Raw genomic sequence first — 56,085 nt, 5'->3', positions numbered from 1 at the left:
GCAGGCGCGAGACGAACACCAGGTTCCCGCGCGACTTCGACATCTTCTCGCCGTCGAGGCCGATCATCCCGGCGTGCACGTAGTGGCGGGCGAACGGCCCGTCCTTGGCGACGGCCTCCGCGTGCGCCGCGCTGTACTCGTGGTGCGGGAAGATCAGGTCCGAGCCGCCGCCCTGGAGGTCGAACCCGAGGCCCAGCCGGTTGACGGCGATCGCGCTGCACTCGATGTGCCAGCCCGGGCGGCCCGGGCCGAGCTCGGACTCCCACGACGGCTCGCCGTCGCGGGCCACGCGCCACAGCAGCGCGTCCAGCGGGTGGCGCTTGCCCGCGCGGTCGGGGTCACCACCGCGTTCGGCGAAGAACTTCCGCATGGTCGGCTCGTCGTAGTTCGACTCGTAGCCGAACTTCCCGGTCGCCGAGTGGTCGAAGTAGACGTCCGGGAACTCCGGGTCGTCGGCCCGGTAGGCGGCGCCGTTGGCCAGGAGCTTCGCGATGACCTCGACGATCTCCGGGATGCTCTCCACCGCGCCGACGAACTGCTTCGGCGGCAATACACGCAGTGCCACCATGTCCTCGCGGAACAGCGCCGTCTCGCGCATGCCCAGCACGACCCAGTCGTCCTGGTCGCGCTCGGCCCGCTCGAGCAGCGGCTCGTCGATGTCGGTCACGTTCTGCACGTAGTGGACGTCGTGCCCGTTGTCCCGCCACACGCGGTTCACCAGGTCGAAGGCCAGGTACGTCGCGGCGTGCCCCAGGTGCGTCGCGTCGTAGGGCGTGATGCCGCAGACGTACATCCGGGCGGTGGCGCCGGGCGCGGTCGGGCGGATCTGCCCGGTGGCCGTGTCGTGGAGCCGCAGCGGGCGGGGGGTGCCGGGGATGCGGGGCACGTCGACCGATGACCAAGTCTGCATACCCTCGACTGTAAGCGTTCGCTCCGGCACCCTCCCGCCCGGTGGGACTCCTCCCCCACGTGGCGGTGTCATTCCTCCCGGTGGGCCGCGTTCGCTTCGATGGCGTCGCGGATGAACGCCCCGACGCCGGGGCGCTGCTCGCCGGCCCGGACCAGGAACTCCAGCTGCGCCGGCTCGGTGGCGTACAGCGCCGCGATCCGCCGCTGCGTCTCGTAGGAGCACCCGCCCAACGCGCGGGAAAGCATCTCCCGGTGCGCTTCGGCCAGCTCCGCGGCTTCGGGGCTGTCCGGTGCGCGGCCCGCGTCCAAAACGGCGCCGAGCCGGGCCACCCAGTCCCGCCGGGCCGCCTCACCGGCGACCAGGTCCTCCTTGGTCGGTACGGGCGCCCCCCGCCACTCGGGGGTGTGGCCCCACCGGCGGGCCGCTTCCTCCGCGTAGCCGTCCGGCTCGCGGAACTCGCCGAACACTTCGAACTTCTCCTCGGGCGTCAACGCGTTGCCCATGGCTCTCGCCTCCATCACGCGATCGACGGCCGCGACCATCCGCCCGAGCTCGCCCATCCGCGCCACCAGCAGCTCCCGCTGCTTCTTCAGGTGCGCGTCGGCGTCGATGCCCGGGTCGTCGACGAGGGTCGCGATCGTCTCGAGGGGGAACCCGAGCTCCCGGTAGAACAGGATGCGCTGCAGCCGGTCGAGATCGTCGTCGCTGTAGCTGCGGTACCCGGCGTGCGTGCGGCCGCTCGGGCCGAGCAGGCCGATCTCGTCGTAGTGGTGCAGCGTCCGGACGGTGATCCCGGCCAGTGCGGCGACCTTGCCCACGGGATGCCCCATCGGTTTCCCCTCTTCTTCTCCGGCCGTTCCGGCCCTTGCGGAGATCACGGTGGTGCCTCACGCGACGTGAGGGTCAAGCGTCACCCTTCCGCAACCGCCGTCGCGCGACGAGCGCGGTTAGCCTGGCCGGATGGGCACCATGATCGTCTTGGGCGGTGCGGTCGCCGTGATCGCGCTGGTCACGGCGGTCGTCCTGCTGTGGCTGCGCCGGCGCCGGCCCCGGCCGGTGTTCGGCCCGGTTCCCCGCGAACCGCTTTCCGCGGTGCGCCGCGACGACCTGCTGGCGAAGATCGACGAGACGTTCCGCGCAGGCCGCTCCTGCGTCCTGCTGGGCCGCGGCGGGGTGGGCAAGACCCACGTCGCGGCCGCGTTCGCCCGCGAAGCCCGCTCGCCGGTGCTCTGGGTGGCGGCGGCGGACCCGGCCAACACCGCGCGCGCCTACGCGGAACTGGCGCGGCAGCAGGGGTTGACCGGCCCCGAGGCGGGCCTCGCGTGGCTCGACGGCCGCGACGGCGCCGTGGTGGTCTTCGACGGCCCGACCGACCCGGACGCGCTCACCCGGTGGCTGCCCGCCCGGGCCCGGGTCCTGGTCACCACGACGGTGCCGGACTTCGAGATCCTCGGCGCGACGGTGCCGATGACCGGCTTCGACCCGGCGACGGCCGCCGGCTACCTGGAGGCTCGATCGGGTTTGGAGGCCGCCGACGTGCCCCGCGAACTCGGCTACCTGCCGCTGGCCCTCGCCCAGGCCGGCGGGGTGATCCGGGCGTCGGGCTCCACCGAGTACCTCGACCGGCTGCCGTGCGCGCTGGTGCTGGAGCGCGAACCGGGTGAGGACCATTCGCCGTGGGTGGAGGACACCACGCTCGCCGCCCTGCGCACGGTCGCGGCGCGGGACGGCCGAGCTTCGGTCGTCGCCGAGATCCTGGCCGTGCTGGCGCCGCGCGGCGTGCGGCGGGCCGTGGTGCACCGAGCCGGCCCGGACCCGGTGGCGGTGGACACCGCGCTGGCCGGCCTGGAGGCGGCGTCACTCGCGGAATTCGACGTCGGCGGCGAGGTCGTGACGATGCACCGCCTGACCCGGCGCGCGGTGCTGGGGCAGCTGCACGCGCAGGAGCGCCTGGCCGAGGTCCTGGACCGGGCGTTCGCCGTGCTGGACACCGAGGACACGGCCGACCTGGCCGACCACGCCGCCGCGGTGTGGCGGAACTTCCGGGCGCTGCCGTCGGTGTCGGCGGGCCCGCGGCTCGGGCCGGTTCTGCGGCTGCGGCGCCGGTCGGTCGACCTGCTGGTGGCGGAAAGCGCATTCACGCAGGCTCGGGCGCTCGGCCGCGAGGTGCTCGCCGACCACGACGCGTACCTGCCGGCGGGCCACGAAGACACCGTGCTCGCCGCCCGATCGCTGGACCGGGCGACACACCCGCCGGCGCCGGCTCAGCGCCGGCGGGTGCGCAGGTAGTCGCTCATGCTCGGGCCCGGCCCGCCGACGCCGACTCCGTGCCGCCGGGTGCGAGCTAGCCGATCACCACCGCGGCACCGAGACCAGGCCCCGCCGCGCTTATCGCCCACCACCGCGCCGGGGCAGGCCGGACCCAGCCGACGACCGCTCAGCACCGCCGCACCGAAGCCGGGCCGCCGCACCACGCTCGCCGCCCGAACCCCCGACCAACGGCACCCCGGTCGGCGCCGGCTCAGCGCCGGCGGGTCCGCAGGTAGTCGCCCACCACCGCGGCACCGAGACCGTCCAGGTCCGGCGCCACCACCCGGCCGCCCGACCTCCGCGCGATGACGTCGACGAACGCCGTCAACCTCGGGTCGTCGCCGAGGCGGAACACTGTCACCGACGCACCCAGCTTGGCCAGGCGATCCACTTCGGACAGTGTCTTGTGGAGGGTCCGCGGCTGGGGCGGGTAGTCGAAGACCGCTTCGCCGTCCGGTTCCAGGTGCGCGGTCGGCTCGCCGTCGGTGACCATCAGCACCACCGGCTGCGCGTCGGGGTGGCGCCGCAGGTGCTGCCCGGCCAGCAGCAGCCCGTGGTGGGCGTTCGTGCCCTGCTCCCACGCGCCCTCCAGCCCGACCAGCTCCGGCAGCTCCACCGACTGGGCGTAGCGGCCGAACGTGATCAGCTGCAGCGCGTCGTTGCGGAAGCGCGTGCTGATCAGCTGGTGCAGCGCGAGCGCCGTGCGCTTCATCGGCAGCCAGCGGCCTTCCTGCACCATCGACCACGACGTGTCGACCAGCAACGCCACCGCCGCCCGCGACCGGTGCTCGGTCTCCACCACCTCGACGTCCTCGACGTCGAGACGGACCGAAGGCTCCCCCACCGAAACCGAGCGCAGCACGGCGTTGCGGATCGTCCGCGGCACGTCCCAGGGCTGCATGTCCCCGAACCGCCACGGCCGCGACGCGCCGGTGGGCTCGCCCGCCGCGCCCGCCGACTCGGTCTCGCGGTCGCCGGTCTTGCCGCGCAGCGCGTTCACGATGTCGGCCAGCGCCGTCTCGCCCAGGCGCCGCAACGCCTTGGGAGACAACCGGAGCGAGCCGTCGGCGGCCCGTTCGAACAGGCCCTGGCGGCGCAGCTCACGCTCCAGTTCGGACAGTCGCCGCGCGTCGACACCGGCGTCCTTGCCGAGCTGGCGTTCGAGCGCCTCCAGGTCGATATCCTCCAGGCTCGCGCCCGGGTAGGACTGGCTCAGCTGTTCGGCCAGCGCGTCCAGCTCGGCGAGATCCGCCATCGCCTGGGCGCCCTCGCCCATGCCGAGCGGGTTCTTGCCGCGGAAGCGTTCCGAACCGGTCCAGTCCTCGCCCGGCCGCGCGGCCCGTAGCTGACTGTCCAATTGGGACAGCTGCTGCGCCAGCCGCGGGTCGCCGAACGCCTGCTGGGTCAGCTCGGCCAGTTCCGCGCGCTGCTCGGCCGACATCGAGTTGAGCATCCGCTGCGCGGCGGCCGACCGCTCGGCGAGCGCGTCGATCAGCTCTTCGACGTTGCGCGGGTTCTCCGGGAAGAACTCGCCGTGCTTGGCCATGAAGTCCTCGAAGCGCTCCTGGACGTCCTCGGCGCCCTGCGCGTGCGCGGCGAGGAGGTCGTTGAGGTCCGAGAGCATCTCGTTGATCCGCTCGACGTCCTCGGGACCGGCGTTCTGCAGCGCCTGCTTCATGCCCTGGAACCGCGACTCCATCAGCTCCTGGCCGAGCAGGTCGCGGATCTGCTGGTAGTTCTCCCGGCCCTGCTCGGAGCGCCAGTCGTAGTTCGCCAGCTCGTTGACGGCGGCGGCCGTCCCGGAGGGCAGCGCGTCGAGCTGGGCCTCGCGGAACCGCGCTTCGTCGTCCGGGTCCGGGAACAGCTCCCGGCGTTCGGCGTCGAGGGCCTCCTGCAGCAGGCGCTGGACCTCCTGCAGGGTGCCGTTCAGGTTGTTGCGGCGCTGGATCTGCGCGCGGCGCTGCCACAGGCGCCGGCTCAGCTCGTCCAGGCCCGACGTGCGCTCGGTGCCGCGCCGGAGCAGCTCTTCCAGCGCGGACCGCGGCGACGACCCGGCCATCACCTCGCGGCCGATCTCGTCGAGCGCGTCACGCAGGTCGGCCGGCGGCGCGAGGGGGTCCGGCCCGTCGTGCCACGGGCCGTAGGAGTAGCCGTCGGGAAGCGGGACCGCGGTCATCGGCCGTAGACGGTCGTCGCGTCGTCGGAGTCCTTGGCCAGCCGGCGGGCCAGGAACAGCGATTCGAGGGCGAGTTCGACGGCGGCCGCGATCCGGCCGGCGGGCTCGTCGGCGGACACGCCGGCGCGCTGGGCGACCTCGTGCAGCACCGGGAGCTCCGGCAGGGCCGCGAGGACGTCCTTGGCGGGGACGCGCTCGCCGGTGGCGACCAGGTGGCCCTCCTCGACGGCGTCGGCGAGCGGGCGCAGGTCCAGCCCGGCGAAGCGGCCGCGGGCCGTCTCGGCGATCGCCCGGCGCATCAGGTGCACGAGGTGCTCGATCTCGCGGCCCTCTTCGCCGGGTTCGAACTCGATCTTGCCCCGCAGCACGGACGGGACGGCGTCGAGGTCGACCGGCCGCGCCACGGCGGGCTCTTCACCGGTCAGCGCCGCGCGTCGCAGGGCCGCGGCCGCGACGGTCTCCGCCGCGGCGACGGCGAACCGCGCCGACACGCCGGAGCGCTGGTCGATGACGGTCGATTCGCGGAGGTTCCGGACGAACCGGGCGAGGACCTCCAGCAGCGGCTCGCCGACTTCGGCGACGAGGTGGGCCTCCTGCTTGACGACGGCGACCTCGGCCTCGACGTCCAGGGGGTAGTGCGTGCGGATCTCGGCGCCGAAGCGGTCCTTCAGCGGGGTGATGATCCGGCCGCGGTTGGTGTAGTCCTCGGGGTTCGCGGTCGCGACGAGCAGGACGTCCAGGGGCAGCCGCAGCGTGTAGCCGCGGACCTGGATGTCGCGCTCCTCCATGACGTTGAGCAGCGCGACCTGGATGCGCTCGGCGAGGTCGGGCAGCTCGTTGATGGCGACGATGCCGCGGTGGGCGCGCGGCACGAGGCCGAAGTGGATGGTCTCGGGATCGCCGAGGCTGCGGCCTTCGGCGACCTTCACCGGGTCGACGTCGCCGATCAGGTCACCCACGGAGGTGTCGGGCGTGGCGAGCTTCTCGGTGTAGCGCTCGGAGCGGTGGCGCCAGGCCACGGGCAGGTCGTCGCCGAGTTCGGCGGCGCGGCGCAGCGACGCGGGCGTGATCGGCTGGAGCGGGTGCTCGCCCAGCTCGGAGCCTTCGATGACGGGCGTCCACTCGTCGAGCAGGCCGGCGAGGGTGCGCAGCAGCCGCGTCTTGCCCTGGCCGCGTTCGCCGAGCAGGACGACGTCGTGACCGGCCAGCAGCGCGCGCTCGAGCTGCGGCAGCACGGTGCGGGAGAAGCCGACGATGCCGGGCCAGGCGTCCTCGCCGTTCTTGAGGGCGGTCAGCAGGTTGTCGTGGATCTCTTGCGCGATGGGGCGCGGCTCGTACCCCGCCGCGCGCAGGGCCCCGGCGGTCCGGGGAAGAGCGTCTGGAACAGCGTTCACCCGTTCGACGCTACTGCCGGATCGGCGGTCCGTCGATGTGGAGCGACTCCAGCGTGGGCGCGCTGCTGCCTTGCCCGCCGGCCCGGTAAAATAGGGCGTCGTGTGCCGTCCCAGTGCGACTTTCGCCGTCTGGTCCTCAGCGTGGCTCAACGGAGCCGCCGCGTCCGACGATGTGCTCGACGCCCTGCTCGCGTGGGGTGAGGCCCACGACGTGGTGGCGGCCGACGCCGCCGCGGCGGAGGCGTTCGCGCTGCCGCTGGCGTTCAACCGCGCGGCCACCCCGGTCCAGCTCCTGATGGCGTTGCGTTCGCAGGGAGCGAAAAGCATGCAGCTGGTCCTCCCGGTCCCGGGCGACGTCCGCGGGCTCGGTGGCGGCGGCCCGTTCACGGAGGCGGCGCTGCGCGCGGGTGACGCGGTGGTGCTGCCGGAGCTCGGTTCCGGGCTGGTCCCGGAGCCGATCGCCGAGGGGCTCGTCCGGTGGACGGTGTTTTCGCTTTCGCCGACGCCGTTGGAGTACGTCGGGCTGGCCGAAGCCGAGCACGGGCTGACGGACGCGATCCGGAACAGCGCGGGGGCGTTGCAGGCGTTGGACGTGGCATCGGACCGGCCGGGGGTGCGGGCGGAGCTGTCGGCGCACTTGCGGTCGCGGCCGGACGTGGATTGGCCGGCGGGGACGCCGGGGCGGGCGTTGCGGGTGTTGCAGCGGGCGGAGGAGATCGCGGCGATCTTGGCGATCGCGTCGTCGGATGATCCCGGCGGGGCGATTTCGGCTTCGGCGTCGACGTTGCGGGCCCAGGCGTTGCGTCCGCTGTCGGAGGCGGTGCGGACGGCCCGCTGCGCGGCGGTCAACGAGGCGGTGCGGGTGTTCGCGGAGTCCACAGCCCGCGAAGGCTGACGTTCCCAGGCGCTACTGGGCTGGGCGCTTGGCCGGTTCGCAACACCCCACGGCGCACGGCGCGCCATTGACCGTGCACCCCGCCGCCGGGAACGGGGACAGCTTTCGCGGCTCCACCCCGTGCGTGTGCTCGCGCACCAGCTCCACCACCAGCTCCGCGAACCGCGGGTCCGACCCCGCCGTCGCCGCGCGGGCGAACTTCATCCCGTGCTCAGCCGCGCGCTCCGCCGCTTCGTTGTCCAAGTCCCAGATCACCTCGAGGTGGTCCGACACGAACCCGATCGGCGACACGACCACACCCGGGACCCCCGCCTCGTGCAGTGCGTCGATGTGGTCGACGATGTCCGGCTCCAGCCACGGCACCTGCGGCGGCCCCGACCGCGACTGCCAGACGACGTCGTAGGAAGAGATCCCCGCCGCAGCAGCCACCAGGCGCGCCGCCTCGGCGATCTGGCGCGAGTAGCGGTGGCCGCCCTCCGATGGCGGGCCCGAAGCTCGGTCCGCGCTCGACGGGACCGAGTGCGCCGTGAACACCGTGCGGATCCCCTCCGCGTTGCCGAGCGACGCGTGGGCCGCGCGGACGCCGTCCGCCACCGCCGACACGAACAGCGGGTGGTCGAAGAACTGGCGGATCTTCACCAGTTCGGGTGCCCCGGACCCGACCGCCGCGCGGGCGCGCTCGATGTCCTCGTCGTACTGGCGGCACGCCGAGTACCCGCCGTACGCGCTCGTGGGAAACACCAAGATCCGCGAAGCGCCCGACGAAGTCAGCGATGCGAGGGTGTCTTCGACCATCGGGTGCCAGTTGCGGTTGCCGAAGTGGACCGGCAGGTCGATGCCGGCCGCGGCGAGCTGCTTCTCGACCGCCGCCATCGCGTCGCGGTTCAGGCGGTTGATCGGCGAGACCCCGCCGAAGTGCTGGTAGTGCTCGGCGACTTCGAGGAGCCGCTCCCGCGGCACGCCCCGGCCCCTGGTGACGTTCTCGAGGAACGGCATGACGTCGTCAGGCCCTTCCGGGCCGCCGAACGAAAGCCACAGCAACGCGTCGTATCCCACCCCGTCATCTTGCCGATGTGGCGGCCCGCACGCTGACGCGGGCCTGTTGTGTATCGAGCAGTCCAAAACTCTGCTACGCTCGAGACATGGCCAGGCCACGGGAGTTCGACGAGACCGCCGCCGTCGAGAAGGCGATGCACGCCTTCTGGGAACACGGCTACGAAGCGACGTCGACGCAGGACCTCTGCGAAGCCACCGGGCTCGGGCGCAGCAGCGTCTACAACACCTTCACCAGCAAGCGGGCCCTCTTCCAGCGCTCGCTCACGCACTACACCAGCACCCAGCTCGGCAAGCGGCAGGCGATCCTCGACGGCCCGGGCACCGCGGCCGAGCGGCTCGCGGCGGTCTTCGACCACGCCGTCGAGGACGACGTCGACCAACGCCGCCGCGGCTGTCTCGTGGTCAACACCCTCGCCGAACTCGGCCTGCCCGACGACGAAGTCGGCGTGGCACTGCGGGACGACACCGACCGGAACCTGGTCATGTTCGCCGAGTGCGTCCGCGAAGGCATGCTCGACGGCAGCCTCCGGGACGGCCTCGACCCCGCCGACGTGGCGGAGTTCCTGCTCAGCACCACTTCCGGCCTGCGCGTGATGGCCCGCCGGGGCACGAGCCGCGAGAGCATGCACGCCGTCGCGGACCTCGCTTTGGCCGCCATCACGCGCTGAGCGCCGAACCAGCGACAACGAACCACGCCCTGATTTTGGACCGACCGATACACAACGGGAAGGACCCACCATGCCCTTGGCCGTCTTCGTCCTCGGGCTCAGCGTGTTCGCGCTGGGCACGTCCGAGTTCATGATCACCGGCCTGCTCCCCGGCATGGCCGCCGACCTGCACGTGAGCATCCCCGACGCCGGGCTGCTGATCTCGGCGTTCGCCGTCGGCATGGTCGTCGGGGCGCCCCTGCTGGCGATCGGCACGCTCCGGCTCCCCCGCCGCCGGACCCTGCTGACCCTGCTCGGCGTGTTCACCGTCGCGCACGTCGTCGGCGCCCTCGCCGACGGGTACGCCCTGCTCTTCGCGACGCGGGTGATCGCGGCGCTGGCCTGCGCCGGGTTCTGGGCCGTCGCCCTGGCGACGACGATCGCGCTCGTGCCCGTCGAGCGGCGCGGGCGGGCGATGGCGGTGCTGGTCGGCGGGCTGACCGTGGCGAACATCGCCGGGGTGCCCGCCGGCACGTTCCTCGGCCAGCACGCGGGCTGGCGGACGGCGTTCTGGGCGGTCGCGGCGGTGACGCTGCTCGCGATCGTCGGCGTGGCACTGCTGGTGCCCGAGACGACCGGTGGCGCGGTGGGCGTCCGCCGCGAGCTGCGGCTGTACCGCCGGGGCCGGCTCTGGCTCGCGCTCGGCGTGATCGCCTTGTGCCAGGCCATGATCTTCGCGGCGTTCAGCTACCTGGCCCCGCTGCTGACCGAGACCGACGGCCTGCCCGCGGAGTGGGTGCCGGGTGTCCTGGCGCTGTTCGGCGTCGGCGCGCTCATCGGGATCAGCGTCGGCGGCCGGCTGGCCGACCGGCGGCCGTTCGCGACGCTCTACGGCTGCCTCGCTCTCGCGCTGGCCGCGTTGCTCGTGCTCGCCCTGACCACCGACGCGCTGGTCGCCGTCGCGGCCGTGCTCGCCTTCGGCGTGGCCGGGTTCGGCGCCAACCCGGCCCTGAACCTGCGTGCCTTCCAGGCCGCCGGCGACGCGCCGACGCTGGTCGGCGCCAGCACGACCTCGGCGTTCAACGTCGGCAACACGATCGGCCCGTGGCTGGGCGGCGTCGCGATCGACGCCGGGCTCGGCTTCCCGAGCGTGGCCTGGACCGGCCTGCTCCTCGGCGCCGGCACGCTGGCCGCGCTCACGGTCGCGGTCGCCGTCCACCGCGACGACGACCGCGAGCCCGTGACCGTGTGAATCTCACACGCCGAGGAAGTGCACCCCGCCGTCGACCATGATCATCGAACCGGTGGTGGCGGGCAGCCAGTCCGACAGCACCGCGCAGACGCTCTTCGCGACCGGGTCCGGGTCCGTGCTGTCCCAGCCGAGCGGCGCGCGCTCGCCCCAGCCGTCCTCCAGGTCGACGAAGCCCGGGATGGACTTGGCCGCCATCGTCTTCATCGGGCCCGCGCTGACCAGGTTGACGCGGATGCCCTGCGGCCCCAGCTCCTTGGCCAGGTACCGGTTGACCGACTCGAGCCCGGCCTTCGCGACGCCCATCCAGTTGTAGACCGGCCACGCGACGCGCGCGTCGAAGTCCATGCCGACGTAGGACGCGCCGCGCCCCATCAGCGGCAGGCACGCCTTCGCCAGCGACATGTACGAGTACGTCGAGATCTCGATCGCGGTCTTGACGTCCTCGGCCGGCGCGTCCAGGAACGGCGCGCCGAGGCAGGTCTGCGGGGCGAAGCCGATCGAGTGCAGCACGCCGTCGAGGCCGTCGACGTGTTCGCGGACCTTGTCGGCGAGGCCGTCGAGGTGCTCCTGGTTGGTGACGTCCAGCTCGATCACGGGCGCCTCTTCGGGGAGCCGCTTCGCGATGCGCTCGACGAGCGACATGCGGCCGAAGCCGGTCAGCACCACCTTCGCGCCCTCCTGCTGCGCGATCTTGGCCGCGTGGAAGGCGAGCGAGGCGTCGGTGATGATGCCGGTGATCAGCAGGCGCTTGCCTTCGAGCAGTCCGGGCACTTGTCCTCCAAGTCTTGGTGCGGGTAAGGGGAAAGCTCAGTGGCCGATGCCGAGGCCGCCGTCGATCGGCAGCACCGCGCCGTTGACGTAGCCGGCTTCCTCGGAGGCCAGGTAGCGCACCGCGGCGGCGATCTCCGACGGCTCGGCGTACCGGCCGGAGGGCACCTGCGCGAGGATCTCCTTCTTGCGCGCCTCGGGCAGCTCGTCGGTCATGTCGGTGTGCACGAAGCCGGGGGCGATGACGTTCGAGGTGATGTTGCGGGAGCCGAGCTCGCGCGCCAGCGAACGCGCGAAGCCGACCAGGCCGGCCTTCGACGCCGCGTAGTTGGCCTGGCCCGCCGAGCCGGAGAGGCCGACCACCGAGGAGATGAAGACGAACCGGCCCCACTTGCCGCGCAGCATGCCGCGGGAAGCCCGCTTCGCGACGCGGAAGGCGCCGGTGAGGTTCGCGTTGAGGACGCGCTCGAACTGCTCGTCGCTCATCCGCATCAGCAGCGTGTCGTCGGTCAGCCCGGCGTTGGACACCAGCACCTCGACCGGGCCCTGGTGCTCCTCGACGAGCTTGAACGCGGCGTCGACCTGCTCGGTGTCGGTGACGTCCGCCCGGACCCCGAAGAGACCCTCGGGCGCGCCCGAGCCACGGTGCGTGACGGCGACCCGGTGACCCTGCTCCGCCAGGTCCCGGGCGATCGCCAGACCGATGCCCCGGTTGCCCCCGGTGACCAGAACCGACCGTCCCACAGTGTTCTCCCTCTTCGTCGACGTGCGCTGTGCCGGGCACGAGGTTATCGGCAGCTCCGCCGGGCCGCGCACCCGCGCCCGGCGGCGTCCGCGACCGCCCTAAGCGGGTGTTAGGAACTGCCTCCCGACCTTGCTGGTTACCCGCTGGTTGGTCACCGTGAGTCGCAACACAGGAGGTCGACGATGACAACCCGGATCAGCGGGCCCGCCGAGGGCGCCGTCAGCGAGAAACGCGTTATCGGCAACGTGCTCCGCGGCTCGATCGGCAACTTGGTCGAGTGGTACGACTGGTACGCCTACGCCGCGTTCACCACGTACTTCGCCAAGTCGTTCTTCCCGACGACCGACACGACGGCGGCGTTCCTCGGCACCGCCGCCGTGTTCGCGGTCGGGTTCCTCATGCGCCCGCTCGGCGGCTGGATGCTCGGCCGGTTCGCCGACCGCTTCGGCCGGCGCAGCGCACTGGTGCTTTCGGTCACGCTGATGGCGGGCGGCTCGCTGCTCATCGCCGTGACGCCGAGCTACCACACGATCGGGCTGGCCGCGCCGATCCTCCTGCTGGTCGCCCGGCTGATCCAGGGGCTGTCCGTCGGCGGCGAGTACTCCACCTCGGCGACGTACCTGTCCGAAGTGGCCACTCCCGGCAAGCGCGGCTTCTACTCGAGTTTCCAGTACGTGACGCTCTACGGCGGTCAGCTCCTGGCGCTGGGTCTCCAGCTGATCCTCCAGGGCCTGCTCACCGAACAGCAGCTGACGTCGTGGGGCTGGCGGATCGCGTTCGGCGTCGGCACGGTCGCCGCGCTCAGCGTCATGTGGCTGCGCCGCGGCATGGACGAGTCCGAGAGCTACACACGCGAAGCCGAAACCACCAGCGGCGAACGCGGCACGCTGCGCGCGCTGGCCAAGTACCCCAAGGAGATCGCGCTCGTCGTCGGCCTGACCCTCGGCGGCACGGTGGCCTTCTACACCTTCGCCACCTACAGCCAGAAGTTCCTCGAGAACACCGCCCACATCCCGCGGCGCACGGTCACGATCATCCTGTTCTCGGCGATCCTGCTCGCGGCGATCCTGCAGCCGCTGGCCGGGAAGCTGTCCGACCGGATCGGCCGCCGCCCGCTGCTGCTGTTCTTCGGCATCGCCGGCACGCTGCTCACCGTGCCGATCATGACGGTGATGGGCTCGACCCGGAACCCGGTCGGGGCGTTCTTCCTCGTCCTCGCGGGGCTCGTCGTCGTGGCGGGCTACACATCGATCAACGCGATCGTGAAGGCCGAGCTGTTCCCGACGAAGATCCGCGCCATCGGCGTCGGGCTGCCCTACGCGCTGACCGTCGCGATCTTCGGCGGCACCGCGGAGCTGATCGCGCAGGCGCTGAAGAGCGCCGGGCACGAGTCGGTGTTCTTCTGGTACGTCGCGGGCTGCGTCCTGGTTTCCCTGGTCGTCTACGGCACAATGCGGGAAACCTCGAAGACCTCCGAGCTGGAAGAGCGCTGACGAAGGGGATGGCCGTGCGCGTGCTCCTCGTCGAAGACGACGCCGGGGTCGCCGGCGCGCTCGCCGAGTCGCTGCACGCGCGCGGTCACCCCGTCACCAGCGTCGGCCGCGGCGCCGACGCCCTGCACCGCCACCGCGACGCCGATCTCGTCCTGCTCGACCTCGGCCTGCCCGACCTCGACGGCCTGGACGTCCTGCGGAAGATCCGCGCGGTGTCGCCGGTGCCGGTCATCGTCCTGACCGCCCGCGGCGACGAACGCTCGGTGGTCCGTGGCCTGCGCCTCGGCGCGGACGACTACCTGACGAAACCGGTGCGGCTGGCCGAGCTGCTGGCCCGGATGGACGCCGTCGTGCGCCGGGCGGTGGCCCGCACCACCCCGGCCGGTGACGTCGTGCGCATCGAGGACGTCGAGATCGACCTCGGTGCCCGCCGGGTGCTCGTCGCCGGGTACGACATCGGGCTCACCACCAAGGAGTTCGAGATCCTGGCCGTGCTCGCCGCCCGCCCGGGCACCGCGGTGAGCCGCCAGCAGCTGATGGACGAGGTCTGGGGCGACGCGTACCTCGCCGTCTCGCGCTCGCTCGACGTCCACCTGACCGGGCTGCGCGCGAAGCTGGACCGGCCGGGCCTGCTCACCACCATCCGCGGCTTCGGCTACCGGCTCGGCCGGGACTGACCCGTGCGCACCCGGCTGCTGGTCGTGCTGGTCGCCCTCGCGCTCGCCGTGGTCGCCGCGTTCGCCGTGCCGCTGCTGGCGTCCACCGCCGAGCAGCGCACCCAGCAGCTGGTCATCTCCCGCACCGCCGACGTCGACCGGTTCGTCGTGCTCGCCCAGCAGGCCGTCGACACCCGCGACCCGGCGGCACTCGTGGCCGACGCCGCCCGCTACACCGAGCTGTACGGCGAAGGGGTCGTCATCGTCGACGCGCGCCGCGCGCCGCTGGTCCAGGCCGGCGGGCTGACCGCGGCCGACCCGGCGGTCCACGCGCTGGTGGAAGCGACCATGCGCAACGAACCCGCGCCGCAGGTCGGCCGGCTCGGCCCGTGGTCGGCCGAGCCGGCGTACTTCGCGCGCCCGGTCGGCACCGGCACCCGCGTGTCCGGCGTGGTCGTGCTCCGGGCGTCGGTGACGGCGGCGGCCGCGGACGTCGCCACCCGCTGGGGCACCATCGGGGCCGGCGCGCTGCTCGTCGCGGTCGTGTTCGTGCTCCTCGCCGTCGTGCTGGCCCGCTGGATGGTCCGGCCGCTGCACGAGCTGGAGACCGGCGTCCTCGCCGTCGCCGCCGGGCACCGCGCGCACGTCCCGGAACGCGCCGGGCCGCGTGAACTGCGGGTGCTGGCCGGCGAGGTCAACCGGATGTCCGAGGCGGTGCTCGAAGCGGCCGACCAGCAGCACCGGCTCGTCGCCGACGCCTCCCACCAGCTGCGCAACCCCATGGCGGCCCTGCGGCTGCGCGTCGACTCCCTGGACGCGCAGGTGACCGGCGACAACGCCACCTACCGGGCGACGGTGGCCGAGGTGGAACGCCTGGAGAAGCTGCTCGACGGGCTGCTGGCGTTGGCGCTGGCCGAGAGCACGGCGACGCGGGTCGCGGCCGGGGGCGCGGACGAGTCGTGCGACCTCGCCTCCGTGCTGGCCGAGCGCGTCGACGCCTGGCGCCCGTCCGCCGACGACGCCGGATCGACGATCGTGCCGCCGCCGGGCCACGACGAGCCGGTCACCGTCCGCTGCCCCGAGGGAGAACTCGCGCAGATCCTCGATGTGCTGCTGGACAACGCCATCCACTACGCGGGCACCGGCGCGAAGATCACCACAGACTGGGAAAGCGGCGCCTCGACCGCCACGCTGGTCGTCGCCGACGACGGACCCGGACTGTCCACTGAGGACCGGGCGCGGGCCACCGAACGGTTCTGGCGCGCGGGCGGCGAAGGCGCGCCCCGAGGAACGGGACTGGGGCTGGCCATCGCGCAGCAGCAGGTGCGCACCCGGGGCGGCGTCCTCGAACTGCGTCAAGCACTCCCCCACGGCCTCGAAGCCCGCGTCACCTTGCCCCTGGCGGCACCATGACCCTCACCCGGCGCACCGCCCTCCTCGGCGGCCTCGGTCTGGCCTTGGCCGGCTGCTCGACGTCCGGCTACGGCGGTCCCGAACGGACGGTCACGATCGCGGCCGGCGAGCGCGGCGGCTTCTACCTCGCCTTCGCCGAGCTGCTCGCCGCCGAGCTGAGCCGCGCCGAACCGCGGCTGCACGCCACGGCCGTGCCGACCGAGGCGAGCGTCGCCAACGTCGACCTCGTCCGCCGCGGGCAGGCCGACCTCGGGCTCGTGCTCGCGGACGTCGCCCAGACCGCGCTGACCGGCGGCGCGCCCTTCACCGGCAAGGTGCCGCTGCTCGCGCTCGGCCGCGTCTACGAGAACTACCTGCAGCTCGTGGTCCGCGCGGACGGCCCGGTGCGCCGGCTCGCCGACCTGACCGGCCGTCCGGTGTCGCTCGGCGCGGGCGGCTCCGGCGCGGCCCAGCTCGGCGAGCGCCTCTTCGCCAAGGCCGGCATCGCCGTCGACGTCCGGCACCTGCTCTTCGACGACGCCGTCCGCGCGCTGGCCGGCCGCCGGATCGACGCCATGCTGTGGTCCGGCGGGGTGCCGACGCCCAAGCTCGCCGACCTCACCCGTACGACCCCGATCGCCCTGCTTCCCCTGGATGCGGTGGTGCCCGCGCTGCGCGCGGCGTACGGGCCGGTCTACGACCAGGTCCAGGTGCCCGACGGCGCCTACCGCGGCGTCGGCGCGCTGGGCACCATCGGCGTCGCGAACCTGCTGGTGTGCTCCCCCGCGCTGCCTGACGACGTCGCCGCGGCCGTCGTCCGGCTGCTCGTCGAGCGGGCGACGGACCTGGTGCCCGCCGAAGCCGTCGGGACGCAGTTCCTCGACGTGCGGACGTTGATCGGCACGCAGCCGGTCCCGCTGCAGCCGGGCGCGGCGGCCGCGTACCGGGCGCTGCACGGCTGAGCGCTAGATTGGGCCGGTGACCGAACCCCGCCGCCCCGCCGCCCGGATGCCGCTGCGCGTGCGCTACCACGAGTGCGACGGCCAGGGCATCGTCTTCAACGCCCACTACCTGGCCTATGTGGACATGTGCAGCTTCGAGGCGGAGAAGGCGCTCTTCGGTTCGCACGAGGAGTTCCTGGCCCACCGCACGGACGTCGTCGTGGCGGAGGCGAACCTGAAGTTCCGCGCCCCGGCCCGCTACGACGACGAACTGGTCGTTTCGCAGTACCTGAACCACCTCGGCACGACGTCGCTGATCTTCGACTTCGAGATCCACCGCGGCTCGGAGGTGATCGCGGTGGCGAACGTCCGGTACGTGTTCATCGACCCGGCGACCCTGCGTCCGGCAGCGCCGCCCGACGCGGTCCGCAAGGCCTACGCGGCCCTGCTCGGGGACTGAGCCCGTGTTCCGCGTTCTCTTCTACCAGCCGGAAATCCCGCCGAACACGGGCAACGCGATCCGCCTCGTCGCGAACACGGGGTGCGAGCTGCACCTGGTCGAGCCGCTCGGGTTCACGTTGGAGGACAAGCAGTTGCGCCGCGCGGGGCTTGATTACCACGACCTGGCGCGGGTGCACGTCCACGCGTCGCTGGCCGCGGCCTGGGAAGTGTTGCTGCCGGCCAAGGTCTACGCGTTCAGCGCCTCGGCGACGCGGTTGTACACCGACGTCGCGTACGGGCCTGGCGATGTGCTGATGTTCGGGCCGGAGTCGGTCGGGTTGCCGGCGTCGGTGCAGGATGCGCCGGAGGTGACCGACCGCGTGCGGCTGCCGATGGTGCCGACGAGCCGGTCGCTGAACCTGGCCAACACGGCGGCTGTCACGGTGTACGAAGCCTGGCGGCAGAACGGCTTCGCGGGCGCGTGAGCACCGTCCGGTAGGTTCGCCGGATGCGACAGCAGTTCCTGGGGGCGCTCATCGGCGCCGCGTTCGGCACCGTGTTCGTCCTGGTCAACTCCGGCTCGCCGGTTCCCTCCGCGATCGGCTGGGTGCTGCGCGCCCTCGCCGTGCTCGCGCTGGCGGCGGTGGTGGTCCTCGGCGTGCGCGCCGGCGGGCGGCCCACCCTCGACGGGCGGCCGATGTTCGGGCCGAGCTACCGGGTGATCGTCATCGGCGAGGTCGTGCTGCTGATCGCCGGGTTCTTCGTGCTGAGCCTGCTCGACGCGCCGGTGCAGGCGAACGTCGCGTGGATCGCCACCATCGTCGGACTGCACTTCGTCGCGCTCGCGTCGGCGTGGAAGACCCGGTCGATCCTGGTGGTCGGCGTGGTCCTGACGGTGCTCGGCGTCGTCGGCCTCGCCCTGCTGGGCAGCGCCGCGGCGTGGGTGCCGTTCGTCAGCGGGGTGCTCTCCGGGGTGACCCTGCTCGGCGGAAGCCTCTACGGCGTCCGCCGAGCCTGAGCGAGGGGCCCGGGCCAAATATCGACCTCGCACCGCGTCAGCTGGAAGCTCAGGTGACCGGCAAGTCCAACGCAAAGGGGGACTCCAGCCGACCCGGGCGCATGCGGCGCGGAAATCAGGCCGCGATGGCTGCTCGTCGGTGCCGCTCTGCGCGATCTGGAGGAGATGTCGCGAATCGGGCAGGACGACCGCGGTCCGTCACTCCGCTCGGCGCGGCCGAAGACCCCTTCGCTGCGGAAGCCGGTGGCCTGGACGCGAGCCGGCCCGAGAGCGCGTGGCCCGGTGACCCTGCTCGGCGGAAGCCTCTACGGCGTCCGCCGAGCCTGAGTCACGGCAGTCTCTGGCCCCAGAACAGGCTGGCCGCCGCGCCGAGCATGAGGAACAGCGTGCCCACGACCACCCACGGCTTGCTCGCGTCGGCGTCCTTCAGCTCGTAGCCGATCTGCTCGCCGAGGTCCGCGTAGACCTTCTTCAGCTCCTCGGCGCTGGCCGCCTTGTAGAACTCGCCGCCCGACAGGCGGGCGATCTCGCGCAGCGACTCGTCGTCCACGCTCACCGGCTGGGCCTTGCCGTCGATGTCGACCGACCCGTGCGTCGTGCCGAACGAGATCGACGAGATCGGTACACCGGCCTGCTTCGCCGCCTGCGCCGCCGTGTAGCCGCCGCGGGCCGCGTACAAGTCCTCGGGCACCGTCTGCTTGCCGTCGGACATCAGCACGATCCGGGCCGGCGGCGGTCCGTCGGCGCCGCCCACGACACTGGAGAAGCTCTCCACCGACTGCAGGGCGGCGAAGATGCCTTCGCCGGTCGCCGTCGACTGGGCCAGCTTGAGGTTCTCGATCGCCTTGATCACGCCGTTGCGGTCGGTGGTCGGGTTGACCAGCACGGTCGCCGTGCCCGCGAACGAAATCAGGCCCAGGTTGATCCCCGGGGTCATGTTCTGCGCGAACTGCGTCGCCGCGTCCTGGGCCGCCTTCAGCCGCGTCGGCGCGACGTCGGTGGCCTCCATCGACAGCGACACGTCGATCACCAGCATCACGGTCGCCCGGTTGCGCGGCACCTTCTGCTCGGCGGTCGGCCCGGCCAGCGCGACGGTGAGGATCAGCAGCGACAACACGATCAGCACCGCAGGCAGGTGCCGCACCCAGCCCTGGCTCTTCGGCGCGACCTTCTCCAGCAGCGCCAGGTTCGCGAACCGCATGGTCCGCTTCCGCCGCGCCCGCTGCGCCAGGACGTACCCGATCGCGACCGCCGCGACGGCGATCAGCAGCAGGAACCACCAAGGAGCGGTGAAGCCCGTCAAGCTCACGCCACACCCCCGGACCAGCGGCGCTTGCGGGCGACGACGAACCGCACCATGTCGGCGATCCAGTCGGCGTCCGTGCGCAGCGTCAGGTGCGCCGCACCCGCGCGCCGCAAGCCGGCCGCCACCTGCTGGCGGTGGGCGTGGGCCGCGGCCCCGAACTCCTTGCGCAGCAAGGCCGACGCATGCACTTCGCGCTGCTTCCCTGTCTCCGGGTCGGCCAGCACGACGGTGCCCACCTCGGGCAGGTCGACGTCGCGCGGGTCGAGGACTTCGATCGCGATCAGTTCGTGGCGCCCGCCCAGTGCCCGCAGCGGCCGTTCCCAGGAGGTGTCGCCCAGGAAGTCGGAGATCACCACGGCCAGGCCACGCCGCCGCGGTGGCCGACGCAACGCCTCAAGGGCCTGCGCGAAGTCGCCGCGGGTGCCCTCGGCGGCTCGCGGGGTTTCGGCCAGCTTCCGCACCAGGCCGCGGGCGTGCGCGAGGCCGCCGCGCGCCGGGATGCGGGCCGTGTCGGCGCCGGTGGAGACCAGCGCGCCGATCCGGTTGCCGCCGCCCCCGGTCAGGTGCGCGACCGCCGCGACCGCGCAGACCACCAGGTCGCGCTTCTCGCACAGCGCGGTCCCGAAGTCGAGGCTCGCCGACAGGTCCGCGACCACCCAGGTCTCCAGCTCGCGGTCGGCCACGGTCTCGCGGATGTGCGGGGTCGTGGTGCGGGCGGTGACCGCCCAGTCCATCCGGCGGACGTCGTCGCCGGGCTGGTACGGGCGCGCCTCACCGGGCTCGGACCCCGGCCCCGGCACCAGGCCGAGGTGGTTGCCCTGCAGCAGCCCGTCGAGCCGGCGGCGGACGTCGAGCTCCAGCGTCCGGAGCCCGGCTTCCATCCGGTCGCCCCGCAGCACCGGGGGCGCCCACGAAGGGCGTTCGCCCTTCTCGTTCTTCGCCATCGCCGGGTTACCTGACCGGCGCGCCCGCCGGGACCGGGCCGCCCTGGCCGGCCCCGCCCTGCGGCCGGGCCGAGACCTGCGGCAGCGGCACGGTCTGCAGCACGCGCGTGATGATGTGGTCGATGGGCACGCCGTCGGCGAGCGCGTCGTAGGACAGCACGAGCCGGTGGCGCAGCACGTCCGGCACGACGTCGACGACGTCCTGCGGCAGCACGTAGTCGCGGCCGCGGACCAGGGCCAGCGCCCGGGCGGCGGCGATGATGCCGAGGCTCGCGCGCGGCGAAGCGCCGTAGGACACCCAGCCGGCGACGTCGGCGAGGCCGTGCTCGTTCGGCGTCCGGGTGGTCAGCACGAGCCGCACGACGTAGTCGACGAGCGCGTGGTGCACGAACACCTGCGACGCGACACCCTGCAGCCGGACCAGCTCGCCCGGGCTGAGCACCTCGTGCGGGGTGGGCGGCGTGACGCCCATCCGGTAGATGATCTCGCGCTCCTCCTCGGCGGAGGGGTACTCGACGAGGATCTTGAACAGGAAGCGGTCGCGCTGCGCCTCGGGCAGCGGGTAGACGCCCTCGTTCTCGATCGGGTTCTGGGTGGCGAGCACGAGGAACGGGTCGGGCATCGGGAACGTCTGCCCGCCGATCGACACGTGCCGTTCGGCCATCACCTCGAGCATCGCCGACTGGACCTTGGCGGGCGCGCGGTTGATCTCGTCGGCGAGCACGAAGTTCGCCACGACCGGGCCGAGCTCGACGTCGAAGCGCTCGGCGCCCTGGCGGTAGATCCGGGTGCCGAGGATGTCCGCGGGCACCAGGTCGGGCGTGAACTGGACGCGGGAGAACGAGCCACCGACGACCCGCGCGAACGTCTCGACGGCGAGCGTCTTCGCCACGCCGGGCACGCCTTCGAGCAGCAGGTGGCCCTTGGCCAGCAGGCCGACCAGCATCCGCTCGACCAGGCGGTCCTGGCCGACGATGATCCGCTTGACCTCGAACACGGTCCGCTCCAGCAACTGGGCGTCCCGCGCCGGTGTCGCCTGCTGGCCGTTCCCGCCCTCGGCGTAGCCGGGCTCGGTCACTCTGCCTCCTCGAAAGTTCGTGCGCCGCCCCCGCGACGGTGATCACGCGGTGCGACCGTACTGCGTCCCCCGGTCGTCCGTCGCATCCGGCACGCGGACGCGCGGGTTCGCCCCGTGAGTAGCCAACACCTCCCCCGGTGTGACATCTGTGAAGCTGCCTTCAGCGGTGGCGCTCGAGATCTTCGGGGGTGTCGATATCGTCCGCTTCGCCCCGTTCGGCCGGCACCTCGGTGACGCTCAGTCCGCCCAGCACCCGCCGCAGCGCCGCGTTCGCCACCTGCTCCGGCAACGCCGCCCGCAGCGCCGCGACCCGCCACGCGCCCAGCAGCCACTGCCGCGCGCCGGCCGCGTCGACCAGCACCGCGCCGTCGCCATCGCCGATCGCGGCGACCAGCCGGTCCACTGTGGACCGGCGGACGCCCGGGAGGTCGGCGGCCAGCACGGCAACCGTCTCGACGTCGTCCGGGACGAACGCGAGCCCGGCCGCCAGCGCGGCGACGGGCCCGGTGCCGGGCACCGGCTCCCGCGTCCACACGACGTCGAACCCGGGCCGCCGCGGCCCGACGGCGATCACCCGTTCGGCTCCCGCCAGCGCGTGGATCGCGCGGGCCAGCAACGGTTTCCCGCCCACCGACAGCGCCGGCTTGTCCACACCGGACAGTCTGCGTGCCGAACCCCCGGCCACCACGATCCCCGCGTACCGCATCCCGGGAGGCTAGCCGCTGGAGAGGAGCGAGGTGAAGCCGACGCCGGGCACGGCGCCCGGACCAAGGCGAGCCCCAGCAGCAACGCCACCACCACCGGCCCACACCACCACGGCACCCGCAGCGCGCTCGCGGGGCGCAGCCGCCCGGGCACCCCGAGCCGCGCCTGACCTCAGCGGCCCAGCACCAGGTACGCGAGGCCCAGCACGCCTCGGTAGTCGCGGACGTACTGTCGCAGCCGCTCGTCGAGCCACTCCCGGACCTCACCCGCCCGCGGGTCGGCCGGGTTCGCCAGCAGCCACTCCTGCCAGGCCAGCTTCGACGTCGACTCGAAGTCGTCCCATTCCAGCTGGTCGGCGGTGCTGACGTGCAGCACGCGCCAGCCGGCGGCGGCCGCGGCGTCCAGCAGCTCCGGCAGGGCGAGCGTGTCCGGCCCGAAGATCTCCAGCGCCGCCGGGTTCGGCGGGGCCGCCCAGAAGCCGTCGCCGTAGAGCACCCGGCCGGACGGAACCACCCGGGCGAGCCTTTCGAGCGCCGCCTTCGTCGAGCCGAAGGCGTGCGCGGCGCCGATGCAGAACGCGCGCTCGGCCGGGACGTCCCAGCCCGCGGCGTCCGCGGAGGTGAACTCCACCGCCAGGCCCCGCTCACGAGCCGCCACCCGGCCACGCTCGAGGAGAAGCTCGTCCGTGTCGACGCCGGTCGCGCGCAGGCCCGGTGCCCGCTCCGCCGCCCGCAGCAGCAGCTCGCCCCAGCCGCAGCCGAGGTCGACGAGGTGCCCTTCGTCCAGGGCCATCCGTTCGAGCAGCAGCGCAGCGTGGGGCTCGGACAGGGGCGTGTTCCAGCGCATCCGCGAGCGCCGCAGCGCGTTCAGTTCGTCGTCCACGCGGCCGATCATGGCGTCCGGCCGAGGAACGCGTCGAGCGAGTTTCAGCCGATCAAGCGGGTCGCGTACGGCATGATCCCGCCGTAGCGGACCGGCGCGATCCGGACGCGCAGGCCGGACTGAGGCGCCTCGACCATCTGGCCGCCGCCGAGGTAGAGCGCGACGTGGTGGATGCCGCCCGCGCCGCCCCAGAACAGCATGTCGCCGCGGCGCATCTGGGACAGCGGGACCCGGCGCCCGGCCGTGTACTGGTAGCCGCTGTAGTGCGGCAGGCCCTTGACCCCGGCGAAGGCGTAGATCATCAGGCCGGAGCAGTCGAAGCCGATCTTGTTGTAGTCGCCGTACCGGTCGGCGACGCCGCCGTCGCGGATGCCGCGGGTCGGCCCGCTCGCGTTGCCGCCGCCCCACGCGTACGGCAGGCCGATCTTCGACAGCGCCCGCGCGATGACCGCCTCGATCGACGAGCCGGCCGGGCCCGACGCCGGCTTGCTCGCCGGGCGGCCACCGCCACCGGACGAACCGAGCGCGGCCTGGCGGGCGCGTTCGTCGTCTTCGCGCTGCTTCTCGACGAGCCAGTCCTGGTAGCGCTGCCGCTGCCCCTGCAGGCCGCTGACCTTGGCCTGCGCGGTGTAGAGCTGCTGCTCGACGTCGGACTTGTTCTTCTCGAGCTGCGTGTTCTGGGTCGCCTGGCTGTCCTGCGCGCTGATCGCCCTGGCCTGCGCGGAGTCGGCGCTGGTCTTCGCCTCCCGGGCGGCATCCTGCTTCTGCTGGGCGTTCTCGGCGGCCTTGCGGGCCGCGGCGTCCTTGTTGGACTTCTCGGTCTGCGCCTGCTGGAGCCGGTCGAGGGCGTTGAGCCGGTCGCCGCCGACGGCGTCGAGCAGCTGCGCGCGGGCCAGCATGTCCTTCGGGCTGTCGGCGCTCAGGTACGCCGAGAGCGAGCCGACCGTGCTGCCCTGCTGGAAGCTCGCGGCGGCGAACGTCTTGAGGTCGTTGCGGGCCTTCTCGATCGCCGCGGCCGCCGCGTCCGCCTCGGTGCGGGCGGCCTTCGCGTCGTTCTCGGCCTGCGCGGCGGCGTCCTGCGCGGACTGCAGGTCGACCAGGGCCTTGTTGGCCTCTTCCTGCTTCAGCTCGACGTCGTCCTGCAGCTGCGACAGCTTCTGCTCGGCCTGGGCCAGCTGGTTGGTCAGCCTGCCGACTTCGCCGGCCTTCGCGTTGGCGTCGGCCTTGCTCGAATTGAGGTCCGAGTCGCTCGGGTTGGGCGGTGGCGGAGGCGCCGCGAGGCCCGTGCCGCCGGCGCCGAACAAGATCACCAAGGTGAGCGCGCTCACGGTGAGTCCACGGCGGGCCCGCGGCACCCCCGGACCCCCACGCCGTCCCGCCACGACCGCCCACCTCCGCTCACCTGCGCACATCGCGCGTCACTGCAGTCACACCACTATCACCCGCATCACCGGAAACTTACACACCGTAGGCACCAATTCCCCTCATTGAGGGACCCTCGTCGCGGATGGCGCAGCCCACACCGCGTGTCGTCTTGTCCGTTAAACAGGACGCGCGTACTGTTTGAGGCACCGCGAGGTGTGGCATCCCGAATCCGGTCCTACGGTGGGGGTGCGCAAGACTCGCCACCACCGAACCCGACCGAACTGACCCGGGACTCGACCGCCGCACCGGCGCGGAAGTCCACGCCACTGGAGTTAGACGTGACCGCACCTGCCAGCAAGGACAGCTTCGGCGCCAAAGACACGCTGAAGGTCGGCGACGCCTCGTACGAGGTGTTCCGCCTGAACAAGGTCGAAGGCGCCGAGCGCCTGCCGTACAGCCTGAAGATCCTGCTCGAGAACCTGCTGCGCACCGAGGACGGCGCGAACATCACCGCCGACCACATCCGCGCGCTCGGCTCGTGGGACCCGAACGCCGACCCGTCGATCGAGATCCAGTTCACGCCCGCCCGCGTGATCATGCAGGACTTCACCGGCGTGCCGTGCGTCGTCGACCTGGCCACCATGCGCGAGGCGGTCACCGACCTCGGCGGCGACCCCGACAAGGTCAACCCGCTCGCCCCGGCCGAGCTGGTCATCGACCACTCGGTGATCATCGACGTCTTCGGCCGCCCCGACGCCTTCGAGCGCAACGTCGAGATCGAGTACGAGCGCAACCGCGAGCGCTACCAGTTCCTGCGCTGGGGCCAGGGCGCCTTCGACGAGTTCAAGGTCGTCCCGCCGGGCACCGGCATCGTGCACCAGGTCAACATCGAACACCTCGCGCGCACGGTGATGGCCCGCAACGGGCAGGCCTACCCCGACTCCTGCGTCGGCACCGACTCGCACACCACCATGGTCAACGGCCTGGGCGTGCTGGGCTGGGGCGTCGGCGGCATCGAGGCCGAGGCGGCCATGCTGGGCCAGCCGGTGTCGATGCTCATCCCGCGCGTCGTCGGCTTCAAGCTGACCGGCGAGATCCCGGCCGGCGTCACCGCCACCGACGTCGTGCTCACGATCACCGAGATGCTGCGCCGCCACGGCGTGGTCGGCAAGTTCGTCGAGTTCTACGGCGAGAGCGTGTCCGCGGTGCCGCTGGCCAACCGCGCCACCATCGGCAACATGAGCCCGGAGTTCGGCTCCACCGCGGCGATCTTCCCGATCGACGAGGAGACCGTCCGCTACCTCAAGCTGACCGGCCGCTCGGCCGAGCAGGTCGCGCTGGTCGAGGCCTACGCCAAGGAGCAGGGCCTCTGGCACGACCCGTCGCGCGAGGCGTCCTACTCCGAGTACCTCGAGCTGGACCTTTCGACGGTCGTCCCGTCGATCGCCGGCCCGAAGCGCCCGCAGGACCGCATCGAGCTGTCGGACGCGAAGTCGTCGTTCCGCAAGTCGATCCACGACTACGTGGACGGCGAGGACCCGACGCCGCACACCAAGATGGACGAGGCCTCCGAGGAGTCCTTCCCGGCCAGCGACGCGCCGTCGCTGTCGTTCGCCGAGGACGACGCCGCGCCGGTCACCAGCTCCGCCGCGAACGGCGCGTCGGGCCGCCCGAGCAAGCCGGTCAAGGTCTCGACGCCGGACCGCGGCGAGTTCGTCCTCGACCACGGCGCCGTGGTGATCGCCTCGATCACCTCGTGCACCAACACCTCGAACCCGTCGGTCATGCTCGGCGCCGCGCTGCTCGCGCGCAACGCCGTGGACAAGGGCCTCGCGGTCAAGCCGTGGGTGAAGACGTCGATGGCGCCGGGTTCGCAGGTCGTCACCGACTACTACACCAAGGCCAACCTGTGGCCGTACCTGGAGAAGCTGGGCTACCACCTGGTCGGCTACGGCTGCACCACGTGCATCGGCAACTCGGGCCCGCTCTCGGACGAGATCTCCGCGGCGATCCAGGAGAACGACCTCACCGCGGTTTCGGTGCTCTCGGGCAACCGGAACTTCGAAGGCCGGATCAACCCCGACGTGAAGATGAACTACCTCGCGTCGCCGCCGCTGGTCATCGCCTACGCGCTGGCCGGCACGATGGACTTCGACTTCGCGAACCAGCCGCTGGGCCAGGACACGGACGGCAACGACGTCTTCCTGAAGGACATCTGGCCGACCGCGCAGGAGATCCAGGAGACCATCGACTACGCGATCACGCAGGAGATGTTCACCAAGGACTACGCCGACGTCTTCGACGGCGGCGAGCGCTGGAAGTCGCTGCCCACCCCGGAAGGCAAGACCTTCGAGTGGGACGCCGAGTCCACCTACGTCCGGAAGCCCCCGTACTTCGAGGGCATGACGCCGGAGCCGTCGGCGGTCACCGACATCACCGGCGCGCGCGTGCTGGCGAAGCTGGGCGACTCGGTCACCACCGACCACATCTCCCCCGCCGGCGCGATCAAGCCGGGCACCCCGGCCGCGCAGTACCTGACCGAGCACGGCGTGGAGAAGAAGGACTTCAACTCCTACGGCTCGCGCCGCGGCAACCACGAGGTGATGATCCGCGGCACGTTCGCGAACATCCGCCTGCGCAACCAGCTGCTGGACGACGTCCAGGGCGGCTACACGCGTGACTTCACGCAGGACGGCGCGCCGCAGGCGTTCATCTACGACGCGGCGCAGAACTACGCGTCGGCCGGGACGCCGCTGGTGGTGCTGGGCGGCAAGGAGTACGGCTCCGGTTCGTCGCGCGACTGGGCGGCCAAGGGCACCTCGCTGCTGGGCGTGCGCGCGGTCATCACCGAGTCGTTCGAGCGCATCCACCGCTCGAACCTGATCGGCATGGGCGTCATCCCGCTGCAGTTCCCGCAGGGCGAGTCGGCCTCGTCGCTGGGCCTCGACGGCACGGAGACGTTCGACATTTCGGGCATCACGGCGCTGAACGACGGCGACACGCCCCGCACGGTGCACGTCACCGCGACGAAGGCCGACGGCACGAAGGTGGAGTTCGAGGCGGACGTCCGCATCGACACCCCGGGTGAGGCGGACTACTACCGCAACGGCGGCATCCTGCAGTACGTGCTGCGGAAGATGACGCAGGCGTAAGGGTCACTGCTTTTCGGAGGGCCTCCCCGTCATCGCGACGGGGAGGCCCTCTTTTTGGCTACCGTGGAGGACATGGGGGAAATCGAGCTCGGCGACGGCACCCTGTCCTACGAAGAACGCGGCCGCGGTGAGCCGGTCGTGTTCCTGCACGCGGGCGGCATGACCCGCGCGATGTGGGACGGGCAGTTCACCCGGTTCGCGCGCGACCACCGCGTCATCCGCTACGACGGCCGCGGCGCGGGTGACTCGTCGAACCCGCCCGGCGAGTTCTCGCACCATGAAGACCTGAAGAAGCTGCTGGACGCGCTCGACGTCGACCGGCCGGTGCTGGTCGGCTGCTCGTTCGGCAGCCGCGTGTTCCTCGACTTCGCGGTGGCGTACCCGGACCGCGTCGGCGGCCTGGTGCTCGGCTCGCCGGGGATCAGCGGTATGGAGTTCCGGGATCCGTACGTCCTCGGCCTGCTGGCGAAGGCCGGCGAGGCGGCCCGCTCCGGCGACGGGCCCGCCCTGCTCGAATGCGTCCTGCGGCTGTGGGTCGACGGGCCGCACCGCACTCCCGGCGAGGTCGATCCGGCGGTCCGGAAGCTGTGCCGGGACATGCTGGTGGAGAACGCCGCGAAGGGCCACCCGGCGCCGGTCCTCGGCACCGAACTGGGCGCGATCGACCGGGTCGCGGAGATCGGCGTGCGCACCCTCGTGGTCACCGGGGACCTGGACTCGACCGACATCTTCGCCGTCGCGGACCTCCTCGACCGCGAAGCCCCGCACGCCCGCTGGACGAAGGTGCCGGGTGCCGCGCACATGGTCAACCTCGAGCAGCCCGCCCGGTTCGACGAGCTGCTCGAGGAGTTCCTCGGCTAAGCCGGCACGGCTTCCCAGCGGACGCTGGACACCGACGGCTCCAGCGAAAGCCGCGACACCGCCGCCTCCATCTGGGCGTCGTCGCGCTGGTCGCCGACCAGCTCGGCGCGGACCTCGACCGTGCGGTCCTCGCGGTCGGTGCTCAGCACCGACAGCAGCCGGAAGTCCGTGCGGGTCAGCGACTGCACGAGCAGCGCCCGCACGTGCGCCTCGGTCGCGTCGCGGGTGACGGCCTGGAACGCGTACCGCGTCGGCGTCTCGTCGCCCGCGTCCGGACGGCGGTCGACGACCCGGCCGAGCGGCCGCAGCACCACGTTCACCCCGACCACGACGGCGGTCCCGGCCGCCGCGATCGCGTACAGCCCGGACCCGGCGAGCGCGCCGACCGCGGCCGAGCACCACAGCGTCGCCGCGGTGTTGAGGCCACGGACGTTCAGCCCGTCCCGCAGGATGACGCCGGCACCGAGGAACCCGATGCCCGAGACGATCTGGGCCGCGACCCGCGTCGGGTCGGCGTCGCCGCTCGAAGCCAGCCCGCCGAAGCCGTGCGCGGACAGCAATACGAACAGCGTCGCGCCGACCGCGACCAGCGCGTTGGTGCGCAGCCCGGCCATCCGGGCGCGGAACTGGCGCTCGATCCCGATGACGGCACCCAGGCCGACGCCGGCGCCGACGCGCAGCAGCATTTCGAAGATGGTCATGTCCGACTCTTTTCCGGCGTGCGCGCACTGCCGGACAGGGGGCGGCCGGACTCAGCCCAGCCGGAAACCTCCGGTGAGCGCGCGCCCGGCCGTCCGATGACTGTCCGCTGGCATGTGCCGCTCACCTCGCTTCCGGTGCTCGTGGTTGATCAACTCGACCACTGTAGCCCTACTGCCAGTGCCGGCGCAGGTGCGGGACGAGGTCCTCGGGACGTTCGCCGGGGAAGAACAGCTTGACACCGGGTACTTCGACGACGTCGGTGACGCTGGGCACAGCGTCGCGGAAGGCGGCGCTGCGGCGTGACCGCCGGGTCGCCGATGCGGAGGCGGCCGCCGAGGACGTGCTGGACCGGTTGCCGGGCAAGTGGAACGGGCCGGGGCGAGAGCGTCACCCCGGCCCGTTTCACTTGCTGCTAAGCGGTTTCGAACGGCTGGACGTTCGGCTGGAACACCTGGCCGTTCGCCGGCACCTTGAGGTCGGTCAGGTAGTCGGCCACGGCCTTGTCGACGCCGAGCGCGTCGCCGAGGATGCAGTGGCCGAACGCGTCGACCGACAGCAGCCGCGCGTTGCCGAGCTCGGCCGCCATCCGCTGGGCGAACCGGTACTGCGTCGCCGGGTCGTAGTAGTTGCCGACCACGACGACCGGGACGTCGGTCTTGGCCCGCCACGGGCCGCGGTAGGCGTCCGGCTTCTTCGCCGGCCACACCGGGCAGCCCGCCGTGTCGGCGAACGCCTGGTAGCGGCCGAAGGTGCGCGACTCGCGCTCCCACTTGGCGGCGATGTCCGGCACCTGCTCCTGCTTGATCCGGAACGGCTTGTCGGAGCAGTTGACGGCGAAGTACGAGTCGTCGCTCGTGTAGGGGCTGTCCGGGTTCTGGTCGGCCAGGCCCTGCTTGCCGCCCGTGAGCACCTTCAGCTGCTTGGCCTGCAAGGCTTGCGCCTGCACGCCCGCCGGGTGGATGACGTTGTACAGCGCCTGCAGGTCCTCGGCCAGGCCGGGGAACGCCGACGGCGAGTACAGCACGCTCGAAACCCCGCCGGTGAAGCTGTTGATGTCCACCGTGCCGCCACCGGGGATGGTGATCGGCTGCTTGCGGAGGTACTCGCGCAGCTCGTCGAACTTCGCCCGCGGGGTGCCGTCGCTGAAGGCGCACTTGGCGCCCACCTGGTCACACCGCTTGAGGAAGCCGTCGAGCGAGATTTCGAAGCCCTGCGCGCGTTCCCGGTCGTACTGGACGCCGTCGCTGGTGCGCAGCGCCGGGTCGACGTTGCCGTCGATGACGATCGCGCGCGACTGCTTCGGGAACATCGAGGTGTAGGTCGAGCCGATCAGCGTCCCGTAGGAGAAGCCGACGAAGGTCAGCTTCTGGTCGCCGACCGCCGCGCGCAGCTTGTCGAGGTCGCGCACGACGTCCTTGGTGGACATGTGGTTCAGCAGCGAACCCGCGTTGTTCTTGCAGAACCGGCCGTAGTCGCGGTAGCTCGCGAGGGTGCCGGAGATCTCGGCGCGCGTCAGCGGCACCGGGATCTGGGCGCCGAAGACCTCGTCGGCGTCCTCCTGGGTGGTGAAGCAGCGCAACGGGTTGCTCTGCCCGACGCCGCGCGGGTCGAACCCGACGAGGTCGAACCGGTCGAGCACCTGCGGCTGGAAGTAGTACTGCCCGCTGATCGGCATCCGCAGGCCCGAGCCGCCGGGGCCGCCGGGGTTGAGGAACAGCGAGCCGACGCGCTTGTCGGGCGTGCGGGCAGCGCGCTTGAGCAGCGCGATGTCGATGGTGCCCAACGAGGCGTTGTCGTGGTCGATCGGCACGCGGTAGCGCGCGCAGCTGTAGAACTTGACCTGGTCCGCGGGCACGCCCGCGAGGGTGTCGGTCGAGCAGGTGCCCCAGTCGACGGGGGCGGTCGCCCCGACGACGGCGGGCTTGGCGACGGTGTCTTCGGCCGCCGCCGCGGTGCCGGCCGTCCCGGCCAGTCCCACGCCGGCCACGAGCGCCCCCACCAGTGCGAACGACCGCACCCGGCCCTGTGTGGATCTCGGCAAGACGTCTCCTCCCTGAGTGACGCATTCGCCGCGCGCACTGAAGACGTCACGGCGCGTTACCCGGGAGAGACTGGCACAAACCGGTGAAAGCCGTCACCGGCCAAAAGGATGGTGGGAAGCTACCGGGCCACCGGGGTGAGCACGAAAACCGGCAACGGACGGCTCGCCTCTCGCTACTCCATCCGGTACCCGGGCGCTTTCGCGCCGCCATCGCAGACCGGATCCGCCGCCGCGCACACCACACCACGCCAGCACTCCCAGCTCAGCAAAAGCCAGGAACGGCCGAACTCGCACTACGCCGACTCAGCTCCCACACGCCGCACGTCGGCACCCCTCAGCGAACCCCGCTCAACACGAAAACCGGCAACGGACGGCCTGCCTCGCGTTGCTCCATCCGGTACCCCGGCCAGAACTCCAGCAGCTCCCGCCACATGGCGTCGTACTCCTCGCCGTGCAGTTCCCGCGCCACCACCTCGCTCGGCCGTCCCTTCAGCGCGACCTCCGCCTTCGGGTTCGCCCGGAGGTTCAGCGCCCACGCCGGGTCGTTCGGGCGGCCCCAGTTCGAGGCCGTCAGGACCAGGTCGCCGCCGTGGGGGAAGTACAGGAGGTTCGTGCTGCGGGGCTGCCCGCTCTTGCGGCCCGTCGTCGTGAGGCGCAGCGACGGCAGGCCGGCGAGCGCCACCAGGCTCACCCGCCCACCGAACGCCTTGTGCAGTTTCTTGTCCGCCCACACGACGAACCCGGCCGTGCGCATCAGCCACGGCCGGGTTCCGACGGCCCGGGCGAGCGCCCGGAGAGGATTAGCCACGCACCGATCTTGCCAGGCTCACCCCGAACCGCTGCTGGGAGTCGGTCCACCAGCGCTCCAGCGCGAACCCGGCCGCGGCCAGCTCCGCTTCCACGCCGGCCGGGCGGAACTTGGCCGAGATCTCCGTCCGGATGTGCTCCCCTTCGGTGAACGAAACCGTGAGGTCCGCGCCGGGGATGTCGACGGTCAGCGCACGCCGGGCCCGCAGGCGCATCTCGATCCACTCGTTCTCCGCGTCCCAGTGGGACACGTGCTCGAACTCGTCGACGTCGAAGTTCGCGCCGAGCCGGCTGTTGATCACCCGCAGGACGTTCTTGTCGAACTCGCCGGTGACCCCGGCGGCGTCGTCGTAGGCCCGTTCGAGGATGCCCGGGTCCTTGACGAGGTCGGTGCCGAGCAGCAGCCACTCCCCCTCGTCCAGCACTTCACGCACCGAGCGCAGGAACGTCGCGCGCTCGGCGGGGAGGAAGTTGCCGATCGTGCCGCCGAGGAAGGCCACCACGCGCGGCTGGCCGCCGGGCAGCAGGTCGAGGTGCTGGGTGAAGTCGCCGACGACCCCGCGGACGGTCAGTCCCGGGTAGTCCTTCGAGATCGCCTCGGCGGCATCGGCCAGCGCCGACTCGGACACGTCGAGCGGGACGAACGCTTCCAGGCTGCCGTGCCCGGTGAGCGCGTCGAGCAGCAGGCGGGTCTTCTCGCTCGAGCCGGACCCGAGTTCGACGAGCGTGTGCGCGCCGGTCAGCTGCGCGACGTCGCCGGCGTGCGCGGCCAGCACCTCGCGCTCGCTGCGGGTCGGGTAGTACTCCGGCAGCTGGGTGATCTTCTCGAACAGCTCGCTGCCCTCGGCGTCGTAGAACCACTTGGGCGGCAGCCACTTCCGCTCGGCCGTGAGCCCGGCGACGACGTCCGCACGCAGTTCCGCGGTGACGGCGTCGCCGGAGCGGTGGTGGTCGAGGTCGATCTCGGTCATGAACGCTCCTGGGTCAGGGGAAGCAGGTCGACGCCGGCCGCGGTGGCGCGCACGGCGTGGTGGTCGGGGACGGGCCGCCAGCGCGGGTCGCCGTCGAGGGGTTCGGACGCCAGCCACACGCCGGCCGGGGTCTCCAGCACGGACAGCGCGTGCGTCCAAGCGGTACCGATGAGGGTCGAGCCGTCGGTGAGCAGGAAGTTGAGCCGGGAACCGGGCGCGGCCGCTTCGACGGCGGTGGTCAGCTCCGCCACCGCCGTCAGCGGGTCCTCGCCCGTGGCGAGCCGGGCGCGCAGCAACGCCCAGAGCACCACCGAGTCTGTCGGCGCCTCCAGCGTCAGCAGTTCGGTGACCGGCAGGGTCTTGGCCAGTTCGGCCAGCGCGTCCGGGTAGCCGCGGACGACGCCGTTGTGGCTGAACAGCCAGGGCCCGGCGATGAACGGCGCCGCGGCCGCTTCGGTCACCGGCAGGCCGGTGGTGCCGTTGCGGACCGCGGCGACGAACGCGCCCGAGGTCACCGCCGCGGCCAGCGGCGGCAACGTCTCGTCCGTCCACAGTGGAGTCGAACGCCGGTGGCGCAGCGGGGCCGAGCCCGGGCCGGGGTACCACCCCAGCCCGAACCCGTCCGCGTTGACCGAACCGCCGCCACGCATGTCCGCCGGCGCGTAGGACTGCACCAGCAACGCGTGCGGGGCGCGGAAAACCGCCTCGGCGGGCGAAACCGGCTCGCCGAGGTATCCGAGGTGGCGGCACATGCGCCTAGCCCACCTCGCCGGGTGCCGCGTCGCGGGCCGTGCGGAAGCCGGCGAAGATCTGCCGCCGGATCGGGTAGTCCCAGTTGCGGAACGTGCCGCGGATCGCCGCCGAGTCGGTGCCGAACGAGCCGCCGCGCAGCACCTTGTACTCGGGTCCGAAGAAGACTTCCGAGTACTCCCGGTACGGGAACGGCGCGAAGCCCGGGTAGCCGTGCAGATCGGTGCTCGTCCACTCCCAGACGTCGCCGATCAGCTGGTGCACGCCGGTCGGCGACGCACCGGCCGGGTACGCCCCCGCCGGTGCCGGGCGCAGGTGCCGCTGGCCGAGGTTGGCGTGCTCGGCCGTCGGTTCGTCGTCGCCCCAAGGGAACCGCCGCGACCGGCCGGTCGCCGGGTCGAACCGGGCGGCCTTCTCCCACTCCGCCTCGGTCGGCAGCCGCCGCCCGGCCCAGGCCGCGTACGCCTCGGCTTCGTGGTACGAGACGTGCACGACCGGCTCGTCGGCGGGCACGCGCTCGTAGACGCCGAACGCCGTGCGCCACCAGCCGTCCTGCTCGCGCTTCCAGAACCGCGGCGCGGTGATGCCGTGGTCGGTCCGGTAGGCCCACCCCGCCGGGCTCCACCAGCGCTCGTCGTCGTAGCCGCCGCCGTCGAGGAACTCGGCGTAGGCGCCGCCCGTCACCGGGACGGTGTCCATCCAGAACGCTTCGACGGCGATCTCGTGCGCCGGGCGCTCGTTGTCCAGCGCCCAGGGCTCGGCCGACGTGCCCATCGTGAACGCCCCGCCCGGCACCAGCACTTCGGCGGGCAGGGTGCCCGACCGCGCGGGCGGCGGCTCCGGCGCGTGCAGCACCGGGTCGCCCTTGCGCAGCTGGTGGGTGGCCAGCATCGTCTCGTCGTGCTGCTGCTCGTGCTGGGTGATCATGCCGAACGCGAAGGCCTGTTCGGTCAGCCGCCGCCCCTCCATCGGCGCGTGCTCCAGCACGTCGAACGCCTTCTCGCGGACCTGCTTGACGTACGCGCGCGCCTCGGCCGGGCCGAGCAGCGGCAGCTCCGGCCGGTCGGCGCGGGCGTGCTGGAACGCGTCGTAGATGTCGTCGATGTCCGGGCGCAGCGGCTCGCGGCCGCCGACGTCGCGGACCAGCCAGAGTTCTTCTTGGACGCCGATGTGCGCGAGGTCCCAGACCAGCGGCGACATCAGCTTGGAGTGCTGGCGGACGAGGTCTTCGTCGTCCACGGCGTCGGTCAGCGCCACGCTGCGCGCCCGCGCCCTGGTCAGTGCTTCGGCCGCCCGGGCGCGCAGGTCCTGCGCGCTCAGGTCGCCCAGTGCTTCCGTGCTCATGCTCCGCTCCTCGATCGGTTCGCGCGCCCCTGCACGCTTTCGCTGATCTCGGTGATCGACTCTTCCGCCAGCCCGGTCACGCCCAGCTCGGCGCAGCCGAGGTCGGCCAGCGCCGCCGCGACGGCCGCCAGTTCCGGGTCGTCCAGTCCCCGCCGCGCCGCCTCGGTCCACCGGTCCGCCACCGGCGCGCAGACCGTCCGCACCTTGTCCACAGTGGACGGCCGGGCGAGCAGCGCCGAGACCAGCGCCACCGGCGCCAGCCACTCGTCCGGCGGTTGCGCGTCGAGGTACCGGATCTCCAGGTAGCCCTGGGGCCGGACCGGCGTGAACATCGTGGTGAGGTGGTAGTCGAGGTCCGCCGCCGTCGGTTTCGGCAGCAGGGCGGCCGCGCCCTTGCCCTCGATCCAGTCGGCGAAGGTCAGCCCCTCCGGCGCGTCCCACGGCCGGTCGCCGCGGGGCAGCACCATCAGGGGCGTGTCCATCAGGCGCCCGGCCCACGCTCCGGCGGGGTCGTCGCCGGTGACGCCGGACGTGCGCGTGCGGATCGCCTCCGTGTCGTGCACCGCGAGCCAGCGCGCGGAGGCGTGTCCCGTGTCCTGTCCGGCGTGGACGCGGGAGTTGGCGAAGAGGGCGAGCAGCGGCGGGCCCATCGCGTGGGCCGCCGCCCACCGGGCCGCGTAGTGCTCGGGCTCCCCCGCGTCGAGGCAGACCTGCAGGCCCGCGGTGCTGCACATCATCGTGATGCCACCGGGACCGATGGGGGCGAACCGCCGTTCCATCGCCGCGTACCGCGGGGTGTGCAGGACCCGGCGCGGCGCGCGGTGGGCGTCGATGCCCGTTTCGCCCAGCACGAGGCCGTGCCGGGCGAGACGGTCGCGCAGGTGGTGGAGGTCGGCCGAGACGACTGCGTCGAGGTCGCGCAGCGAGGCCTGGGGAAGAGCCGAGATTTCGACCTGGCACCCGGGTTCGAGGCTCACGGGTGAGCCGGCCGGGAGCGGCGAAGCGGGGCTGTCGGGGCGGAGCGTCCGCGGGGTGTGCGGACCCAGCGCCGTGGCGAGGACGTCGGGATCGAGGGGTCTGGCCGGGTCATCGGCATGGTGCACGGTGAACTCCAGCTCCACGCCGGTCAGGCGGGGTGGTCCGTGCTTGAAACACACCGATGCGACGTACGCCTCGCCGGCCGCGCGGTCCGCCAGGACCCGCGCGGTACGGTTCGACGCACTCCCCGACTTCTCGGGAAAATGGTGCACCGCTGTCATGTCCGTTCCTGTTCCGTGTGGTGGAACTTCTTGACTTCGGACGCTACACGCGGGGTACGACAAAATCAGGCCGGATCTTGCGGTGCAAGACGGGTTCACCACTCCGTAAGAAGTCCCGGATCAGGGCAAAGCGGACTCCGTGCCCAGGCCGAGCGAGGCCGCCGAAGCCCGCACGGCCTCGATCACCAGGTGCAACGCGGGCCGCCGGAACGCGGTGCGGCGGTAGGCGATCGACACCGTCCGCAGCAGCGGTGTGGTGAGCGCGACGACGTCGATCCCGGGTGGCCGCAGCAGCCGCAGGCCCAGGTCGGAGACGAGCGTGACGCCGAGCCCGGCGCCCACCATCGCCATCGCCGTGGACTGCTCTTCGACCTCGTGGTTGATCTTCGGGGCGAAGCCGTGGCGCTGGCAGGCCGTGCGCATCGCCCGGCCGAAGTGCGACTTCGGGCTGGCCAGGATCCACGGGTGCTCGGCGAGCTCGTCGAGGGAGGCCGAGCCCGACGGCACCGCGCCCCGCGGCACCGCCGCGTGCAGCCGCTCGACCGCCACGACGGCGCGTTCCAGCCCGGCGTCCCACTGCGTCGGCGCGTCGGAGTAGTCGATCACGAACGACAGGTCGAGGGTGCCGTCGCGGACCGCGTCGGCGGTGTCCTCCGGCGCCAGCTCCCGCGTGCGCACCTCGATGCCGGGGTGCTCGCCGGCCAGCGCCGTCAGCGCCGTCGGCAGCAACCCCGAGGCGACCGACGCCCAGACGCCGGCGGTCAGCCGGACCGTGCGGGCTTCCTGGGCCTCTTCCAGTGCCAGCGTCGCCCGTTCGACCGAACCGAGGATCTCCTCGGCGTGCTCCGTCAGCAGGTTGCCCAGCTCGGTCAACTGGACGCGCCGGCCGAGCCGTTCGAACAGCTTCGCGCCGACGTCGCGCTCCAGCTGCGCGAGCTGCTGAGAGACCGCCGAAGCGGTGTAGTGCAGCGAAGCGGCTGCCGCCGTCACCGTCCCCCGGCGGTGCAGCTCGCGCAGCATCCGCAAGCGGTGCAACGAAAGCTCCATACACCAAACCTAAACGAGATCGTGCAGGTTCGTTAAATGGACGCGGGGGCCGTCCGGAGCGCACGCTCGGGGAAGGCGGCCGACAACGACCGCCCCGGACTTCCCTGGAGGTGAGTGGCCCTGATGACCCCGCGCAACGCCGAGCCGCTGATGCGTCTCACGTGGACCGATTCCATCACCGGCGCGCACGGCTACCTGGTCGTGCACAGCCTGGTCTCCGGCGTCGCCACCGGCGGCACCCGGATGCGGGCGGGCTGCACGATGAGCGAGGTCGAGGACCTCGCCCGGGGCATGGCCAACAAGACCGCGACCTTCAACCTGCCGGTCGGCGGCGCGAAGGGCGGCATCGACTTCGACCCGAAGGACCCGCGGGCGTTCGGCGTGCTGAAGCGGTTCTGCGCGTTCCTGCGGCCGTGGCTGGACGCGCACTGGGTGACCGCCGAGGACCTCGGCGTGCCCCAGCACCTGATCGACGAGGTGTTCGCCGAGCTCGGGCTGGAGCAGTCGTACCACGCGGCGATCGGCCGTTCGGCGGACCCGGCGCGCACCCTGCGCCGCGTCCAGGCCGGCCTCAACGCGCCGGTGCCCGGCGGGCTGCTGCTCGGCGACGTCGTCGGCGGCTACGGCGTGGCGCAGGCCTGCCTCGGCGTCGCGGCGGCGTGGGACTGGGACGTGCGCGGGACGACCGTGGCGATCCAGGGCATCGGCACCATGGGCGGCGGCGCGGCCTGGTACCTGCACGAAGCCGGGATGAAGGTGGTCGCGGTGGCCGACGCCGCGGGCACGCTGTACGACCCGGCCGGCCTCGACGTCCCGGCGCTGCTGGAGCTGCGCGACCGCTTCGGCGAAGTCGACCGGACTCGCCTGCCCGCCGGGGTGCGTTCACTGCCCCGCGAGACGGTCGTCGGCATCGACGCGGACATCTTCGTGCCCGCCGCGATCTCCTACGCGCTCCGGCCGGACAACGAGAACCTGGTCAAGGCCGCGGTCGTCGTCGAGGCGGCCAACGCGGCGACGACGCCGGAAGCCGAAGCGGCCCTCTCGGCCCGCGGGGTCGCGGTGGTGCCCGACTTCGTCGCCAACGCGGGCGCGGCGGCGTGGGCGTGGTGGCTGCTGCTGGGCGAGGTCGGCGCGGACCCGGCCGACTCGTTCCTGCGGCTGCGCACGGAGATGCAGTCGAAGGTGGCACTGCTGCTGGCCGAGTGGAACATGGACCGGCTGCCGCTGCGCATCACCGGGCTGAAACTGGCCGAGGCCAACCGGGCCCAGCGCGCCGAAGCGGCGCTCGCGCCGGAGGGTGAGCCGGGGCTGCTCATCCCGTGAGCAGTCTGCCGCGGCTTGTCGTGAGTGAGAAACAGGGCTAGAACACTGTTTCTCACTCACGACCGGCTAGCGGGCGAAGCGGTCGGTCGCGCCGACGAGCACGTCCTGCATCGGTGCGTCCTGGGTGGAGTGCCCGATGTCGTCCAGCATGACCAGTTCGCTGCCCGGCCAGCCGTGGTGCAGCAGCCACGGCGTCCCGACGATGTTGCTCGTGTCGAGCACGCCCTGGGCGAGGACGGCGGGGATCCCGGCGAGCTTGCCGAGGTTCCGCAGGATTTCGCCGTCGGGCAGGAAAGCGCGGTTGCTGAAGTAGTGCGTGACCAGCCGGGCGAAGCAGAGCTGGAAGGCGGGGTCCTCGAAGGACTTGTACGGGGGCACGCCCGGCAGCATCGCGTCTTCCCAGGCGCACCAGTCGTCGGCGGCCTTGCGGTGGACCGCCGGGTCGGGGTCCATCAGCAACCGGTGGTAGGCGGCGGACAGATCGCCGTCTCGCTCGCTCTCGGGCACGCCTTGGCGGAACTTCTCGAAGGCTTCCGGGAAGTACGCCCCGAGACCGCGGACGAGCATCTCGATCTCGATGAACCGGTCGGTCGCCAGGCCCATCAGGACCATTTCGCTGACCCGGTCGGTGTGCCGCAGCGCGTAGGTCAGGCTGAGGACGCATCCCCAGGAACCGCCGAACAGCAGCCACTTCTCGATGCCGAGCCGGGTGCGCAGCAGCTCGAAGTCCGCGACGAGGTGGTCGGTGGTGTTGGCGGACAGGTCGGCGACCGGGGCGCCGGCGTGCGGAAGGCTGCGGCCGCAGCCGCGCTGGTCGACGAGCACGACCCGGTACTTCGCCGGGTCGAAGTACCGGCGCAGGTTCGTCGAACAGCCGGAGCCGGGACCGCCGTGCACCACCAGTGCGGCCTTGCCGTCCGGGTTCCCGCAGGTCTCCCAGTAGATCTCGTGCCCGTCGCCGACGTCGAGCAGGCCGTGCTCGTACGGCTCGATCTCGGGGTACAGCATCAGCGCGTCCTTCCACCCGGAATACAACAGCGCTGTCACATTAGTCGCCGAGACACTCGGGCGCACGGCCTTTTCGGGCTCAGACCAGGGCGCCGGCCAGCTCCATGAGCGTGTCGGCCAGTTCGCGCGGGCCCGCCGGGCCGATGTGGATGACGGCGTCGTCGCCCGCGCCCGAGGTGTAGCTGAGGTAGCGGCCCCAGTCCGTGTCGGCGTAGTGCAGCGGCTGCTGCAGGCAGGTGTGGCGGCCGACGTCGTCCCGGCGTCCGACGTAGAGCTCGCCGCTGCCCGAAACCGGCCGCTGCACCAGGCTGACGACGTCGGCGACCGCCGGGGCGAGCGGGTAGGCGTCCTGACCGCGGCGGGCCGCCTCGGCCAGGTCCGCCACCCGGACCGTGCGCGGGTGGCCGCCGCCGGCGCCCACAGGCGGCAGCTGCTCCACGAGCGACTCGGCGAGCCGGTTCCGGTCGATCTCCTGGACGCCGACATGCTGGCCGTCGGAGACGGCCAGCACCGCCTGAAGGCCCTTCGCGGCGGCGAGCACGCCGTAGGTCTGGCCGTCGACGCCGACCCAGCCGTAGCACTCCCGCGCCGGGTTGACCAGCAGCGGGAGCCAGTCGAGGAAGTCGACACCGGCCCGGCCGCGCGAATCGACCAGCCCGGCCTCGGCCAGCGCGGCGTCGACCCGCTTGTCCGCCTCGGCGCGCTCCTCGTCCGAGAGCCACAGCGGCTCCGGGCGAAGGGTAATGTGCAGCTGACCGACCTGCTCGCGCTCGGCCAGTGCGGCCAGCGCCTCGACCGGAACGTCCACCCGGCCTGTTGCCACGTCCACCCGCCTACTCGCTCTACTCGCCGATGACCGGCGGACTGGTCCGCTGGTCGGTGCCGAAGATGGCGTCCGGGTCCGCCTCGATCAGGAAGTCCGGCCGCTGGTGCTCATCATCTTCCTCGCCTTCGCCCCGCCGGCCGCCGGGGCCCATCGGCCCCATCTGCCCGGAGCGCCCGGCCGCCGACCGCGCGGCGGCGGCCTCCGCGGCGGCCGCGTTGCCGAGGCTGCCCATGCCGGAACCGCGGCCGCTGCCGAGGCCCCGCTCCCCCGCACCGCTGCCTCCGCCGGTGCTGCCGCTGCCGCTCCCGGTGCCGCTGATCGGCCGTCCGTTCGAGTCGAGCAGCCGGCTGCCGGCGTTGCCACTGGTCGGCCCGCGGCCGGGGGCGTTGGGGTCGCTGCCGTAGGTGTTCGAGAAGTTCTGGCCCCCGCCCCCGCCGGTGTTGGTGGGGTAGAAGTCGACGCCCCCGGTCCCGGGCGGCGTCTTGCCGGGCCGGTCCGTGGTCCGCTGGTCGGTGGGCAGCTGCGTCGTCGGCGGCCAGGTGGTGTTGGTCGGCCGGGTGGTGTCGGTCGGACGCGTGGTGTCCGTCGGCCGGGTGGTGTCGGTGGGACGGCCGGTGGTATCGGTCGGCCGGCCCGTCGTGTCGGTCGGGCGGCCGGTGTTGTCGGTCTGCCCGGGCTTGTCGGAGCCGCCGGTGTGCGTGGTGTCGACGCTGGTGGTCGAGGTGCTGTCGTCGTCCCCACCAGGCGGGTTCGGCTTCAGCTCGTGCTCGTCGATGATCAAGGGCCGGATCGGCGGGGGCGGCGGCGGCGTGTTGACGGCGATGGACGCGCCGTCCTCCTCGAGGACGCCGTAGTTCGTGGGCATCGTCGCGGTCGTGCCGTCGGTGGCCCTGCTGTACTGGTCCATCACGCGGACGTTGGTCTCGTTCGCCGCGTTGTACCTGGCCATCCCCTCCTGGTAGGAGTCGATGTCGTCCTTGGCCATGAACGGCCCGGCGATCGGGATGGCGGCTTTGAGACCGACGCTCCACGGGCTCGGCTTGTCCGGCTTCGGCGGCACCTCGACGACGGTGTTGCCGGACTGGTCGAAGACGGCCGCCTGGGTGTCGACGGAAAACTTCGTCTCGTCGAGCGGCAGAGCGGTCTCGGCGAAGGCCAGCTCGAGCGGACCCGCCCCCGCGTTGGCGGCGTCGGCGGCGTCGCCCGTCCAGGCGTTCAGCATCCGGTTCTGCAGTGCCTTGATGCCCTCCGCACGCGCCTGGTATGCCTCGGAGAGCTTGTTCACCGACTCCGACATCCGCCGGAGCCCGTCGGTGTCGCCCTGTTTGAAGTTGTCGTAGATCTGCTTGCCGTCCACTCGTCAAGCCCCCTTGAGTGTTCTGACGATTCCGGCCGCAGCACCCTGCGCGGCGTCACAAGAATCCTGTTGCCCCTCGTAGCCTCCGGCGATCACGTAGACCGCCAGATCGTCGGCGATGCCGACCGCCATGCTGCAGTTCCCGCTCGAGCGCCGGTCCCGCGTGTCCCAGTAGATCGCGGGGTATCCCTCGACATCGGGCGCGCGCTCGAGAAACTTGGTGACGCCTTTCGGGCGTTCGTAGTCCGCCTGGATCCCGGCCAGGCCACCGCCGCCGCGGTCGCGGTTCCCGGTGGCGAGGGTGACCAGCAGGCTGATCCCCTCGCCCTTGATCTTCCAGCCACAGTTGGGTCCGGCCTCGTTTTCGACGCTGCCGTCGTTCAGCCGCGGCTCGCCGGGGTCCACGTACTTCAGCCGGGACAGCTCGTCCTTCGGAACGAGACCGCACGGATCGTTTTCGTACTTCGACGCGTCCAGCGGCGAGGCCACCTTCGGGACGTCCGCGGTGGGCGCCGATGACGCGGCCGGTGAAGACGCGACCGGCGTGGCTGTGCCCCCGGTCGTCGAAGTGCAGCCGCTCACGAGCGAGGCACCCATGAGAAAAGCCCCGGCGAGAACACTCGCGCGGGTGGTCGTGCCCAAGGTCACGTCGCCTGCCTGAAGGTCTCGGACATGCTCTCGTCGGTCACGACGGTCTTGCTCTGCGCCGCCTTGAGCTTCTTGATGTAGCCCTGCACGTATTTGCGCATGGACTCGTTCTGCTCCTGGAGGGACGCGATCGAGTCACCGGCTGTCGACACGAAGCTTCCGCTGGCCGGATCCTGTCCGGGAGGGACCGCCGCGCCTCGCATCGATTCGATCGTGCGCCCGTCTTCCACGATCTTGTCCAGCTCGTCTTCCCAGAGACCGATCACCGAGGCGAGCTCCTCGGGGTCCATCTTGAACTGGCCACCCTCGCCACCGCCGCCGTAGACGTGACCGCTGTTGCCCAGGAGGTCTCCCCAGACCGCCTGGACCGCCTGCCCGGCCTCACCGATGATCACGCCGCGCACCTTCCCCTCAGTTCACCCACCGTGATGGTGCAAAGATTAGCCAACTGTCTCACGCCGTGTCAGCGAATCGCCGCAACGTTCCGACGATGGGGATCAAGGTTCGGTTCCCGGGCACTCCGGGTCACAGTACGTACGTACGGATTGCGAAGTCCCGGTCCTCGGTGCCAGGATTTCAGGATGCCACGCGTAAGCCAGGATCACCTCGACGCACGCCGGCGCCAGATCCTCGACGGCTCGCGCGTCTGCTTCGCGCGCTACGGCTACGAAGGTGCCACAGTCCGGCGCCTGGAGGAAGCCACCGGACTGTCCCGGGGCGCGATCTTCCACCACTTCCGCGACAAGGAGTCGCTCTTCCTCGCCCTCGCCGAGGACGACGCCATCCGGATGGCCGACGTCGTCGCCGAGCAGGGCCTGGTCCAGGTCATGCGCGACCTGCTCGCCGGGGGCGACCACCCGGCCGACTGGCTCGGCACGCGCCTCGAGGTGAGCCGGCGGCTGCGCACCGATCCCGAGTTCCGCGGCCGCTGGGCCGAGCGGTCCGAGCAGCTGACCACCGCCACCCGTCTGCGCCTGCAGCGCCAGCGCGAGGCCGGGATCCTGCGCGACGACGTCGACGTCGACGTGCTCACCGCGTTCCTGGAGCTGGTCCTCGAAGGACTCGTTTCGCACCTGGCCATGGGACTGCCCGCGGCCGGCCTGGGGCCGGTGCTCGACCTCGTCGAGGAAACCGTGCGGCGGCACCGGCCGGGTACCGCCTGATCACCCGTGGTCCGATGGCCGGCGTGGTTCTCCTCGAGGCGCACGGCCAGGCAGTGCAAGCCGCCGCCGACGGCGGGGACCGCCGGGCGCCGTGTACCGAGTAGACGGTCCGCGACCCCGAGCAGCCGTGGGCGCCGTCGCTGCTCGCCGGGGCCACCGCGCGCTTCGTCGGCCATTCTCGGGCGGCAACCGCGCCGAACCACCCGGCGAGGTGAGCGACGGCATACCGAAGCGGCCGCTCCGGGCATTCCCCGCGCGAGCGCACCCCGTAACCCCTGCTCGGGCGGCACGACCCGAAACCGGCCCGGCGCCGTGAGTCGACCTTGCACGGCACGCCGCTGAACCACCCGCCAAGGTGAGCGCGCCGACACACCGATATCGCCCGCGGCTCCGGGCGCCGACACGTTAAACTTGTCCGCATCGTCGCAGTACACGCCGATTTCCTACTAGGAGTGACCGTTTCGTGCGCGCAGCGCAGTCACCTGGTGACAGTACCGAGCCGGGTGACCGACCCGGCTGTCCGATAGGTTCATCCCCCGCCGACCGGGCGGGTGCGGAATGATCCAAATCCTCTTCGCCGTGCTCGGCGTTCTCCTCTTCGTGCTGCTGACCGTCGGCACCGGGCTCGCGGTCGCCGCCGAGTTCTCGCTGACCGCGCTCGAACGCAGCACCGTCGAGGCCAACGTCCGGCAGGTCGGCGACCGCCGCGCCCTGACCGTGCAGAAGGCCCACCGGACGCTGTCCTTCCAGCTCTCCGGCGCCCAGGTCGCGATCACCCTCACCACGCTGATCACCGGTTACCTGGCCGAGCCGCTGATCGGCGAGCTCGTCCGGCCGCTGCTCACCGGCGTCGGGCTCCCGGAAGGGTTCGCCGCGGGCGCGTCGATCGTGCTCGCCTTGGTCATCGCCACCTCGCTGTCGATGATCCTCGGCGAAATGGTGCCGAAGAACCTCGCCATCGCACGACCGCTGCCGACCGCGCGGGCCGTCGCCGGGTACCACTCGCGGTTCTCCGCCCTTTTCCGGTGGCTCATCACGCTCATGAACAACAGCGCGAACTTCCTCGTGCGCAAGTTCGGCGTGGAGCCCCAGGAAGAGCTGCGGTCGGCGCGGTCGCCGCAGGAGCTCGGCTCGATCGTGCGGTCCAGCGCCGAAAGCGGGACGCTCGACACCTCGACCGCCGAGCTGCTCGACCGCTCGCTGCGGTTCGGCGAGCGCACCGCGGAAGAGCTCATGACCCCGCGTGTGCAGCTCGAATCACTCGCCGTCGACGACACCATCGAGGACCTCATCGACATCTCGCGCCGCACCGGGTTCTCGCGGTTCCCGGTGCACGCCGAGGACCTCGACGACGTCCGCGGCGCCGTGCACGTCAAGCAGGCCTTCGCCGTGCCCGCCGCCGACCGGGCCGCCGTGCCGATCGGCTCGGTCATGCGGCCGGTGCCGACCGTGCCCGAGTCGCTGCCCGGCGACGACCTCCTGAACCGGCTGCGCGACTCCCGCTTCCAGCTCGCCATCGTCGTCGACGAGTACGGCGGCACCGCCGGGCTGGTGACCCTGGAGGACGTCGTCGAGGAGATCATCGGCGACGTCCGCGACGAGCACGACGACCACGAAGGCCCGGCGTCGCAGCAGGTCGGCACCGACAGCTGGCTGGTGTCCGGGCAGCTGCGCGCCGACGAGGTCACCGACGTCACCGGGTTCCGGATGCCGGACGGCGACTACGAAACCATCGCCGGGCTGATCCTCGAGCGGCTGGGCAAGATCCCCGCCGAGGGTGACGCCGCCGAGGTCGACGGCTGGCGGCTCACCGTGACCACGATGGACAAACGCCGGATCGCCGAGGTCGAAGTCGCCCCCGTGCGCGCCGAAGAGCCGGCGGAGGTGGCCTCGTGAGCGACTGGCTGAACATCGCCCTCGTCGTGCTCCTGCTGCTGACGAACGCCTTCTTCGTCGGCGCGGAGTTCACGCTGATCTCGTCCCGGCGCGACAGGCTCGAAGCGCTGCTGGAGCAGGGCAAGACGCGCGCGAAGATCGTGATCAACGCGAGCAAGCACGTCTCGCTGATGCTCGCCGGCGCGCAGCTGGGCATCACCATCTGCTCGCTGCTGCTCGGCCGCCTCGGCGAGCCCGCGGTCGCGCACCGGCTCTCGGCGTTCTTCGACCTGCTGGGCCTGCCCGAAGCGCTGCTGCACCCGATCTCGTTCGCCATCGCGCTGGCGTTCATCACCGTGCTGCACGTCCTGATCGGCGAGATGGTGCCGAAGAACCTCGCGATCGCCGAGCCCGAGCGGCTCGCGCTGTGGCTGGTGCCGGTGCACGTCGGGTGGGTCAAGCTCGCCAACCCGTTCATCTGGCTGCTGAACTTCGTCGCGAACTCGCTGCTGCGCGCGGTGAAGGTCGAGCCGAAGGACGAGCTGGAGACGGCCTACACCTCCGACGAGCTGGCCGAGCTGCTCAGCGAGTCGCGTCGCGAAGGCCTGATCGACCAGTCCGAGCACCGGCGGCTGACCCAGACGCTGTCGTCGGTGCAGAAGACGGTGGCCGACGTGCTGGTGCCGACGGCCGAGCTGACCACGCTGCCGTGCGGGCCGACCGTCGGCGACGTCGAGCGGGCGGTCTCCTCGACCGGCTTCTCGCGGTTCCCGGTGTGCACCGACGACGGGCGGCTGACCGGCTACATCCACGTCAAGGACGTCCTCGAGCTGGCCGGGCACGACCCGGCGACGATCGTCCCCGACGCGAAGACGCGCCCGCTCACCGAGCTGCGCGCCGACGCCCGGCTCGACGTCGCGCTTTCGGCCATGCGCAAGGAAGGCAGCCACCTGGCGCGCGCGCTCGACACGGGCGGCAACGCTCTCGGCGTCGTGGCGCTGGAAGACCTCGTCGAGGAGTACGTGGGCACCGTGCGCGACGGAACCCACGTCGGCGCATGACCGGCGTCGAGGTGCTCGCCGAACCGGACTGGCTGGCCCGGGAGGCGGCGCACGTCGACCGGATGCGGCGGTGGACCGTCCCGCACCAGGAGCGGCGCTCGCGCGGCGAAAAGCACCCGGTGCTGGACTTCCTCTTCACCTACTACTCGTACCGGCCGTCACACCTGGAGCGGTGGCAGCCCGGGCCCGGCGTCGCGCTCGCCGGGCCCGCGGCGCGGCGCTTCCTGGACCGCAAGGGCTACGTCTCGACGGACGACGGCGTCCTGCTGGATCCCGCCGGCTTCACCGAAAGCAAGGCGAAGACCGCGGAGTTCGTCCTCGGCCTGCTGACCGCGACGGCGTCGCGCGCGCCGCGGCTGAGCTGCTTCGGCCTGCACGAGTGGGCCATGGTCTACCGCGAGCCGGCCGACTCGGTCCGGCACAACCAGGTCCCGCTCCGCCTCGGGTCGGCGGGCACCGACGCCGTCGTCGAGGCGCTCGACGTCCGCTGCGGGCACTTCGACGCGTTCCGGTTCTTCACCGCGGACGCGCGGCCACGCAACGAGCTGACGCCGTCGCGGGAGACGCAGGTCGCACTCGAGCAGCCGGGGTGCCTGCACGCGAACATGGACCTGTTCAAATGGGCGTACAAGCTCGATCCGTTCGTGCCGGCGGAGCTGGTGGCGGACTGCTTCGAGCTGGCCGTGGAGATCCGGACACTGGACATGCGGGCGAGCCCGTACGACCTGGCCGCGCTCGGCTACCCGCCGGTGCGGATCGAAACGGCCGAGGGACGAGCTGAGTACGCTCGGGAACAGGGCGGGTTCGCCCGGCGGGCCGCACCGCTGCGTGCTCGGCTGATAGCGCACTGCCATCGCCTGGTCAGAGCAGCACCCTGAGCACGGCCCACTGTGAGTCAGATTATTCTCTCACCGATACTCACCTGTTAGGGTGATAACGGTTTCATTGCATCGCAGCGCGTGCTTGACATGCGCTCACCCCGAAAGGACGACGATGGGGCGACACACCCGGGACGACGAGCCCGTGCCGCACCCTCAGGACCGTGCCGAGGGCCGTTCGGCCGCTCCTCGCCGCCGCAACCCGGACGACGCCCGCCGTGGTGAGGCATCCGGCTCCTACCCGGTCGCAGGACCCGCGAAGACCCCGAAGCGCAGCTCCATTTCGGACGCCTTCGGGATCGCCGGCCGCGGCACGCCCCGCGGCGAGTCGTCCGGGTACTTCGTCTCCGGCGGCGGTGAAGCTTCCGGCTCGTACCCGGTCGCCGGGCGCGGCGAAACCACCGGCTCGCACCCCGCCGCTCGTCGCGGCGAGGCCTCCGGCTCCTACCCCGTCGCCGCGCGTGGCGAAGCTTCCGGCTCACACCCGGTCACCGGACGTGGCGAAGCCGCCGGCTCGCACCCCGTCACCGGACGCGGCGAAGCCACCGGCTCGCACCCCATCGGCGGGCGCGGCGAAACCACCGGCTCGCACCCCGCCGCTCGTCGCGGCGAGGCGTCGGGCTCCTACCCGGTCGCCGGCGTTGGCGAACCGCCCGCCCGCCGTGGCGAGGCCCCCGGCTCGCAGCCCCGGACCGGCCGTCGTGCCGGGCGTCGCGGGGAAGCCTCCGGTTCCTTCCCGGCCGCCCGGCGGGACGAGACCGCCGCCGAGCGGACCGAGGTCATCACCCGGCACGACGACGCCTCCGGCGACTACCCGATCACGGCCCGCGGCGAAGCCTCCGGCGCCGTCCGGACCGCCGGCCGCGGGGAGAAGACCGGCCGCACCCTCGACCGCCCCACTCCCGCCGGCGGCGAAAGCACCCCGCGCCGGCGTCGCCGCGACGACGCCGGCGAGACCGCCTCCCGCCGCGCTCCGGGACGCGGTGAGGCCACCGGCCCGCACCGCGCCGAGGGCAAGAGCGAGACCACCGCCAAGACCGAAACGACCGGCAAGAGCGAGACGACCGGCTCGCACCGGATCGCCGGGAAGGCCGAGGCCACCGGCTCGCACCGGATCGTCGGCAAGAAGGCGCCGCGGCGGCGGATCGCCGGCTGGCCCATCGCCTGCGCCGTGCTCGCCGCCCTCATCGGGCTCGGCGTGATCGGCTGGAACTGGGCCGACAGCGAGCTCAACAGCCGCGCCGAGGCGCAGGCCGCCAGTTGCTCGGGCGGCACGTCGCAGATGCGGATCGTCGTCACGCCGAGCGTGCAGAAGCCGCTGACCGCCGCCGCCGACCGCTGGAACCAGGCCGCCACCGTCGTGCACGGCCAGTGCGTGCACGTGACGATCGACGCCAAAGCGTCCTCGCAGGTCCTCGACGCGCTGGTCGGCCGGGCGAACCTGGACTCCATCGGCGGTCTCCCGGCCGCGTGGCTGCCCGAATCGTCGTACTGGGTCAGCGAGCTGACCCAGAAGAAGCCCGAGATGATCGGCTCCCCCGCCCAGTCGGTGGCGAGCGCCCGGTCCGCGGACTACCCGTTCATCGGCCTCACCGGGCAGGGCATCGACGACACCGTGCTCCGCGCGGCGCAGACGTTCCGCGAGTACCTCGAGCAGCCGGCCCAGCAGGCCGACTTCGCCGCCGCCGGGATCAAGTCCGCCTAGACGCGCGTGCCGTTGTCGAGCTCGGCCACCACGGCGAGGTCGTCGTCGGCCAGCTCGAAGTCGAAGATCCCGAAGTTCTCGCGGGTGCGGGTCGTGGTGGCCGAGGCCGCCACGGCGACCGTGCCGGCCTGCAGGTGCCACCGCAGCACGATCTGGGCCGGGGTCTTGCCGTACTTCGCCGCGAGGGCGGTGACGGTCTCGTCGGCGAGCAGCCCGGCGTTCGCGGCCGGGCTCGACGCCGCGGTCGCGATGCCGCGCTCGGTGTGGAACTCGCGCAGCGGCAGCTGCTGCAGCCACGGGTGCAGCTCGACCTGGTTCAGCACCGGAACCGCGCCGGTGGCGTCGATCAGCCGGCGCAGTTCCGCGACGCCGAAGCCGGCGACGCCGATCGCACGCACGCGGCCGTCGGCGCGCAGCCGGCTCAGGACGCGCCAGGTGTCGGTGAACGCGCCTTTCGTGCCGTCCAGCAGGCACAGGTCGGCCCGCTCGACGCCGAGTGCGGTCAGCGCCTGGTCGGCGGCGCGGCGGGCGGTGTCGTAGCCCTGCGCGGGCACCTTGAAGCTGACGAACAGCTCGTCCCGGGGAGTGCCGGCGAGGGCGGTGCCCACCGCCGCCTCGGTCCCGGGCGCGGTGTCGAAGCCGCGGTAGCCGACGTCGAGGGCGATGCGGACGGCGCGGCCGGTCTCGCCGGCGGTCAGCCCCGCGACACCGAACAGCAGCTGGGGGATGCGGACTCCGTCGGACAGGGCGAGCGAAGGCGGGGCCATCTACCGGTGATCCTCACGTCGGATGCTGCGCGGGTGTCCCCCATCATTCCACCGACACGGCCCGCTCGCGCAGGTATGCGGCGGTCGCCGCGTCGGCCGGGAAGAACGCCTCGATCACCAGCTCCGCGACGGTGACGTCCAGCGGCGTGCCGAACGTGGCCACCGTGCTGAAGAACGTCAGGTCGGTGCCCTCGTGGCGGAACTTCAGCGGGACGAAGATGTCACCCGGTCCAGGGACCTCCACCTCGGGCACGGGCTGGTCGCACGGGTAGCCGCGCAGCTCGTCGAGGAGCCCGGCCAGCCCGGGGTCGGCGGTCTGGCCCACCTGGCGGCGCAGCCGGCCGAGCAGGTGGGCGCGCCACTCCCCGAGGTTGAGGACGTGCGGGGCCATGCCGTCGGGGTGCAGGGTCGCCCGCAGGACGTTGGTGGTCAGCTCGGCCGGGATGCCGGCGACGAAGAGACCGACGGCGGCGTTGGCGTCGACGAGGTCCCAGTTCCGGTCGACGACGGCGGCCGGGAAGGGCTCGTGGCTCGCGAGCAGCTGCCGGACGGCCCGGCGGACGGCGTCCATTTCCGGGTCCCCCAGCGCGTTTTCGGTGTAGGCGGGCGCGAACCCGGCGGCGAGCAGCAGCCGGTTGCGTTCGCGCAGCGGGACGTCGAGGTGCTCGCCGAGCCGCAGCACCATGTCCCGGCTCGGCTGCGAGCGGCCGGTTTCGACGAAGCTGAGGTGCCGGGTGGAGATGTCCGCGGAGATGGCGAGGTCGAGCTGGCTGATCCGGCGCCGGTCACGCCATTCCCGCAGCAGCTGCCCCACGGGCCGCTGCCGCGCGGCCGCCTGCACTGTGGTCGTCACGCGAGCGACGCTACGGCGATCACGGGGCGGCTGCCATTACTTCGGGGGTAATGGCGGCCAGCGGCTCAGACGCCGCCGCGGCATTACCTCGCGCGTAATCGACGGGCCGCCGCGGGTCCGCCAGAGTCGGTCTCAGCACCGGGACGGCAGAACTCGTTGTCCCCCAACCGAAGGAGCACCCCATGACCGACGTCCGCACCCTCGTCGAGCAGTACATCGCCGTCTGGAACGAGACCGACGGTGACAAGCGCCGCGCCCTCATCGGCGACCTCTTCACCGACGGTGCGAGCTACACCGATCCGCTCGGCGCGGTCACCGGCCACGACGGGATCGACCAGTTCGTCGGCGGGGCCCAGCAGCAGTTCGCCGGGCTCACCTTCAGCCTGCCCGCCGAGCCCGACGCGCACCACGACCTCGCGCGGTTCCAGTGGTACCTCGGCACGCCCGGGGCCGCCGAGCCGGTCGCCATCGGGTTCGACGTCGTCGAACTCGAAAACGGGAAGATCGCCAAGGTGCACGGCTTCCTGGACAAGATCCCCGGCTGAAAACGCGGCGTGCGGGCTCCCGGGCAGGGGAACCCGCACGCCGGCCGCACCCGCTAGCCCTTAAGCGCGCCCCGCCAGCGCACCGTCGGGCGCAGCTTCTCCGGGTTCACCCGGTGCTTGTTGGCGCCGACGATGTCGAACATCGACTCGATCAGCGTGTCCGAAAGCAGGTGCGGCTCCAGCCCCAGCCCGACCAGCCCGGTGTGCTTCACGTTGTAGTAGTGCTCCGGCGCCTCGGTGCGCGGGTTCTCCAGCTGCTCGATCTGCACCGGCCCGGGGAACCGGTCGGCGACCAGGTCGGCGATCGCGGCCACCGACATGCTCTCCGTCATCTGGTTGAACACGCGGAACTCCCCCGCCTCGGCCGGGTTCTCCACGGCGAGCCGGATGCACTCGACGGTGTCGCGGATGTCGATCAGCCCGCGCGTCTGGCTGCCCTTGCCGTACACGGTCAGCGGCTGGCCCAGCACCGCCTGGATGACGAACCGGTTCAGCACCGTGCCGAACACCGCGTCGTAGTCGAAGCGGGTCGCCAGGCGCGGGTCGGCCGCCGTCTGCGGCGTCTGCTGGCCGTACACGATGCCCTGGTTGAGGTCCGTCGCGCGCAGCCCCCACGCGCGGCACGTGAATTCGATGTTGTGCGAATCGTGCACTTTGGTCAGGTGGTAGAACGAGCCGGGCCGCTTCGGGAACAGCACCCGGTCGGAACGCCCGTTGTGCTCGAGGTCCAGCCAGCCTTCTTCGATGTCGACGTTCGGCGTGCCGTATTCGCCCATCGTGCCCAGTTTGACCAGGTGGATCGCCGGATCGATCTCCGCGATCGCGTACAGCAGGTTCAGGTTGCCGATCACGTTGTTGTGCTGGGTGTACACCGCGTGCTCGCGGTCGATCATCGAGTACGGCGCCGACCGCTGCTCGGCGTAGTGGACGATCGCGTCCGGTCCGAAGTCCCGCACCGCCCCGAACAGGAACTCCGCGTCCAGCAGGTCGCCCTCGTAGCTGGTGATCGTGCGCCCGGAGACCTCCTCCCACGCGGCGATCCGGCCGGCGAGGGATTCGATCGGCACGAGGCTTTCGACGCCCAGTTCGGCGTCGTAACCGCGGCGGGCGAAATTGTCGAGAACGGCTACCTCGTGACCTTTGTCCGATAAGTGAAGCGCGGTCGGCCAGCCCAGATATCCGTCACCGCCGAGAACCAGCACTCGCATTGTGCCGCCTTTCCTGCTCGTTTACGCCCCCCGACGTTATCGATCACGTGCTGATGAAGACCTGGCAATAGGCTGTGAATCTCCTATGCGTAGGGGACCCGGACGGCGGCGCTCCGGGCCCGCGGGGAGGATGGGGGCATGACGACCGTAACCAACGGCGTGCGGCCCCGCACGACGGAGAAGACCCGCCGCCGCGGCTGGGCCCGGCTGGCCCGCGCCGCCGCGACGTCGGTCGCCGCCACGGTCCTCAGCCAGGTCGTCCTGCTCGCCGTGCTCGGCTCCGGCGGCGCCGCGGCCCTGGCGAGCACGCTGGCCTGGGCGGCCGGCGCGGTGCTGAACTTCGTGGTCACCCGGCGCTGGGTGTGGGGCCGCACCGGGCGCCCGCGCGTGCGCCGCGAACTGCTGCCCTACCTGGCCGTCATCGGCCTCGGCGGGCTCGCCTCGATCGGGCTGACGACGCTGGCGGGCTCGCTGCTCACGCCGCTGGACCTGCCGCACTTCTGGTGGGTCGTGCTCGTCGACGGCGCGTACGTGGCGAGCTACGCGCTGGTGTTCGTCGTCAAGTTCACGCTGCTCGACCGGCTCGTGTTCGCCCGCGGCGCAGCACGTACCCCCGCCACCACGTCCCCGTCATGACCCGGGCGTAGTTCGCGCCGTAGACGAGGCTGCCGCCCTTCTTGCTCTTGCCCGCCTTGCGCAGCCGCATGCTCATCGGCAGCTCGACGACGCGGGCGCCGCGCGCGGTCACGCCGAGCATCAGCTCCGACGACTGGTACTGCGGCTCGTTGAGCGGGACCGAGCAGGCCAGCTCCGCCCGCATCGCGCGGAAGCCGAACGACGTGTCGGTGATCCGCCGCGCGGTCAGCACCGAGGCCAGCACGGCGAACACGCGCACGCCCAGCCACCGGACGCGGCTGTCGGCCTCTTCGTGGCCGAGCCGCCGGGACCCGGTGACGAAGTCCGCGGTGCCCTCGACGACCGGGCGGACCAGAACTTCCAGCTCGCTGTTGTCGTACTGGCCGTCGGCGTCGGTCGTGACGACGTACTCGGCGCCCGCTTCCGCGGCGAGGTGGTAGCCCAGGCGCAACGCGGCGCCCTGGCCGCGGTTGCGGGGTGCGACGCAGACGTACGCTCCGTGCTCCTCGGCGATGGCGGCCGTGTCGTCGGTGCCGCCGTCGACCACGACGAGCACGTCCACGCGCATGCCGAGGCACTCGTCGGGCATCTTCTCCAGGACTTCGCCGATCCCGCCGGCTTCGTTGTAGGCGGCGATGACGACGGTCAGCGGTGCCAGCTTCAGCTCCGGGTGCCGGCCGCGGAAGTCGTCGAGGGCGCCGGTGTCGACGTCGTCGGGGAACGCGGCGAGGCGCTTCCGGCTGGCCGAGGTCAGCGTGGTGAAGCCGAGCGCCGCCGCCACCGGGAAGAGCGCCAGCGCGGGGATCTGGTAGCGCCAGGAGAACTGGAACACCGCCGAGGCGAACAGCAGGATCAACCCGCTCGACGCCGCGAGCAGCGCCCCCGCGCGGGCCGGGTCCAGGGGCTTCTTGCGGCGGAACACCGTCAGCAGGCCCATGAGCGCGCCGATGCCCAGCACCGCGCCCGGGACGTACCCGCCGCCGAGCTGGTAGTCGCGCAGGATCTTCGCCAAGGGCTGGTCGACGCTCGCGTTCACGCCGTCGTTCTGCTGCGTGACCAGGTCGATGAGCGACTGGTCGGCCCACTGCGGGTAGGCGAGCTGGAACTGCCACCGGTCCAGCGGGACGTCGGTCGGGTCCTGCTCGCGGGTCCAGGCGAAGCTCTTGGCGAAGTCCTTCAGGACCGCGTCGGCGACATCTCCGGGCTGCTCCTTCAGGACGTCGATCGCGAACTCGTGCGCCAGCGCGGCCTTGTCCGCGCCCGGCGGGAGCGGGCCCGGCCAGTTCGGGTCGAGGTCGGCGTGGGTGTAGTTGTCCACCAGCCGCGTCTCGCGCGGCTCGGCCGGGCAGAACACCTTCAGTTCCGGCGCGAGGTCGAGGTTCGCGCAGTCGGCGACGGCGGCGGTGCGGCCGTAGAGCATGTTCCCGGACGGCCCGGTCAGGCCCCACTTGCCGGTCTCCGCATGCACCCGCGCCGAATACGGGACGAGCACGACGAGCAGGCCGAGCAGCCCGACACCGGCCCGGCGCCAGCCCGCCCAGTGCCGCCACGCTCCCCCGGCGGCGACCAGGAACACCAACAGTGGCAAGGCGAGGGAGATGCCGATGAGCCGCGTCAGCACGCCGAAGCCGAGCAGCAGCCCCGCGGCGCCGGCGCGTTTCCAGCCCGGGGTGCCCCAGCCGAGCAGCAGCCACAGGAGCCCGAGGAGCACCGCCTCGAACGTCACCTCGGACATGATGTTCTGCTCGATCTGCAGCTGGTAGGCGTCGAGCAGCACCGGCACGGCGGCCAGCGCGCCGACCCACGGGCGGCCGCCGAGGCGCAGCACCAGGCCGTACACACCGATCGCGATGAGGATCCCGCCGACGTGCTGGACGGCCGCGACCCAGGCGAGGCCGCCGACGGCCAGCAGCGGGCGCAGGACCAGGTCGTAGCCGATCGGGTCGAGCTGGTCGGCCCGCAGCGCGTGCAGGTTGTCGATGTAGCGGAACGAATCGATGTACAGCAGCGCCGGCTGGTAGGCCAGCCAGGTCAGTACCCGCAGCACGATCGCCGGGATGAGGAGCAGGAGCAGCAGCCAGTGCCGCTTCAGCAAAGCCTTCACGGTGTCGCTTGTGGACGGTCGAGGTTCGAGAAGTACTTCCACGCCGTGGCCAGGCCGTCGGTCAGCGAGACCTCCGGCCGGTACCCGATGGTCTCGGCGCTGGCCGAAACGTCGACGACCACCGCGGGCATCTCCCCCGCCGGCGCGTCGACGTGCTCGACGGGCAGCTCCGCACCGGTCACCTCACGCACGGCTTCGACCATCTCCAGCACGGACACCGAGCGCCCGGCGCCGACGATCGCGCGGCCGGTGTGGCCGCTGTCGAGGGCCAGCAGGATCGCGCGGACGACGTCGTCGACGTGCACGAGGTCGCGGCGCTGGCGGCCGTCGCCGTAGACCTTGACGCCGCCGCCGGTCAGCGCGGCGCGCATCATGCGCGGCACGAAACTGTCCTTGTGGGACATTCCCGGGCCGTAGACGTTGGTGAACCGCAACGCACACGTCGTCATGCCGTACGCGCCGGCGTAGCCCGAGAGCAGCATTTCGCACGCCGCCTTGGTGGCGCCGTACGGCGTCAGCGGGCGCAGCGGGAGGTCCGGGGTGATCGTCGCGGAGCCGACGTCGCCGATGACCGCGTTGGTCGAGGCGAGCAGGAACTTCGGCACCCCGCGGCGGCGGGCGAGCTCCAGGAGCTCCTGGGTGACCAGGACGTTGTCGGCGAAGGTGTCCTCGGGCAGCTCGACCGACTTCAGCACCGACGTCAGCGCGGCCAGGTGCACGATCCCGGCGGTCTCCGGCGTCACGGCTTCCTCGCGGACCGCGGCCTCTCGCAGGTCGCCGGTCACCACGCGGACGCCGCCCGGGTCTTCGGGGAACGGGA

At 72.1% G+C, this 56,085-nt stretch carries 52 protein-coding genes (2 of these 52 running past the window's edge); 21 read left to right on the top strand and 31 right to left on the bottom strand.

Features of this window, described 5'->3' with window-relative positions:
* Positions 1-910: the 5' portion of a cysteine--1-D-myo-inosityl 2-amino-2-deoxy-alpha-D-glucopyranoside ligase gene (mshC, locus tag ACIQWX_RS21100; RefSeq protein WP_400873366.1), read on the bottom strand. It extends 329 nt beyond the left edge of the window; only the first 910 of its 1,239 coding nucleotides appear in the window; it begins with the start codon at positions 908-910; its stop codon lies beyond the left edge, outside the window.
* Positions 911-978: 68 nt separating this feature from the next.
* The gene (locus tag ACIQWX_RS21095) at positions 979-1,740 is read right to left on the bottom strand and encodes a MerR family transcriptional regulator (RefSeq protein WP_400873363.1); all 762 of its coding nucleotides are present in this window, start codon (positions 1,738-1,740) and stop codon (positions 979-981) included.
* Between the two features lie 130 nt (positions 1,741-1,870).
* On the opposite strand from ACIQWX_RS21095, the gene ACIQWX_RS21090 reads away from it, so the two are divergent.
* Positions 1,871-3,199 carry a hypothetical protein gene (locus ACIQWX_RS21090; protein ID WP_400873360.1) on the top strand — a complete coding sequence of 443 codons (1,329 nt, stop codon included), beginning with the start codon at positions 1,871-1,873 and terminating at the stop codon, positions 3,197-3,199.
* Positions 3,200-3,431: 232 nt separating this feature from the next.
* Here the strand turns inward: ACIQWX_RS21090 and ACIQWX_RS21085 are convergent, their stop codons facing one another.
* Together ACIQWX_RS21085 and ACIQWX_RS21080 are read right to left on the bottom strand one after the other, a co-directional pair.
* The gene (locus ACIQWX_RS21085) at positions 3,432-5,396 is read right to left on the bottom strand and encodes a hypothetical protein (RefSeq protein ID WP_400873357.1); all 1,965 of its coding nucleotides are present in this window, start codon (positions 5,394-5,396) and stop codon (positions 3,432-3,434) included.
* A complete protein-coding gene (locus tag ACIQWX_RS21080) occupies positions 5,393-6,790 on the bottom strand; it encodes an ATP-binding protein (RefSeq protein WP_400873355.1) in 1,398 nt (465 codons plus the stop codon). The genes ACIQWX_RS21085 and ACIQWX_RS21080 overlap by 4 nt, the downstream gene beginning before the upstream one ends.
* A 100-nt stretch (positions 6,791-6,890) precedes the next feature.
* On the opposite strand from ACIQWX_RS21080, the gene ACIQWX_RS21075 reads away from it, so the two are divergent.
* Entirely contained in the window at positions 6,891-7,685 is a 795-nt protein-coding gene (locus tag ACIQWX_RS21075) for a hypothetical protein (RefSeq protein ID WP_400873352.1), read from the top strand.
* 12 nt (positions 7,686-7,697) lie between these two features.
* Here the strand turns inward: ACIQWX_RS21075 and ACIQWX_RS21070 are convergent, their stop codons facing one another.
* Complete coding sequence (locus ACIQWX_RS21070) at positions 7,698-8,741, bottom strand: ferrochelatase (protein ID WP_400873350.1); 1,044 nt, start codon at positions 8,739-8,741, stop codon at positions 7,698-7,700.
* An 86-nt stretch (positions 8,742-8,827) separates the two neighbouring features.
* On the opposite strand from ACIQWX_RS21070, the gene ACIQWX_RS21065 reads away from it, so the two are divergent.
* Positions 8,828-9,409, top strand: coding sequence for a TetR/AcrR family transcriptional regulator (locus ACIQWX_RS21065; protein ID WP_400873347.1), 582 nt, complete (start codon positions 8,828-8,830; stop codon positions 9,407-9,409).
* A gap of 70 nt (positions 9,410-9,479) precedes the next feature.
* The gene (locus ACIQWX_RS21060) at positions 9,480-10,640 is read left to right on the top strand and encodes a Cmx/CmrA family chloramphenicol efflux MFS transporter (protein ID WP_400873344.1); all 1,161 of its coding nucleotides are present in this window, start codon (positions 9,480-9,482) and stop codon (positions 10,638-10,640) included.
* A gap of 3 nt (positions 10,641-10,643) precedes the next feature.
* Here the strand turns inward: ACIQWX_RS21060 and fabI are convergent, their stop codons facing one another.
* A complete protein-coding gene (gene fabI, locus ACIQWX_RS21055) occupies positions 10,644-11,411 on the bottom strand; it encodes an enoyl-ACP reductase FabI (RefSeq protein WP_086853898.1) in 768 nt (255 codons plus the stop codon).
* Between the two features lie 36 nt (positions 11,412-11,447).
* Positions 11,448-12,152, bottom strand: coding sequence for a 3-oxoacyl-ACP reductase FabG (gene fabG / locus ACIQWX_RS21050; protein WP_400873342.1), 705 nt, complete (start codon positions 12,150-12,152; stop codon positions 11,448-11,450).
* Between the two features lie 183 nt (positions 12,153-12,335).
* On the opposite strand from fabG, the gene ACIQWX_RS21045 reads away from it, so the two are divergent.
* The 7 genes from ACIQWX_RS21045 to ACIQWX_RS21015 are packed head-to-tail and all read left to right on the top strand — an operon-like array spanning position 12,336 to position 18,094.
* Positions 12,336-13,646: an MFS transporter gene (locus tag ACIQWX_RS21045; protein ID WP_400873339.1), complete on the top strand. Its 1,311-nt coding sequence runs from the start codon at positions 12,336-12,338 to the stop codon at positions 13,644-13,646.
* 8 nt (positions 13,647-13,654) lie between these two features.
* The gene (locus ACIQWX_RS21040; RefSeq protein WP_400873337.1) at positions 13,655-14,323 is read left to right on the top strand and encodes a response regulator transcription factor; all 669 of its coding nucleotides are present in this window, start codon (positions 13,655-13,657) and stop codon (positions 14,321-14,323) included.
* A gap of 3 nt (positions 14,324-14,326) precedes the next feature.
* The gene (locus tag ACIQWX_RS21035) at positions 14,327-15,715 is read left to right on the top strand and encodes a sensor histidine kinase (RefSeq protein ID WP_400873334.1); all 1,389 of its coding nucleotides are present in this window, start codon (positions 14,327-14,329) and stop codon (positions 15,713-15,715) included.
* The gene (locus ACIQWX_RS21030) at positions 15,712-16,656 is read left to right on the top strand and encodes a TAXI family TRAP transporter solute-binding subunit (RefSeq protein ID WP_400873331.1); all 945 of its coding nucleotides are present in this window, start codon (positions 15,712-15,714) and stop codon (positions 16,654-16,656) included. Before ACIQWX_RS21035 ends, ACIQWX_RS21030 begins: the two co-directional genes overlap by 4 nt.
* A gap of 16 nt (positions 16,657-16,672) precedes the next feature.
* On the top strand, positions 16,673-17,095 hold the full coding sequence (locus ACIQWX_RS21025; RefSeq protein ID WP_400873329.1) for an acyl-CoA thioesterase: 423 nt from the start codon (positions 16,673-16,675) through the stop codon (positions 17,093-17,095).
* Between the two features lie 4 nt (positions 17,096-17,099).
* The gene (locus tag ACIQWX_RS21020) at positions 17,100-17,561 is read left to right on the top strand and encodes a tRNA (cytidine(34)-2'-O)-methyltransferase (RefSeq protein ID WP_400873326.1); all 462 of its coding nucleotides are present in this window, start codon (positions 17,100-17,102) and stop codon (positions 17,559-17,561) included.
* A 23-nt stretch (positions 17,562-17,584) separates the two neighbouring features.
* A complete protein-coding gene (locus ACIQWX_RS21015) occupies positions 17,585-18,094 on the top strand; it encodes a hypothetical protein (protein ID WP_400873323.1) in 510 nt (169 codons plus the stop codon).
* Positions 18,095-18,422: 328 nt separating this feature from the next.
* Here the strand turns inward: ACIQWX_RS21015 and ACIQWX_RS21010 are convergent, their stop codons facing one another.
* From ACIQWX_RS21010 to ACIQWX_RS20985, 6 genes are all read right to left on the bottom strand, one after another.
* Positions 18,423-19,403 carry a VWA domain-containing protein gene (locus ACIQWX_RS21010; RefSeq protein WP_400873320.1) on the bottom strand — a complete coding sequence of 327 codons (981 nt, stop codon included), beginning with the start codon at positions 19,401-19,403 and terminating at the stop codon, positions 18,423-18,425.
* Entirely contained in the window at positions 19,400-20,344 is a 945-nt protein-coding gene (locus ACIQWX_RS21005) for a DUF58 domain-containing protein (protein WP_400873317.1), read from the bottom strand. Before ACIQWX_RS21005 ends, ACIQWX_RS21010 begins: the two co-directional genes overlap by 4 nt.
* A gap of 7 nt (positions 20,345-20,351) precedes the next feature.
* The gene (locus tag ACIQWX_RS21000; RefSeq protein ID WP_086673929.1) at positions 20,352-21,422 is read right to left on the bottom strand and encodes a MoxR family ATPase; all 1,071 of its coding nucleotides are present in this window, start codon (positions 21,420-21,422) and stop codon (positions 20,352-20,354) included.
* A 160-nt stretch (positions 21,423-21,582) separates the two neighbouring features.
* Entirely contained in the window at positions 21,583-22,128 is a 546-nt protein-coding gene (locus tag ACIQWX_RS20995) for a molybdenum cofactor guanylyltransferase (protein ID WP_400873313.1), read from the bottom strand.
* 170 nt (positions 22,129-22,298) lie between these two features.
* Positions 22,299-23,009 (bottom strand): methyltransferase domain-containing protein, encoded by a 711-nt coding sequence (locus ACIQWX_RS20990; protein WP_400873310.1) that lies wholly within the window; start codon positions 23,007-23,009, stop codon positions 22,299-22,301.
* Positions 23,010-23,053: 44 nt separating this feature from the next.
* On the bottom strand, positions 23,054-24,421 hold the full coding sequence (locus tag ACIQWX_RS20985) for an NlpC/P60 family protein (protein ID WP_400873307.1): 1,368 nt from the start codon (positions 24,419-24,421) through the stop codon (positions 23,054-23,056).
* A 291-nt stretch (positions 24,422-24,712) separates the two neighbouring features.
* Between ACIQWX_RS20985 and ACIQWX_RS20980 the strand changes: the two genes are divergently transcribed.
* Entirely contained in the window at positions 24,713-27,526 is a 2,814-nt protein-coding gene (locus ACIQWX_RS20980) for an aconitate hydratase (protein WP_400873304.1), read from the top strand.
* Positions 27,527-27,598: 72 nt separating this feature from the next.
* A complete protein-coding gene (locus ACIQWX_RS20975; protein ID WP_400873301.1) occupies positions 27,599-28,387 on the top strand; it encodes an alpha/beta fold hydrolase in 789 nt (262 codons plus the stop codon).
* Here ACIQWX_RS20975 and ACIQWX_RS20970 read toward each other — a convergent pair.
* The 8 genes from ACIQWX_RS20970 to ACIQWX_RS20935 form a co-directional block, all read right to left on the bottom strand.
* On the bottom strand, positions 28,384-29,088 hold the full coding sequence (locus ACIQWX_RS20970) for an MgtC/SapB family protein (RefSeq protein ID WP_400873299.1): 705 nt from the start codon (positions 29,086-29,088) through the stop codon (positions 28,384-28,386). The genes ACIQWX_RS20975 and ACIQWX_RS20970 overlap by 4 nt on opposite strands.
* Positions 29,089-29,501: 413 nt before the next feature.
* Positions 29,502-31,106, bottom strand: a complete 1,605-nt coding sequence (locus tag ACIQWX_RS20965; RefSeq protein WP_400875839.1) for an alpha/beta hydrolase — start codon at positions 31,104-31,106, stop codon at positions 29,502-29,504.
* Positions 31,107-31,464: 358 nt separating this feature from the next.
* Positions 31,465-31,884: a nitroreductase family deazaflavin-dependent oxidoreductase gene (locus tag ACIQWX_RS20960; protein WP_400875836.1), complete on the bottom strand. Its 420-nt coding sequence runs from the start codon at positions 31,882-31,884 to the stop codon at positions 31,465-31,467.
* A gap of 46 nt (positions 31,885-31,930) precedes the next feature.
* Positions 31,931-32,908: an L-histidine N(alpha)-methyltransferase gene (egtD, locus tag ACIQWX_RS20955; RefSeq protein ID WP_400873296.1), complete on the bottom strand. Its 978-nt coding sequence runs from the start codon at positions 32,906-32,908 to the stop codon at positions 31,931-31,933.
* Complete coding sequence (egtC, locus tag ACIQWX_RS20950; protein WP_400873293.1) at positions 32,905-33,660, bottom strand: ergothioneine biosynthesis protein EgtC; 756 nt, start codon at positions 33,658-33,660, stop codon at positions 32,905-32,907. Before egtC ends, egtD begins: the two co-directional genes overlap by 4 nt.
* A gap of 4 nt (positions 33,661-33,664) precedes the next feature.
* On the bottom strand, positions 33,665-35,002 hold the full coding sequence (gene egtB / locus ACIQWX_RS20945) for an ergothioneine biosynthesis protein EgtB (RefSeq protein ID WP_400873290.1): 1,338 nt from the start codon (positions 35,000-35,002) through the stop codon (positions 33,665-33,667).
* Positions 34,999-36,261, bottom strand: coding sequence for a glutamate-cysteine ligase family protein (locus ACIQWX_RS20940; protein ID WP_400873287.1), 1,263 nt, complete (start codon positions 36,259-36,261; stop codon positions 34,999-35,001). Before ACIQWX_RS20940 ends, egtB begins: the two co-directional genes overlap by 4 nt.
* Before the next feature lie 120 nt (positions 36,262-36,381).
* Positions 36,382-37,308 (bottom strand): LysR substrate-binding domain-containing protein, encoded by a 927-nt coding sequence (locus ACIQWX_RS20935; protein WP_400873284.1) that lies wholly within the window; start codon positions 37,306-37,308, stop codon positions 36,382-36,384.
* A 123-nt stretch (positions 37,309-37,431) separates the two neighbouring features.
* Between ACIQWX_RS20935 and ACIQWX_RS20930 the strand changes: the two genes are divergently transcribed.
* Positions 37,432-38,631 carry a Glu/Leu/Phe/Val dehydrogenase dimerization domain-containing protein gene (locus ACIQWX_RS20930; protein ID WP_400873281.1) on the top strand — a complete coding sequence of 400 codons (1,200 nt, stop codon included), beginning with the start codon at positions 37,432-37,434 and terminating at the stop codon, positions 38,629-38,631.
* Positions 38,632-38,697: 66 nt separating this feature from the next.
* Here ACIQWX_RS20930 and pip read toward each other — a convergent pair whose 3' ends face one another.
* The 5 genes from pip to ACIQWX_RS20905 all read right to left on the bottom strand — a co-directional run bounded on the left by pip (position 38,698) and on the right by ACIQWX_RS20905 (position 42,865).
* Positions 38,698-39,639 (bottom strand): prolyl aminopeptidase, encoded by a 942-nt coding sequence (gene pip, locus ACIQWX_RS20925; protein ID WP_400873278.1) that lies wholly within the window; start codon positions 39,637-39,639, stop codon positions 38,698-38,700.
* A 79-nt stretch (positions 39,640-39,718) separates the two neighbouring features.
* Positions 39,719-40,447: an ESX secretion-associated protein EspG gene (locus ACIQWX_RS20920; RefSeq protein WP_400875834.1), complete on the bottom strand. Its 729-nt coding sequence runs from the start codon at positions 40,445-40,447 to the stop codon at positions 39,719-39,721.
* 34 nt (positions 40,448-40,481) lie between these two features.
* Positions 40,482-41,822, bottom strand: coding sequence for a hypothetical protein (locus ACIQWX_RS20915; RefSeq protein WP_400873275.1), 1,341 nt, complete (start codon positions 41,820-41,822; stop codon positions 40,482-40,484).
* A gap of 3 nt (positions 41,823-41,825) precedes the next feature.
* Entirely contained in the window at positions 41,826-42,470 is a 645-nt protein-coding gene (locus ACIQWX_RS20910) for a DUF3558 domain-containing protein (RefSeq protein WP_400873272.1), read from the bottom strand.
* A complete protein-coding gene (locus ACIQWX_RS20905) occupies positions 42,467-42,865 on the bottom strand; it encodes a hypothetical protein (protein WP_400873269.1) in 399 nt (132 codons plus the stop codon). Before ACIQWX_RS20905 ends, ACIQWX_RS20910 begins: the two co-directional genes overlap by 4 nt.
* A 186-nt stretch (positions 42,866-43,051) precedes the next feature.
* On the opposite strand from ACIQWX_RS20905, the gene ACIQWX_RS20900 reads away from it, so the two are divergent.
* From ACIQWX_RS20900 to ACIQWX_RS20880, 5 genes are all read left to right on the top strand, one after another.
* Entirely contained in the window at positions 43,052-43,633 is a 582-nt protein-coding gene (locus ACIQWX_RS20900) for a TetR/AcrR family transcriptional regulator (RefSeq protein ID WP_400873267.1), read from the top strand.
* Positions 43,634-44,191: 558 nt separating this feature from the next.
* Positions 44,192-45,529: a hemolysin family protein gene (locus ACIQWX_RS20895; protein WP_400873264.1), complete on the top strand. Its 1,338-nt coding sequence runs from the start codon at positions 44,192-44,194 to the stop codon at positions 45,527-45,529.
* Positions 45,526-46,569 (top strand): hemolysin family protein, encoded by a 1,044-nt coding sequence (locus tag ACIQWX_RS20890; RefSeq protein ID WP_400873261.1) that lies wholly within the window; start codon positions 45,526-45,528, stop codon positions 46,567-46,569. The genes ACIQWX_RS20895 and ACIQWX_RS20890 overlap by 4 nt, the downstream gene beginning before the upstream one ends.
* Entirely contained in the window at positions 46,566-47,447 is an 882-nt protein-coding gene (locus ACIQWX_RS20885) for a 3-methyladenine DNA glycosylase (protein ID WP_400873258.1), read from the top strand. Before ACIQWX_RS20890 ends, ACIQWX_RS20885 begins: the two co-directional genes overlap by 4 nt.
* Positions 47,448-47,562: 115 nt before the next feature.
* Entirely contained in the window at positions 47,563-49,152 is a 1,590-nt protein-coding gene (locus ACIQWX_RS20880) for a hypothetical protein (protein WP_400873255.1), read from the top strand.
* On the opposite strand, the gene ACIQWX_RS20875 is transcribed toward ACIQWX_RS20880, so the two are convergent.
* On the bottom strand, positions 49,149-49,919 hold the full coding sequence (locus ACIQWX_RS20875) for an aldo/keto reductase (RefSeq protein ID WP_400873253.1): 771 nt from the start codon (positions 49,917-49,919) through the stop codon (positions 49,149-49,151). The two genes, ACIQWX_RS20880 and ACIQWX_RS20875, sit on opposite strands and share 4 nt — an antisense overlap.
* Positions 49,920-49,962: 43 nt before the next feature.
* Entirely contained in the window at positions 49,963-50,772 is an 810-nt protein-coding gene (locus ACIQWX_RS20870; RefSeq protein ID WP_400873250.1) for a helix-turn-helix domain-containing protein, read from the bottom strand.
* A 182-nt stretch (positions 50,773-50,954) separates the two neighbouring features.
* On the opposite strand from ACIQWX_RS20870, the gene ACIQWX_RS20865 reads away from it, so the two are divergent.
* Positions 50,955-51,317 (top strand): nuclear transport factor 2 family protein, encoded by a 363-nt coding sequence (locus tag ACIQWX_RS20865; RefSeq protein ID WP_400873247.1) that lies wholly within the window; start codon positions 50,955-50,957, stop codon positions 51,315-51,317.
* Between the two features lie 53 nt (positions 51,318-51,370).
* Here the strand turns inward: ACIQWX_RS20865 and ACIQWX_RS20860 are convergent, their stop codons facing one another.
* On the bottom strand, positions 51,371-52,525 hold the full coding sequence (locus ACIQWX_RS20860; RefSeq protein WP_400873244.1) for an NAD-dependent epimerase/dehydratase family protein: 1,155 nt from the start codon (positions 52,523-52,525) through the stop codon (positions 51,371-51,373).
* Between the two features lie 138 nt (positions 52,526-52,663).
* On the opposite strand from ACIQWX_RS20860, the gene ACIQWX_RS20855 reads away from it, so the two are divergent.
* Positions 52,664-53,161 carry a GtrA family protein gene (locus tag ACIQWX_RS20855; RefSeq protein ID WP_400873241.1) on the top strand — a complete coding sequence of 166 codons (498 nt, stop codon included), beginning with the start codon at positions 52,664-52,666 and terminating at the stop codon, positions 53,159-53,161.
* Here ACIQWX_RS20855 and ACIQWX_RS20850 read toward each other — a convergent pair.
* Together ACIQWX_RS20850 and ACIQWX_RS20845 are read right to left on the bottom strand one after the other, a co-directional pair.
* On the bottom strand, positions 53,091-55,265 hold the full coding sequence (locus tag ACIQWX_RS20850; RefSeq protein WP_400873238.1) for a glycosyltransferase family 2 protein: 2,175 nt from the start codon (positions 55,263-55,265) through the stop codon (positions 53,091-53,093). The two genes, ACIQWX_RS20855 and ACIQWX_RS20850, sit on opposite strands and share 71 nt — an antisense overlap.
* Positions 55,262-56,085 carry the 3' portion of an NAD-dependent epimerase/dehydratase family protein gene (locus ACIQWX_RS20845; protein WP_400873236.1) on the bottom strand. Its footprint extends 124 nt past the window's final position, so the window shows 824 of its 948 coding nt (coding positions 125-948); its start codon lies beyond the right edge, outside the window; its stop codon occupies positions 55,262-55,264. Before ACIQWX_RS20845 ends, ACIQWX_RS20850 begins: the two co-directional genes overlap by 4 nt.

The organism is Amycolatopsis sp. NPDC098790, assembly GCF_044759945.1.
Taxonomy (GTDB): Bacteria; Actinomycetota; Actinomycetes; order Mycobacteriales; family Pseudonocardiaceae; genus Amycolatopsis.
Note: the sequence above shows the minus strand (reverse complement) of the source record. Positions and strands in the feature narration are given on the sequence as shown.

Coding starts and splice junctions, on each gene's coding strand:
- egtB (WP_400873290.1), bottom strand. CDS start 35,002: ATGAGCACGGAAGCACTGGGCGACCTGAGCGCGCAGGACCTGCGCGCC.
- ACIQWX_RS21030 (WP_400873331.1), top strand. CDS start 15,712: ATGACCCTCACCCGGCGCACCGCCCTCCTCGGCGGCCTCGGTCTGGCC.
- ACIQWX_RS20935 (WP_400873284.1), bottom strand. CDS start 37,308: ATGGAGCTTTCGTTGCACCGCTTGCGGATGCTGCGCGAGCTGCACCGC.
- ACIQWX_RS20855 (WP_400873241.1), top strand. CDS start 52,664: ATGACGACCGTAACCAACGGCGTGCGGCCCCGCACGACGGAGAAGACC.
- ACIQWX_RS20865 (WP_400873247.1), top strand. CDS start 50,955: ATGACCGACGTCCGCACCCTCGTCGAGCAGTACATCGCCGTCTGGAAC.
- ACIQWX_RS20995 (WP_400873313.1), bottom strand. CDS start 22,128: ATGCGGTACGCGGGGATCGTGGTGGCCGGGGGTTCGGCACGCAGACTG.
- egtC (WP_400873293.1), bottom strand. CDS start 33,660: ATGTGCCGCCACCTCGGATACCTCGGCGAGCCGGTTTCGCCCGCCGAG.
- ACIQWX_RS20885 (WP_400873258.1), top strand. CDS start 46,566: ATGACCGGCGTCGAGGTGCTCGCCGAACCGGACTGGCTGGCCCGGGAG.
- ACIQWX_RS20860 (WP_400873244.1), bottom strand. CDS start 52,525: ATGCGAGTGCTGGTTCTCGGCGGTGACGGATATCTGGGCTGGCCGACC.
- ACIQWX_RS21090 (WP_400873360.1), top strand. CDS start 1,871: ATGGGCACCATGATCGTCTTGGGCGGTGCGGTCGCCGTGATCGCGCTG.
- ACIQWX_RS20970 (WP_400873299.1), bottom strand. CDS start 29,088: ATGACCATCTTCGAAATGCTGCTGCGCGTCGGCGCCGGCGTCGGCCTG.
- ACIQWX_RS20875 (WP_400873253.1), bottom strand. CDS start 49,919: ATGGCCCCGCCTTCGCTCGCCCTGTCCGACGGAGTCCGCATCCCCCAG.
- ACIQWX_RS21095 (WP_400873363.1), bottom strand. CDS start 1,740: ATGGGGCATCCCGTGGGCAAGGTCGCCGCACTGGCCGGGATCACCGTC.
- ACIQWX_RS20940 (WP_400873287.1), bottom strand. CDS start 36,261: ATGACAGCGGTGCACCATTTTCCCGAGAAGTCGGGGAGTGCGTCGAAC.
- ACIQWX_RS21015 (WP_400873323.1), top strand. CDS start 17,585: ATGCGACAGCAGTTCCTGGGGGCGCTCATCGGCGCCGCGTTCGGCACC.
- ACIQWX_RS20880 (WP_400873255.1), top strand. CDS start 47,563: ATGGGGCGACACACCCGGGACGACGAGCCCGTGCCGCACCCTCAGGAC.
- pip (WP_400873278.1), bottom strand. CDS start 39,639: ATGCTGTACCCCGAGATCGAGCCGTACGAGCACGGCCTGCTCGACGTC.
- ACIQWX_RS21085 (WP_400873357.1), bottom strand. CDS start 5,396: ATGACCGCGGTCCCGCTTCCCGACGGCTACTCCTACGGCCCGTGGCAC.
- ACIQWX_RS21005 (WP_400873317.1), bottom strand. CDS start 20,344: ATGGCGAAGAACGAGAAGGGCGAACGCCCTTCGTGGGCGCCCCCGGTG.
- ACIQWX_RS20900 (WP_400873267.1), top strand. CDS start 43,052: ATGCCACGCGTAAGCCAGGATCACCTCGACGCACGCCGGCGCCAGATC.
- ACIQWX_RS20975 (WP_400873301.1), top strand. CDS start 27,599: ATGGGGGAAATCGAGCTCGGCGACGGCACCCTGTCCTACGAAGAACGC.
- ACIQWX_RS20895 (WP_400873264.1), top strand. CDS start 44,192: ATGATCCAAATCCTCTTCGCCGTGCTCGGCGTTCTCCTCTTCGTGCTG.
- ACIQWX_RS21040 (WP_400873337.1), top strand. CDS start 13,655: ATGGCCGTGCGCGTGCTCCTCGTCGAAGACGACGCCGGGGTCGCCGGC.
- ACIQWX_RS21045 (WP_400873339.1), top strand. CDS start 12,336: ATGACAACCCGGATCAGCGGGCCCGCCGAGGGCGCCGTCAGCGAGAAA.
- ACIQWX_RS21060 (WP_400873344.1), top strand. CDS start 9,480: ATGCCCTTGGCCGTCTTCGTCCTCGGGCTCAGCGTGTTCGCGCTGGGC.
- egtD (WP_400873296.1), bottom strand. CDS start 32,908: ATGACCGAGATCGACCTCGACCACCACCGCTCCGGCGACGCCGTCACC.
- ACIQWX_RS20960 (WP_400875836.1), bottom strand. CDS start 31,884: ATGCGCACGGCCGGGTTCGTCGTGTGGGCGGACAAGAAACTGCACAAG.
- ACIQWX_RS20985 (WP_400873307.1), bottom strand. CDS start 24,421: ATGTGCGCAGGTGAGCGGAGGTGGGCGGTCGTGGCGGGACGGCGTGGG.
- ACIQWX_RS21065 (WP_400873347.1), top strand. CDS start 8,828: ATGGCCAGGCCACGGGAGTTCGACGAGACCGCCGCCGTCGAGAAGGCG.
- ACIQWX_RS20930 (WP_400873281.1), top strand. CDS start 37,432: ATGACCCCGCGCAACGCCGAGCCGCTGATGCGTCTCACGTGGACCGAT.